This is a genomic window from Ureibacillus sp. 179-F W5.1 NHS, assembly GCF_045369345.1.
Taxonomy (GTDB): domain Bacteria; phylum Bacillota; class Bacilli; order Bacillales_A; family Planococcaceae; genus Ureibacillus; species Ureibacillus halotolerans.
On the sequence record NZ_JBIQFG010000003.1, the window covers coordinates 57,672 to 115,342 of the forward strand.

59 protein-coding genes (2 of these 59 cut by a window edge) are annotated in these 57,671 nt (G+C 36.0%); 1 reads left to right on the top strand and 58 read right to left on the bottom strand.

Annotation, left to right across the window (positions count from 1 at the left end):
• The 57 genes from ACH0B5_RS02630 to ACH0B5_RS02910 form a co-directional block, all read right to left on the bottom strand.
• Positions 1-3,608, bottom strand: the 5' portion of a protein-coding gene (locus tag ACH0B5_RS02630) for a PolC-type DNA polymerase III (RefSeq protein WP_122970393.1). It extends 718 nt beyond the left edge of the window; the window shows 3,608 of its 4,326 coding nt (coding positions 1-3,608); the start codon lies at positions 3,606-3,608; its stop codon lies beyond the left edge, outside the window.
• Between the two features lie 70 nt (positions 3,609-3,678).
• A complete protein-coding gene (locus ACH0B5_RS02635) occupies positions 3,679-5,385 on the bottom strand; it encodes a proline--tRNA ligase (protein WP_406927357.1) in 1,707 nt (568 codons plus the stop codon).
• A gap of 244 nt (positions 5,386-5,629) precedes the next feature.
• Positions 5,630-6,889, bottom strand: coding sequence for an RIP metalloprotease RseP (gene rseP / locus ACH0B5_RS02640; protein ID WP_122970391.1), 1,260 nt, complete (start codon positions 6,887-6,889; stop codon positions 5,630-5,632).
• 47 nt (positions 6,890-6,936) lie between these two features.
• Entirely contained in the window at positions 6,937-8,082 is a 1,146-nt protein-coding gene (dxr, locus tag ACH0B5_RS02645) for a 1-deoxy-D-xylulose-5-phosphate reductoisomerase (protein WP_406927372.1), read from the bottom strand.
• Positions 8,083-8,178: 96 nt separating this feature from the next.
• Positions 8,179-8,973: a phosphatidate cytidylyltransferase gene (locus ACH0B5_RS02650; RefSeq protein ID WP_122970390.1), complete on the bottom strand. Its 795-nt coding sequence runs from the start codon at positions 8,971-8,973 to the stop codon at positions 8,179-8,181.
• Positions 8,970-9,761 (bottom strand): undecaprenyl pyrophosphate synthase, encoded by a 792-nt coding sequence (locus tag ACH0B5_RS02655; RefSeq protein ID WP_122970389.1) that lies wholly within the window; start codon positions 9,759-9,761, stop codon positions 8,970-8,972. Before ACH0B5_RS02655 ends, ACH0B5_RS02650 begins: the two co-directional genes overlap by 4 nt.
• Positions 9,762-10,094: 333 nt before the next feature.
• A complete protein-coding gene (frr, locus tag ACH0B5_RS02660; protein WP_122970388.1) occupies positions 10,095-10,652 on the bottom strand; it encodes a ribosome recycling factor in 558 nt (185 codons plus the stop codon).
• Positions 10,652-11,377: a UMP kinase gene (pyrH, locus tag ACH0B5_RS02665; protein WP_122970387.1), complete on the bottom strand. Its 726-nt coding sequence runs from the start codon at positions 11,375-11,377 to the stop codon at positions 10,652-10,654. Before pyrH ends, frr begins: the two co-directional genes overlap by 1 nt.
• A 321-nt stretch (positions 11,378-11,698) precedes the next feature.
• Positions 11,699-12,583 carry a translation elongation factor Ts gene (tsf, locus tag ACH0B5_RS02670; protein WP_341361880.1) on the bottom strand — a complete coding sequence of 295 codons (885 nt, stop codon included), beginning with the start codon at positions 12,581-12,583 and terminating at the stop codon, positions 11,699-11,701.
• A 197-nt stretch (positions 12,584-12,780) separates the two neighbouring features.
• Complete coding sequence (rpsB, locus tag ACH0B5_RS02675) at positions 12,781-13,503, bottom strand: 30S ribosomal protein S2 (protein ID WP_122970385.1); 723 nt, start codon at positions 13,501-13,503, stop codon at positions 12,781-12,783.
• 157 nt (positions 13,504-13,660) lie between these two features.
• Entirely contained in the window at positions 13,661-14,248 is a 588-nt protein-coding gene (locus tag ACH0B5_RS02680) for a hypothetical protein (protein ID WP_406927358.1), read from the bottom strand.
• A 9-nt stretch (positions 14,249-14,257) separates the two neighbouring features.
• The gene (locus ACH0B5_RS02685; RefSeq protein ID WP_122970383.1) at positions 14,258-14,563 is read right to left on the bottom strand and encodes an RNA polymerase subunit sigma; all 306 of its coding nucleotides are present in this window, start codon (positions 14,561-14,563) and stop codon (positions 14,258-14,260) included.
• 11 nt (positions 14,564-14,574) lie between these two features.
• The gene (locus tag ACH0B5_RS02690; RefSeq protein WP_122970382.1) at positions 14,575-15,345 is read right to left on the bottom strand and encodes a FliA/WhiG family RNA polymerase sigma factor; all 771 of its coding nucleotides are present in this window, start codon (positions 15,343-15,345) and stop codon (positions 14,575-14,577) included.
• 209 nt (positions 15,346-15,554) lie between these two features.
• A complete protein-coding gene (locus ACH0B5_RS02695) occupies positions 15,555-15,845 on the bottom strand; it encodes a hypothetical protein (RefSeq protein ID WP_122970381.1) in 291 nt (96 codons plus the stop codon).
• Positions 15,842-16,345 carry a chemotaxis protein CheD gene (locus tag ACH0B5_RS02700; RefSeq protein WP_341361878.1) on the bottom strand — a complete coding sequence of 168 codons (504 nt, stop codon included), beginning with the start codon at positions 16,343-16,345 and terminating at the stop codon, positions 15,842-15,844. Before ACH0B5_RS02700 ends, ACH0B5_RS02695 begins: the two co-directional genes overlap by 4 nt.
• A 1-nt stretch (position 16,346) precedes the next feature.
• The gene (locus tag ACH0B5_RS02705; protein ID WP_122970379.1) at positions 16,347-16,979 is read right to left on the bottom strand and encodes a chemotaxis protein CheC; all 633 of its coding nucleotides are present in this window, start codon (positions 16,977-16,979) and stop codon (positions 16,347-16,349) included.
• Positions 16,980-17,011: 32 nt separating this feature from the next.
• Complete coding sequence (locus tag ACH0B5_RS02710; RefSeq protein WP_341361877.1) at positions 17,012-17,455, bottom strand: chemotaxis protein CheW; 444 nt, start codon at positions 17,453-17,455, stop codon at positions 17,012-17,014.
• A gap of 27 nt (positions 17,456-17,482) precedes the next feature.
• A complete protein-coding gene (locus tag ACH0B5_RS02715) occupies positions 17,483-19,546 on the bottom strand; it encodes a chemotaxis protein CheA (protein ID WP_122970377.1) in 2,064 nt (687 codons plus the stop codon).
• Positions 19,547-19,561: 15 nt separating this feature from the next.
• Positions 19,562-20,722, bottom strand: coding sequence for a protein-glutamate methylesterase/protein-glutamine glutaminase (locus ACH0B5_RS02720; RefSeq protein WP_341361875.1), 1,161 nt, complete (start codon positions 20,720-20,722; stop codon positions 19,562-19,564).
• Positions 20,723-21,595, bottom strand: coding sequence for a MinD/ParA family protein (locus ACH0B5_RS02725; RefSeq protein WP_122970375.1), 873 nt, complete (start codon positions 21,593-21,595; stop codon positions 20,723-20,725).
• Positions 21,592-22,737 carry a flagellar biosynthesis GTPase FlhF gene (gene flhF, locus ACH0B5_RS02730; RefSeq protein WP_122970374.1) on the bottom strand — a complete coding sequence of 382 codons (1,146 nt, stop codon included), beginning with the start codon at positions 22,735-22,737 and terminating at the stop codon, positions 21,592-21,594. The genes ACH0B5_RS02725 and flhF overlap by 4 nt, the downstream gene beginning before the upstream one ends.
• Positions 22,734-24,767, bottom strand: a complete 2,034-nt coding sequence (flhA, locus tag ACH0B5_RS02735; protein ID WP_122970373.1) for a flagellar biosynthesis protein FlhA — start codon at positions 24,765-24,767, stop codon at positions 22,734-22,736. Before flhA ends, flhF begins: the two co-directional genes overlap by 4 nt.
• A gap of 21 nt (positions 24,768-24,788) precedes the next feature.
• Positions 24,789-25,877: a flagellar biosynthesis protein FlhB gene (gene flhB / locus ACH0B5_RS02740; protein WP_406927359.1), complete on the bottom strand. Its 1,089-nt coding sequence runs from the start codon at positions 25,875-25,877 to the stop codon at positions 24,789-24,791.
• 1 nt (position 25,878) lies between these two features.
• The gene (fliR, locus tag ACH0B5_RS02745) at positions 25,879-26,655 is read right to left on the bottom strand and encodes a flagellar biosynthetic protein FliR (RefSeq protein ID WP_406927360.1); all 777 of its coding nucleotides are present in this window, start codon (positions 26,653-26,655) and stop codon (positions 25,879-25,881) included.
• Positions 26,656-26,659: 4 nt separating this feature from the next.
• The gene (fliQ, locus tag ACH0B5_RS02750) at positions 26,660-26,929 is read right to left on the bottom strand and encodes a flagellar biosynthesis protein FliQ (protein ID WP_122970370.1); all 270 of its coding nucleotides are present in this window, start codon (positions 26,927-26,929) and stop codon (positions 26,660-26,662) included.
• 12 nt (positions 26,930-26,941) lie between these two features.
• A complete protein-coding gene (gene fliP / locus ACH0B5_RS02755; protein ID WP_122970369.1) occupies positions 26,942-27,607 on the bottom strand; it encodes a flagellar type III secretion system pore protein FliP in 666 nt (221 codons plus the stop codon).
• On the bottom strand, positions 27,607-28,290 hold the full coding sequence (locus ACH0B5_RS02760; protein ID WP_122970368.1) for a flagellar biosynthetic protein FliO: 684 nt from the start codon (positions 28,288-28,290) through the stop codon (positions 27,607-27,609). The genes fliP and ACH0B5_RS02760 overlap by 1 nt, the downstream gene beginning before the upstream one ends.
• A 4-nt stretch (positions 28,291-28,294) precedes the next feature.
• A complete protein-coding gene (locus tag ACH0B5_RS02765; RefSeq protein ID WP_122970367.1) occupies positions 28,295-28,657 on the bottom strand; it encodes a response regulator in 363 nt (120 codons plus the stop codon).
• A 21-nt stretch (positions 28,658-28,678) separates the two neighbouring features.
• Positions 28,679-29,902, bottom strand: coding sequence for a flagellar motor switch phosphatase FliY (fliY, locus tag ACH0B5_RS02770; protein ID WP_122970366.1), 1,224 nt, complete (start codon positions 29,900-29,902; stop codon positions 28,679-28,681).
• Positions 29,895-30,890 (bottom strand): flagellar motor switch protein FliM, encoded by a 996-nt coding sequence (fliM, locus tag ACH0B5_RS02775; protein WP_122970365.1) that lies wholly within the window; start codon positions 30,888-30,890, stop codon positions 29,895-29,897. The genes fliY and fliM overlap by 8 nt, the downstream gene beginning before the upstream one ends.
• A gap of 46 nt (positions 30,891-30,936) precedes the next feature.
• The gene (fliL, locus tag ACH0B5_RS02780) at positions 30,937-31,368 is read right to left on the bottom strand and encodes a flagellar basal body-associated protein FliL (protein ID WP_122970364.1); all 432 of its coding nucleotides are present in this window, start codon (positions 31,366-31,368) and stop codon (positions 30,937-30,939) included.
• On the bottom strand, positions 31,355-31,579 hold the full coding sequence (locus ACH0B5_RS02785; protein ID WP_406927361.1) for a flagellar FlbD family protein: 225 nt from the start codon (positions 31,577-31,579) through the stop codon (positions 31,355-31,357). The genes fliL and ACH0B5_RS02785 overlap by 14 nt, the downstream gene beginning before the upstream one ends.
• A gap of 72 nt (positions 31,580-31,651) precedes the next feature.
• Complete coding sequence (flgG, locus tag ACH0B5_RS02790) at positions 31,652-32,617, bottom strand: flagellar basal body rod protein FlgG (RefSeq protein WP_341362953.1); 966 nt, start codon at positions 32,615-32,617, stop codon at positions 31,652-31,654.
• Positions 32,618-32,731: 114 nt separating this feature from the next.
• Complete coding sequence (locus ACH0B5_RS02795; RefSeq protein WP_406927362.1) at positions 32,732-33,109, bottom strand: TIGR02530 family flagellar biosynthesis protein; 378 nt, start codon at positions 33,107-33,109, stop codon at positions 32,732-32,734.
• 14 nt (positions 33,110-33,123) lie between these two features.
• Positions 33,124-33,786, bottom strand: a complete 663-nt coding sequence (gene flgD / locus ACH0B5_RS02800) for a flagellar hook assembly protein FlgD (protein ID WP_406927363.1) — start codon at positions 33,784-33,786, stop codon at positions 33,124-33,126.
• A 3-nt stretch (positions 33,787-33,789) separates the two neighbouring features.
• On the bottom strand, positions 33,790-35,097 hold the full coding sequence (locus ACH0B5_RS02805; RefSeq protein ID WP_406927364.1) for a flagellar hook-length control protein FliK: 1,308 nt from the start codon (positions 35,095-35,097) through the stop codon (positions 33,790-33,792).
• A 30-nt stretch (positions 35,098-35,127) separates the two neighbouring features.
• Complete coding sequence (locus ACH0B5_RS02810; RefSeq protein WP_122970360.1) at positions 35,128-35,727, bottom strand: MotE family protein; 600 nt, start codon at positions 35,725-35,727, stop codon at positions 35,128-35,130.
• Positions 35,728-35,731: 4 nt separating this feature from the next.
• Positions 35,732-36,181 (bottom strand): flagellar export protein FliJ, encoded by a 450-nt coding sequence (fliJ, locus tag ACH0B5_RS02815; RefSeq protein WP_406927365.1) that lies wholly within the window; start codon positions 36,179-36,181, stop codon positions 35,732-35,734.
• On the bottom strand, positions 36,181-37,506 hold the full coding sequence (fliI, locus tag ACH0B5_RS02820; protein WP_122970358.1) for a flagellar protein export ATPase FliI: 1,326 nt from the start codon (positions 37,504-37,506) through the stop codon (positions 36,181-36,183). The genes fliJ and fliI overlap by 1 nt, the downstream gene beginning before the upstream one ends.
• 4 nt (positions 37,507-37,510) lie before the next feature.
• The gene (gene fliH, locus ACH0B5_RS02825; protein ID WP_338322875.1) at positions 37,511-38,299 is read right to left on the bottom strand and encodes a flagellar assembly protein FliH; all 789 of its coding nucleotides are present in this window, start codon (positions 38,297-38,299) and stop codon (positions 37,511-37,513) included.
• Positions 38,283-39,296: a flagellar motor switch protein FliG gene (gene fliG / locus ACH0B5_RS02830; protein WP_122970356.1), complete on the bottom strand. Its 1,014-nt coding sequence runs from the start codon at positions 39,294-39,296 to the stop codon at positions 38,283-38,285. The genes fliH and fliG overlap by 17 nt, the downstream gene beginning before the upstream one ends.
• 14 nt (positions 39,297-39,310) lie before the next feature.
• Entirely contained in the window at positions 39,311-40,903 is a 1,593-nt protein-coding gene (gene fliF / locus ACH0B5_RS02835) for a flagellar basal-body MS-ring/collar protein FliF (protein ID WP_122970355.1), read from the bottom strand.
• Between the two features lie 49 nt (positions 40,904-40,952).
• Positions 40,953-41,261 carry a flagellar hook-basal body complex protein FliE gene (gene fliE, locus ACH0B5_RS02840; RefSeq protein ID WP_341361870.1) on the bottom strand — a complete coding sequence of 103 codons (309 nt, stop codon included), beginning with the start codon at positions 41,259-41,261 and terminating at the stop codon, positions 40,953-40,955.
• A gap of 24 nt (positions 41,262-41,285) precedes the next feature.
• A complete protein-coding gene (flgC, locus tag ACH0B5_RS02845; RefSeq protein WP_122970353.1) occupies positions 41,286-41,741 on the bottom strand; it encodes a flagellar basal body rod protein FlgC in 456 nt (151 codons plus the stop codon).
• 2 nt (positions 41,742-41,743) lie between these two features.
• Positions 41,744-42,136, bottom strand: a complete 393-nt coding sequence (gene flgB, locus ACH0B5_RS02850; protein ID WP_122970352.1) for a flagellar basal body rod protein FlgB — start codon at positions 42,134-42,136, stop codon at positions 41,744-41,746.
• Positions 42,137-42,464: 328 nt separating this feature from the next.
• Complete coding sequence (gene codY, locus ACH0B5_RS02855) at positions 42,465-43,244, bottom strand: GTP-sensing pleiotropic transcriptional regulator CodY (RefSeq protein WP_122970351.1); 780 nt, start codon at positions 43,242-43,244, stop codon at positions 42,465-42,467.
• Positions 43,245-43,334: 90 nt separating this feature from the next.
• Positions 43,335-44,729 (bottom strand): ATP-dependent protease ATPase subunit HslU, encoded by a 1,395-nt coding sequence (gene hslU / locus ACH0B5_RS02860; protein ID WP_122970350.1) that lies wholly within the window; start codon positions 44,727-44,729, stop codon positions 43,335-43,337.
• Positions 44,726-45,274, bottom strand: a complete 549-nt coding sequence (gene hslV, locus ACH0B5_RS02865; RefSeq protein ID WP_122970349.1) for an ATP-dependent protease subunit HslV — start codon at positions 45,272-45,274, stop codon at positions 44,726-44,728. The genes hslU and hslV overlap by 4 nt, the downstream gene beginning before the upstream one ends.
• Positions 45,275-45,292: 18 nt before the next feature.
• On the bottom strand, positions 45,293-46,192 hold the full coding sequence (gene xerC / locus ACH0B5_RS02870; RefSeq protein WP_341361869.1) for a tyrosine recombinase XerC: 900 nt from the start codon (positions 46,190-46,192) through the stop codon (positions 45,293-45,295).
• 301 nt (positions 46,193-46,493) lie between these two features.
• Complete coding sequence (gene trmFO / locus ACH0B5_RS02875; RefSeq protein ID WP_122970347.1) at positions 46,494-47,807, bottom strand: FADH(2)-oxidizing methylenetetrahydrofolate--tRNA-(uracil(54)-C(5))-methyltransferase TrmFO; 1,314 nt, start codon at positions 47,805-47,807, stop codon at positions 46,494-46,496.
• 18 nt (positions 47,808-47,825) lie between these two features.
• A complete protein-coding gene (topA, locus tag ACH0B5_RS02880) occupies positions 47,826-49,904 on the bottom strand; it encodes a type I DNA topoisomerase (protein ID WP_122970346.1) in 2,079 nt (692 codons plus the stop codon).
• A 128-nt stretch (positions 49,905-50,032) separates the two neighbouring features.
• Positions 50,033-50,920: a DNA-processing protein DprA gene (gene dprA / locus ACH0B5_RS02885; protein ID WP_122970345.1), complete on the bottom strand. Its 888-nt coding sequence runs from the start codon at positions 50,918-50,920 to the stop codon at positions 50,033-50,035.
• 210 nt (positions 50,921-51,130) lie between these two features.
• Positions 51,131-52,033 (bottom strand): succinate--CoA ligase subunit alpha, encoded by a 903-nt coding sequence (gene sucD, locus ACH0B5_RS02890; protein WP_122970344.1) that lies wholly within the window; start codon positions 52,031-52,033, stop codon positions 51,131-51,133.
• 18 nt (positions 52,034-52,051) lie between these two features.
• Positions 52,052-53,212 (bottom strand): ADP-forming succinate--CoA ligase subunit beta, encoded by a 1,161-nt coding sequence (gene sucC / locus ACH0B5_RS02895; protein ID WP_406927366.1) that lies wholly within the window; start codon positions 53,210-53,212, stop codon positions 52,052-52,054.
• A gap of 164 nt (positions 53,213-53,376) precedes the next feature.
• Entirely contained in the window at positions 53,377-53,676 is a 300-nt protein-coding gene (locus tag ACH0B5_RS02900; RefSeq protein ID WP_122970342.1) for an EscU/YscU/HrcU family type III secretion system export apparatus switch protein, read from the bottom strand.
• A complete protein-coding gene (locus ACH0B5_RS02905; protein WP_406927367.1) occupies positions 53,673-55,571 on the bottom strand; it encodes a hypothetical protein in 1,899 nt (632 codons plus the stop codon). The genes ACH0B5_RS02900 and ACH0B5_RS02905 overlap by 4 nt, the downstream gene beginning before the upstream one ends.
• Positions 55,568-56,356, bottom strand: coding sequence for a ribonuclease HII (locus tag ACH0B5_RS02910; RefSeq protein ID WP_122970340.1), 789 nt, complete (start codon positions 56,354-56,356; stop codon positions 55,568-55,570). The genes ACH0B5_RS02905 and ACH0B5_RS02910 overlap by 4 nt, the downstream gene beginning before the upstream one ends.
• Before the next feature lie 176 nt (positions 56,357-56,532).
• On the opposite strand from ACH0B5_RS02910, the gene ACH0B5_RS02915 reads away from it, so the two are divergent.
• Positions 56,533-57,063, top strand: a complete 531-nt coding sequence (locus ACH0B5_RS02915) for a PCYCGC motif-containing (lipo)protein (protein WP_406927368.1) — start codon at positions 56,533-56,535, stop codon at positions 57,061-57,063.
• Between the two features lie 138 nt (positions 57,064-57,201).
• Here the strand turns inward: ACH0B5_RS02915 and ACH0B5_RS02920 are convergent, their stop codons facing one another.
• Positions 57,202-57,671: the 3' portion of a VanZ family protein gene (locus ACH0B5_RS02920; protein WP_122970338.1), read on the bottom strand. 28 nt of this gene lie beyond the right edge of the window; the window shows 470 of its 498 coding nt (coding positions 29-498); the start codon falls outside the window, past its right edge; it ends in the stop codon at positions 57,202-57,204.

Genomic DNA, 57,671 nt, shown 5'->3' on the forward strand with positions numbered 1-57,671 from the left:
AAAACACATGTACCGTTTTGAATTAATTCTTGAGCATTTCCTAACCAAACGTCAGTACCATGGGAAAGACCGGAAATTTGAACAAGTTCACTAAAGGTAGACGGTTTTGTATCCTCTAACATTTGACGAACGAATCTTGTACCAAACTCAGGAATACCTAAAGTACCAGTTTTACATCCAATTTGTTCTTCAGTTACCCCTAGTGATTCTGGAGAAGAGAAGATTTTCATTACTTCTGGATCATCGGTTGGGACTGTTTTCGGATCGATACCGGATAAATCCTGTAGCATCCTAATCACAGTCGGATCATCGTGTCCAAGTATATCGAGCTTTAACACGTTATCATGAATGGAGTGGAAGTCAAAATGGGTTGTTTTCCACTCGGCATCTTGGGCATCTGCCGGATATTGCACAGGTGTAAAATCATAAATATCCATATAATCTGGAACAACGATAATACCACCTGGGTGTTGACCCGTCGTCCGTTTTACACCAGTACAACCTTGTACAAGTCGGTCCACTTCTGCTCCACGGAACGTCACATTATTATCATTGGAATAACCTCTTACATAACCGTACGCTGTTTTTTCGGCTACAGTACCGATTGTACCCGCACGATAAACATAATCTTCCCCGAACAGTACCTTCGTATAATTATGGGCTTGAGGTTGGTATTCCCCAGAGAAGTTCAAGTCGATATCAGGTACTTTGTCCCCTTTAAATCCTAGGAACGTTTCAAAAGGAATGTCTTGTCCATCCTTTTTATAACGGGTACCGCATTTTGGACAGTCTTTGTTAGGTAAGTCAAATCCACTACCTACCGAACCATCATCGAAAAACTCTACATTTTTACAATTTGGACAAATGTAATGGGGTGGTAACGGATTTACCTCCGTTATTTCCATGAACGTTGCGACTAATGAAGAACCTACCGAACCACGGGAACCAACTAAGTATCCATCGGCAAGGGATTTTTTCACTAGTTTCGCAGAAATTAAATAAATTACGCCGAACCCGTTCCCTAAAATAGACTTCAACTCTTTTTCAATCCGCGCTTTCACAATTTCAGGTAATTCTTCTCCATAAATTTTATGGGCCATTTCATACGTTAAATTCGTAACTTCTTCATCAGAACCTTCAATTTTCGGCGTATAAAGCTCATCTTTAATCGGTTTCACATCACCGATCATATTAGCAATTTTTTGTGAGTTCGTCACAACAATTTCCTTTGCTATGTCTGGCCCTAAAAAATCGAATTCCTTTAACATTTCATTTGTAGTCCGGAAATGTACAGCAGGTAATTTATAGCGATTTAATGGATTAGCCCCACCTTGAGAACCGACTAAAATTTGTCTAAACACACTATCATTTTCATGTAAATAGTGTACATTACCTGTTGCTACGACCGGTTTTTCCAAACGTTTGCCAAGCTTCACTAATTTGCGAATTATATCTTCCAAATTCCATTCATCATGGATCGTTCCGCCTTCTATTAACGGGGCATAAACAGGTTTTGGATGTACTTCTATATAGTCATAAAATTTCGCGACTTTTTCTGCTTCTTCTGGAGATTTATTCATCATCGTTTCGAATAATTCCCCGTTACTACAACCAGAACCGACAATTAGCCCTTTACGATATTTAATTAGATCCGAACGGCGAATACGCGGAACTCGATAATACGTTTGGGTGTGGGCAATCGAAATTAATTTAAATAAGTTTTTCAACCCTTCATTGTCCATTGCTAAAATCGTGCAGTGGTAAGGTCGAGACTTTTTATAACTTTCGTTTTTATCAATATGTTGATTAAATTCATCGTGATAATGAATGCCTTTTTCTTTTGACTCTTTTAGTAAATGTAACAATAATTCCCCAGTTGCTTCTGTATCGTATATTGCCCGGTGATGTTGAGTTAATTCAATACCATACCGTTTACATAACGTATTTAAACGATGACTTTTTAAAGTTGGATTTAAGAAACGAGATAATTCTAACGTATCAATAACGGGATGTACGACGCCTTGAATACCCGCCTTTTCATAAGCGGTATATAAAAATCCCATATCAAAGGAAGCATTATGGGCTACTACAATCGCATCGCCAATAAACTCTCTAAATTCCGTTATGACCTCGTCCACTTCCGGTGCATCGCGCAACATATCGTCGGTAATATGGGTTAACTCGATAATTTTTGCTGACAACGGTTTATGAGGATTGGCGAATCGTTCAAATTTATCGATTACTTTACCTTCCTTCATTTTTACAGCAGCCAATTCGATAATTGTATCGTACGCTGTTGAAAGACCTGTTGTCTCTACGTCAAATACGACATAAGTTGCATCGTCTAAAGGGATATGTTGTTCGGCATAAGCAATTGGTGAACCGTCGTCCACTAAGTTTGCTTCAACCCCATATATAATTTTTATACCATGTTTTTTCCCTGCCGCATAAGCTTCTGGGAAACCTTGGGCTACTGCATGGTCCGTAATCGCTACTGCAGAATGACCCCACTTCGCCGCTTGTCCTACTAATTGATCAATAGGTGTAACGGCATCCATTTGACTCATTGGTGTATGTAAATGAAGCTCTACCCGTTTTTCCCCTTCAGGTGCTGTATCTTTACGTGATTCTTTATAAACTTCATTAATATCTTGAGCCATTACAACTAAATCCCGAACGAATGTATCATTTTGGACAGAGCCGCGTACTTTCACCCACATTCCTTTTTTCAGTTGGGCCATTCTCTCAGCATCTTCTTTATCCCGGGAGAACATTTTCACTAAAATGGAATCGGTATAATCGGTAATTTTTAATTCTAATAAAGAACGTCCACTTTTTAGTTCTTTTATATCGACAGCAAATACAAAACCTTCTAACACAACACGACGTTCTTCTTCAACAACCCGACGAATTTCCATAATTTCCGTATCTTTAATGATATTTCCTAATTGGAATGGACCGTTATTGACAACAGCTTCTGGATTATCACTTTTCGCTTTTTCACGACTTTGGAAATCTTCCATAGCTTGTTTTGCCAATTGGGCTTCTTCTAATTGGCGTTGTTCAATATATTGTTGTCTTGCCTCAATCATTTCTTCTGTTGCTTCAACAAGTTGGAAATCGACTGAGAAAGAAGGGAAACCTAAGTTTCCGTATGCCTCTACAATTTTTTGTGCATATTTCGATTTCAAAGTAAGCTGTTCCATTTCAGCCATACAATTGACAATCAATTTATTCCCCGTCCATTGAGGGATTTGGTTCATCAAACGATCTTTTAAAGGAGGTGAAGCATCCAATTGTTCCACCGCTGTTAACCAATAATCCGATATCAGTTGTTCTGTCACTTGCGGATTACGCGCTTCAATCATAATCGACGCTTGTGCGATATGAGAAAACTGTTCTGCCATCCTTGTGCGAAATAATTGATACAATTGGAACGGTAAAATATTGTTTAATGTAATGGAAAAACTCCAAATCCGATTTTTTTTATGAACAGTTAACCTAGAAAGTTCTCCTTGTTCAAAAAAAGACATGTAGACATCTTCCGTCAGCTGTAGTTGTTGCAACAAAGTTAAAAATCTTTCCCTTGCTTCTTGGTTGTCTACCACTATACTCACCACCTAGTTTTTACAAATAATTTCAAGTTAATTTTTATACCCGGTTTGAACGGTTTTCAATTTAATGGGAACGGAAATATTCGTTTAAGCGATCAATTAACTCTTCCTTTGCCCACTCAAATATTTCACCAGTCCGTCTTATTTTCACTTCCACAATTCCTTCACTTGCCCGTTTTCCAATCGTTACACGTACAGGTAATCCGATTAAATCCGAATCGATAAATTTCACCCCAGCCCGTTCATCCCGATCATCAAATAATACGTCAAAATGGTATGAAGTTAAAATATGATAAAGTTGAGAGGCTAAATCAAATTGAACTTCATCATGAATATTGACCGGTATAAGATGTATATCGTAAGGGGAGAATTGTTTTGGCCATACGAATCCATTCTCATCTTGATATATTTCAGCCATTACTGCTAGCAATCTAGATATCCCTAGTCCAAAGCTTCCCATATACATAGGTTTTGACTGACCATTTTCATCGATAAAATTCGCATTAAATTTTTCAGTTAACCAAGTTCCGGACATTCGAATATGACCGACTTCAATTCCTTTTTTTAAGCGAATTGTTCCATTTCCGTCTGGAGAAGGATCCCCTTCTTGGATATATCGTATATCTTCATAACTATTTACTGCAAAATCCCTTTCAGGATTGACATTGATATAATGATAGCTATCTTCATTCGCTCCGGCTATTCCATTACGAATCGACTGAATGGCTAAATCGGCAATGACTTTTACATTTACAGGCAACTTAATCGGTCCGATAGAACTTATTGTACAGCCTAGCAATTGCTCTATTTCCTCTTCCGTTGCCAATGTAAGGGATTGGGCTTTTAAAGCATTTCTCAATTTAATAGGATTAATTTGATGATCTCCCCGTACTAAAACAACGACAAACTCCCCATCAACTTTAAATACAATCGATTTCATACAATCCGTTTGTTCTTTCGTAAAGAATGAGCATACTTCCTCGATCGTCTTAACTTGAGGTGTTTCAACCTTTTCCAATGGGTTCATCGGTTTTTCAGAAGATGGATAACTCGTAACTACAGGAGTGATTTCGATATTCGATGCATAATTTGATTCATCGGAATAAGCAATCGTTGTTTCTCCAATATCCGATGCGACGATAAATTCATGGGCTTTTAATCCGTCCGCCGTTCGTGTATCGGCATCAATCATCTCATAATATAAACCAAGTCTACTTAAAATACTGGAATAGACGTCACTCATTTGAAGATAAGTCGCTTCTAAACTTTCTTCTGTAGCGTGGTAGGAATAAGCAGCCTTCATTAAAAACTCCTTACTCCGTAACAAACCGTATCGAGGACGACTTTCATCACGAAACTTCGACTGAATTTGATAGAAAGTAATTGGTAATTTTTTATAAGATTTTATTTCATCACGCATCAGTTGAGTCATAACTTCTTCATGACTAGGTGCAAGAATTAATTGGCGTTCGTTTCGGTCCTTTAATTGGAGCACTTCTTCATCCTTCTCATGAAATCGAAAGGAATGTTGTAAAATGTCCTTCGGCTGTAAGGAAGGTAACGTAATTTCAATTGCTCCTAACCTTTCCATTTCTTCACTTATCATTTTCTCCAACTTGTTTAACACTCGTTTTGCTAAAGGTAAATAGGAATAAACACCGCTTGTACTTTGACGTAAAAATCCAGCACGAAGAAGCATTTTATGAGACTTCACTTCTATATCAGAAGGCATTTCACGTAGTGTTGGGATAAGGGTTAAACTTTGTTTCATTGTGCCCACCTTCTTCTTATAAACTTAATGTACTTTTAAGCATATCATACAAACAACTAAGATAAATATAAACTAAAATTTACAAATCATTCTTACAAATAGATTAATAAAAAGATTTAACCTTATTCACTTTGGATTTTACCATACATGAATAAGGTTAAATTTCTTTAAAAACATTTTGTTGTATTTTCACATTCTTATTGGAATTTGTAACTATCCTATATGAACATTGTCATCTAATTGCCTAGAAGAAAAATCTTTGAATATCGTTCCACGTAACGACGACCATTAGAATCATTAGTAACACAATACCTACAAAATGAACAAGTCCTTCTTTTTGACGATCCACAGGTTTTCCGCGCAAGGCTTCAACACCGAAAAATAACAATCTACCACCATCTAATGCTGGTAATGGTAACAAGTTCATAATTCCTAGGTTAATACTTAATACGGCAGCCCAATTCATTAAGTTATATACTCCATATTGGGCAACGGTTTCAGTCGCTTTATATATGCCTACAGGACCAGATAATGCATCGATTGTAAATTGACCAGTAACTAAATCCCCTAACAGCCCTAAAATAAGAACTGTGTAATCATATGTTTGAGTTACACCGAAGGCGAGGGCTTTCAATGGATTTTTTTCAACTGGACTTTGATACATTACTCCAATTTGCCCATATTCCTTACCACTTTCCTCTAAAGCATCAGGCGTCATCGTTAACTCAATCTCTTGTCCACCTCGTTCGACTAAGAATGTTAACTCTTCACCTGGTTTTTCTTGAACAGTTCCGGAAAGTTCTTGCCAATCTTCAATCGGATCTCCATCAATCGCTTTTACAAAATCTCCCTTTTGCATTCCTGCTTCCGCAGCTGGCCCATTTTCTACGACATCATAAATAATTGGTTCGTAAGTAGGGACACCTTGCATCATTGCGATAAAAGCAAACACGAAGAATGCTAATATAAAGTTAAATAGCGGACCTGCAAAGATGGCCATCGCCCGTTGTCCTACAGTTTTCGAATTAAATTGACGATCAAGTGGAGCAATCATCAGTTCTGTTCCATTTTCCACAACAATAGCTTGTCTAGATACATTAATTCTTACAAATTGATTTTCTTCATCGTAGCCTTCAATCCATAATTCTTTTTCCAAGTCCGCCCGTTCTACTTCCATAAATAGAACATTCGGATTTTGAACATTTTGATTTAAATAAATCTTTTCAGCAACGTTATCACGATTTAATATCAATCCAACTCGATATCCTGGCTGTAATTCGATTTGATCTACATCTTCACCAGCCATACGAACATACCCGCCAAGGGGTAATAGTCGAATCGTATATAACGTCTCCCCTTTCATCATTCCAAAGATTTTGGGACCCATACCTATTGCAAATTCACGAACTAAAATGCCTGCTCGTTTCGCAAAAATAAAATGCCCTAGTTCATGGAAAAATACTAGAGAACCAAAAACAATAATAAACGCTATAACTGTTTGCATATCATCCCACCTTCAAGAGCAGTATACTTATTCTATGCTCGCTCTATCTATTTTACCATGCTCGCTACTGTTTTTCTTGTTTCACTATCTACATGAAGTATAGTTTCTAAATCTGGCATTAATATATTTTGATGATCGTTCATCACTTGTTCGATAATTTCTTCGATTTGTAAGAAAGTGATTTTTTCCTCTAAAAATAACGCTACTGCAGCTTCATTAGCAGCATTCATAGCTGTTAAAACACTTCCCCCTGCCCGTCCTGCGTCATAGGCTAGTTTTAAAGCACGAAATCGGTCAAAGTCGACTTCCTTAAAGTGTAATTGACCAATTTGCGCTAAATTCAATCGATTCCCTCCAACAAGTGGCAATCGATCCGGATAACTTAGAGCATACTGGATCGGCACTCGCATGTCAGGGGTACCAAGTTGTGCAATCACACTTGTATCATGATACTCAACTAAAGAGTGAATAATACTTTCTTTATGTAATAAAACATCGATTTTTTCAAAGGGCATATTAAATAATACATGGGCTTCAATGACTTCTAACCCTTTATTCATCATCGTTGCCGAATCGATTGTAATTTTAGCTCCCATCGACCAGTTCGGATGATTTAAAGCGTCTTTCACCGTAACATCTTTTAATTGTTCCCGTGTTTTATCTCGGAATGAGCCACCAGAAGCTGTTAAAATGAGCCGTTCAATTTGTTTTGGATTTTCACCGTTCATTGATTGGAAAATTGCCGAATGTTCACTATCAACTGGTAGAATCGCTACATTATATTTTCTCGCTTCAGCCATAACTAAATGTCCAGCTGTTACTAATGTCTCCTTATTCGCAATCGCAATTGTTTTTCCCATCCGAATAGCTGCTAAAGTAGATTCTAATCCTACACTTCCTAGAACTGCATTTACAAGAACAGTGGAATCCGAATGTGTAGCAACTTCAACTAATCCTTTTGTTCCAAACGTAAAATGAATATGTGGGTATTCTTTTTGTAACTGTATGGCATCTTGTTCTTGTTGTACTGATACTAGCTCAGGTTGAAGATCATCGATGATTTCACGAGTTTTTTCGATATTTTTACCAGAGGATAAGGCAACAAGTTGAAAACTATCTTTATTATTCCGTAAAATATCAACTGTTTGAATTCCAATAGAACCTGTTGCTCCTAATAAACTAATTTTTTTCAACATTACTCTTCCCTTCAAGAACATTGTCTTTTATTAATAAGGTTTAACTTTGGTCAATAGGTATTCCTCAGTTTAAGAATACCTATTTGAACAAAGTTAAACAAAATGTATAAAGTGTAATAACGGTAATACAAATAGAAGACTATCAAAGCGGTCAAGAATTCCACCGTGACCAGGTAATAGTTTCCCTGAATCTTTCACTCCATAATGACGTTTAATAGCAGATTCAACTAAATCGCCTAACTGACCAAAGATGGAAGCGATAATCGAAATAAGTATTAACGCAAGCCAAGATGAGGATATCGGATAAATCCATTGCATAATACATGCGAAAATAACTGCCGTTACAATTCCACCGATAAAACCTTCAACCGTTTTATTAGGAGAAATTTCAGGCCATAATTTCTTTTTTCCTAGTTTTCGTCCAACAAAATAAGCCCCTGAATCGGTTGTCCAAACAATTAATAGAGCAAAAATAATGTATACTAATCCATTTTCTGCGTTACGAGTTTCAATAAAATAATAAAAACCGATACCGACATATAATGCACTCGTTAAAATAAAGCCTACATCATCAAAGGTAAAACGATTTTTAATCATCACTGTATAAATTAATAACAGGATGACACCTATCATTAAAAATTCCAATTTTGAATAAGGGACGATCTCTTCTAACTCAACTGTAGAAAGAGGTAGAAGGATACAAAACATAATGAGGGCCCCGATCATACCTGGTATTGAAAAAATTGAAATATTTTTCATTCTGAGCAGTTCATATAGTCCTACTGCTGCGATCACATATACTAATAACGTAAAAGGTAAGTTGCCATAAATAACGAATGGAATGAATACTAATGCTGCAACTACCGCCGTTATAATTCTTTGCTTCACTTCATTTCTTCCCCTTTCAATCCACCGTAGCGTCGATTACGCTTTTGATAGGCGTGGATCGCTTCCATAAACGATTGATGGTCAAAATCAGGCCACAATATGTCTGTGAACCAAAATTCCGTATAAGCGAGTTGCCATAACATAAAATTACTTAATCGAACTTCACCGCTTGTTCGAATGAGTAAATCTGGTTCTGGTAGATTTGATGTCATTAAATATTGATCAATCATTGTTTCATCAATAGCGTCGATTGATATATTTCCATTATTCACTTCTATCATTATATCCTTCATTGCTCTTACAATTTCAGCACGACTACCATAATTCATTGCAAAATTTAATATTAACCCTGTATTATGTTTCGTTTTTTCCATCGCTTCATCTAAAGCTTTTTTCGTATTGTTAGGTAACCCTTCTTTATCACCGATCATTTGTATTCGAATGTTCCGTTCCATCAATTCAGGCATAAATGAATTTAAAAACATTTGCGGTAAACTCATTAAATAGTCTACTTCCGATTTCGGCCTTCTCCAATTTTCCGTTGAAAAAGCATATAAAGTTAACACTTTAATGCCTAAATCATCTGCAATACGCGCAATTTTCCGCACTGTTTGCATGCCTTCATGATGTCCTGCAATTCTAGGCATGGCTCTTTTTTTCGCCCAACGTCCGTTGCCATCCATTATGATTGCGATATGGGAAGGTAGACATTCATTATCTAGTAGAAATTCTTCAACCCTTGATGACTGCTTTCCTTTTTTTGATTTACTAAATAGTTTCTTTAACATCAGCAATTCCCCCACGTGACAACAATTTGGACGTTTTTTTTATCATAACAAAAACAAATGAATGTGTCTTAAGTTCTTTTTACCTTTTCTTAATTTATTTTGAAATATATGTATACGTATAAATTTATTATATCGTAAAACTAATTATACGAATATGACCAGTTACCTTATTATGTATACTAAACGATAAATTCAAATTTTCTCTCTCTAATGAATATACGAAAGAAAAAGACGTCCTAACTGATAGGACGCCCTACACCTGATTTTGTTCATTATTCAATCTGAAACTTAAAACTTACGTTCGCCAAGAAATAAGAACAAAGAAAGGTTTTCTTATACTGATAAGATTTCTTGTTCTTTATCTTTAGCAATTTGATCAATTTTCACGATAAAGTCATCAGTAAGTTTTTGAATATCGTCACTGTAACCACGTAAATCGTCTTCAGTTATGTCGCCATTTTTTTCTAATTTTTTCAATTCATCGTTTGCATCACGACGGACGTTACGGATTGCAACCTTTGCTTCCTCCGCTTCTTTTTTCACAACTTTTACAAGGTCTTTACGGCGTTCTTCTGTTAAAGCTGGAACTGTTAAGCGAATTACATTCCCATCGTTTGTCGGTGTAATCCCGATATCTGACTTCATAATTGCTTTTTCAATTTCACCTAGAACAGATTTGTCATACGGTTGGATAACTAGTAAACGAGCTTCTGGTACAGAAATACCAGCCAATTGATTTACTGGAGTTGGAGCACCGTAGTAGTCAACAGTAATTCTGTCTAACAAAGATGCATTCGCACGACCTGCACGAATAGAAGCTAATTCGCGTGTAAATGCTGTAATCGATTTGTTCATTTTTTCCTGAGCTTGAGCTATTACTTGTTTAGGCATTAAAAATTCCTCCTAACAACTGTACCGATTTTATCACCGAGTACGGCACGTTTAATATTACCTTTATTCATTATAGAGAATACTATTAATGGGATGTCATTGTCCATACATAAAGTGGAAGCTGTAGAATCCATTACCTGTAATCCTTGTTGAATTACGTCTAAATATGTGAGTGTGTCATATTTAACAGCAGTATTATCAGTTTTTGGATCAGCAGAATAAACGCCATCAACATTATTTTTTGCCATTAAAATGGCATCTGCATCAATTTCAGCAGCACGTAATGCAGCTGTTGTATCTGTAGAGAAAAATGGATTTCCTGTACCAGCAGCAAAAATAACGACACGTTTTTTCTCTAAATGGCGCACCGCTTTTCGACGTATGTAAGGCTCCGCAACTTGTGTCATGACGATGGAAGACTGAACACGAGTTTCAATTTCCAATTTTTCAAGGGCATCTTGTAATGCTAATGAATTCATAACAGTCGCTAACATTCCCATGTAATCAGCAGAAGCACGGTCCATTCCCATTTCGCTTCCTACTTTCCCTCGCCAAATGTTACCGCCACCAACAACTACCGCTACTTCTACACCAAGTTCAACTACTTCTTTAATATCTTCTGCAACAGACTTAATAATTTTTGGTGATAATCCGAAGCCAGCTTCTCCTGCTAATGCCTCACCGCTAATTTTTATAACTACTCGATTATATTGTGGCACACTCATAGTAATCCTCCGCAACTCAATTTTATTTAACTAACGCAAGTCTTCCTCATTTTTGAGTCGCAACCTTCTCCATTGAAAAAGATGAGACAAAACTTTCGGAAAACGGCTCTAGCGTTAAAGATATATGCAAAAAACTCTTGAAAAATAGGGAACACTGACTCCGTGTCCCCTATCTAACTTTATTGTGTTAAACACACAACCAAATTATTCCGTATGAACGGGCAGCAACACCACTACGATAAACGAGTTGGTATAACTGCCCGTAAAACTCAATAAGTCAACAAACCATACAATAATCGATTTGTTTTCTTATTTCTTATATTAGTTACCTTTAACTTGATTCATTACTTCTTCAGCGAAGTTATCTTCACGTTTTTCAATACCTTCACCAACAGCGTAACGTACGAATGAAGTTACATTACCACCTGTTGTTTTAACGAAGTCACGAACTTTTTGATCTGAATTTTTAACGAAAGTTTGGTCAAGTAAGCAAATTTCTTCGAAGTATTTACCAAGACGACCTTCAACCATTTTCGCTACGATGTTTTCTGGTTTACCTTCGTTTAAAGCTTGTTCTGTTAAAATTTTACGTTCGTGAGCAACCTCTTCTTGAGAAACTTCATCACGAGATACGTATTTAGGGTTAATTGCAGCGATGTGCATTGCAACATCTTTTGCAGCTTCTTCGTTAGTAGATCCTTCAAGAACTACTAATACACCGATTTTTCCGCCCATGTGTAAGTAAGAACCGAACGCATCGTTGTCAGTTTTTGTTTTTACTTCGAAACGACGAAGAGTAATTTTTTCACCAATTGTTGCAACAGCAGTTGAAATTTGGTCAGCGATTTTCACGCCTTCAGCGTTAGCAATTTCTAAAGCAGCTTCAACTGATGCTGGTTTTGCAGCTAAAATTTGTTTTGCTAATTCTTCAACAAGCACTTGGAATTTTTCGTTTTTCGCAACGAAGTCCGTTTCAGCGTTTACTTCTAAAATAACCGCTTCATTTCCTTCAGTTAACACGTAAGTTGTACCTTCTGCAGCGATACGGTCAGCTTTTTTAGCAGCTGAAGAAAGACCTTTTTCACGTAAGAAGTCGATAGCAGCTTCGATGTCACCATCAGTTTGTACTAAAGCTTTTTTACAGTCCATCATACCTGCGCCAGTTTTTTCACGAAGTTCTTTTACTAATTGTGCAGTAATTGCCATTTGAAGTTTCCTCCTCGGGTTATCTAATATTAAATTTTTTGTAACATATGCTTTAAAAAAAGGTGATAAGAGGTTTCATCCACTTATCACCTTTTTGTAGGCAGCTAAGAAAGTTCAACACTTCCTTAGCTGCATAAGTGCAACTAAGGCTTATCATCAGAAAACCTGCTGTTTAAGCTAAGTTATCTAATAGTGAATTACTCAGCAGCAACTACTTCTTCAGCTGGAGCTTCAGATTCACCTTGTTTTGATTCAATAAGAGCATCAGCCATTTTTGCAGTTAATAATTTAACAGCGCGGATAGCATCATCGTTTGCAGGGATTACGTAGTCGATTTCATCTGGATCACAGTTTGTATCAACAATACCTACGATAGGAATATTTAATTTACGAGCTTCTGCAACAGCAATACGCTCTTTACGTGGGTCAACCACGAACATTACATCTGGAATACCAGCCATATCACGAATACCGCCTAAGAATTTAACAAGACGTTCGTGTTCTTTTTTAAGTTGAATAACTTCTTTTTTAGGAAGTACGTCGAAAGTACCGTCTTCTTCCATTTTTTCAATTGCTTTCATACGAGCAACACGTTTTTGGATTGTACCGAAGTTTGTTAAAGTACCACCTAACCAACGTTGGTTAATATAGTAGTTACCAGAACGTTCAGCTTCTTCTTTAATCGCTTCTTGCGCTTGTTTTTTAGTACCAACAAATAGTACTTTACCGCCATCTTGGCCAACTTGACGCATGAAGTCGTAAGCTTCTTCTAATTTCTTAACTGTTTTTTGTAAATCGATAATGTAGATACCGTTACGTTCAACAAAAATGTATTTTTTCATTTTTGGGTTCCAACGGCGAGTTTGGTGTCCGAAATGTACACCAGCTTCAAGTAATTGTTTCATTGAAATTACTGACATGAATAGTTCCTCCTAGATTTTTGGTTTTGTTCCTCCGCATTTTTCATCTGTAACAAGCAACTTTTTATTCAAAAAGCACCACTTACTACATCAAAATGCGTGTGTAATTAACACCAATTGATAATATAACACACTGAATATCTATATGCAACAAATTTTACGCATGAAACTTAATCAACAGCTCTATTTCAGTCTTTCCTTTTTTGGTAATTTTTGCGATTTCATCAATCGTCTTCCCTTCTTGATGCAAATTTAGTACCTTTTGCTCAAAATCTGGGAGACTAGATTTGTTGTTTTCCCCTTGATTTTCGACCTCTTTTTGAAAATCTTGAGAATCCTTTTGTTTTACCGTCATCGCTTTTTGTTTCTTATAAGCATTTTCTACTTTCATTTTCGGAATATATGTTTTGGTTTCAACGGCAGGTTGTTGATTTGCATTATCAACTGAACTTTTTTGCGAAGGTTCCTTTTCTTCCACCTTTTCCATCTTAGCCAATGTCGATTCGTTTATTTCATTATTTTTCAACTCTGTTTGTTTTACCTTCGTCAGTTCTTTAATAAAACGATCATTTTCTTCCTTTATCTCAACAAGATATAGGGCAAGGGCATCATCCATTTCCCGAATGAGTTGATCCTGTCGTTTTTCCAAATCTTTAAACTTTGAGACTTTTGTATTTAAAAGAATTATGAAATAAAAACAGATGAGCTGAGAAATTGTCAATATGATAAGTACTATAGCGACCATATTGTTCTCCTATCCACTAAAATCAATAATATTGCCTTTATAAGGATGCTTTGCTTGTTGTTCCTTTTCCTGCTGTTGCTTTTTATCCTTCGACATATCATGTTGATTGTGTTTTTCTTTTTTTTCTCTATCGGAAATTTTATCTGTTTTTTCCGTATCAACAACGGCTAGTTGTTTTCTTTCAATTTCTTTTTTTAATGCTTCATTCGCATTATATTGTTGTTGAATAACATTTTGCTGATGCTGTTCAACCATTTTTCCTGCATCGTAAGTTTTTGGAATAGCAATTTGTAGTTCAAGTCCTTTTAAACTCACAATATTCCCCCTTAGTCATGAATGACTTCGTTTGAAAGACACTTCCGTAATTTAAACAATGCCTTTGAATGAATTTGAGAAATACGGGAAGTAGATAATTCGAGTATCTCTCCAATTTCAGTTAGGGTTAATTCTTCTGTATAAAATAAACTTAAAACCAGTTGTTCTTTTTCATTTAATTTTTTTATATTTCTTTCTAAATCAGAAATCAATTCCGCATGCACAGCTTCTTGTTCAGGCGTTTTCGTTTGATTATCTCGAATAACGAATGCTTTTCCTTCTAACTCTTCTTGATCTTGTTGTTCGTTAATTGATAATACATTAGAAAAGAAATGTTCTTGCACTGTTTGGTATACTTCATCAATCGGTAAATCCATGAACTGAGCGAGCTCTTCAGGAGTCGCATGGCGCATTAGTTGCTGTTCTAATTTTTCAATTTGTGCTTCCATCTTTTTTGCTTTTTCCCTTGCCGAACGTGGTAACCAATCTTCTTTTCTTAAGCCGTCGATAATAGCACCGCGCACTCGGAAGGAAGCATATGTATCAAATTTCAAATCTCTATTTATGTCAAATTTATTTAAAGCATCAAAAAGTCCCATCATCCCCAAGCTCATCAAATCATCTCGAGATACATTTTTAGGAACACCTGCACCTATCCGTTGTACATGATAGGAAACAAGAGGCTTATATTTTTTAATAAGCATGTTACCTGCATGAGGATCTCGATCATTAAGCCAGCGATTCCAAAGGGTTTGTTCATTATCAATTTGCAGTTGTACCATCGAATCCACCTCTCTTACAAACGTTCCTTACTACCAATTATTATATCAAATGTCACAAAAAAACACACTCATATATTAGATAAAATACATTACCTTTTGGACTATTTTTTTTGCAATTAACTATGAAAAAAGAGCCGTTTCCCCGACTCTTTTCATTTAATTATCAATAATTTGTCTTTTTTATGACGAATTTCCAGGAACATTCTAAATTAGTTCCTTTGAGGTTCATCTCTCAATTCAATCGTCGACAAATCCTTTTCATCTTGAGGCTGTATTTGTATAGAATCATTTCTATCCGTAACCAAATTTTCTTCAGGTGTATGTAATATATAAGCGATTACAAATCGAAAGGCATACATAAGAAGAAATGAAATAATGGCAGCTATAAAAGAACCGATCAGGACCTTTAAAGGTACATCTTTAGATAGCGTACTAAAGAAATAGAGGGAAAACCCGATGATGGCAGCCCAAAAATTATAAAAAATAGATCCAAACATCATATTTCCATCACTCCTTGATTCACCGTTCGAATGTTCAACATACAAGTAGCGGGATTAAACTCAATTGTTCTTCCACTATTGCCTCCCGTATCTTCAGCAATTATCGGAATGCTATTTTTCTTCAGTTCCTTTTTGACAGCTTCGACATTTCTAGGACCAATTCTCATAGTATCTTTAGCAGAAGTAAATTTAAACATTTGTGCACCACCAGCTATTTTCGCCTTTAATCGAAAGGTTTGAACACCTTCAATTTTTAATCTCTCAATTAAAGCTTTTATGCCGGTATCGGCAAATTTAGCTGAATTCAACGTTTCGGCTCTAGCTAAATTGGAATCGGGTAACATTATATGAACTAACCCTGCAATTTTTTTAGTTTCATCATATAACACAACTCCAACGCAAGAGCCTAAACCGGATGTTCGAATTGTATCGGGCGTTTTTACTATATCTAATTCTGCAATTCCCACTTTAACGACTTGATGATTAATAGATTGAATCATGTTATGAAACTCCTAATGATTTAAAAATCGATGTAAAGGATTCAGGATCTGGTAATAAAAAGAAATGTCCTTGAACTTCATTTCGATGCTTTATATCTTCTTCAAAAATAGAAGTATTAATGGCAATAACATGGTCACTAACTTCAGAAATTTCAATTAACCCAATACTAATGATCGCCCCAAACATATCGACACTTAAACCTGGAACGGTTGGATAAATTTTTAAGCCAGTAAAATCAGACAAAGCCGACAAATAGGAACCAGACAATATATTTCCCAACTCTTGCATGGCGGATAAACCGATTTCTGAAATTGGATGTTCATTAAAATTAAAATGTGGATCGTTAATTAACCTTTGAATAAAACGATTTGCTTGTGCAATAGGCAGAATGAAAAACATACTACCGTCCACATCACCTTCTATGCGAAGATAAATACCAACAACGACCGTTTCAGCGCCACCAACATGCTCCATCATGTCATTAAACGACACCATTTCCACCTTTGGCACATGCATATCGATTTTCTTTCTTAACAACTCAGAAAGGGACGTCGCAGCATGTGCAGCACCTATATTTCCTATCTCCTTTAAAACATCTAAGTGCAGCGACGTAATTTTTTCAATTTGTCCCATTACTTTATCCCCACTTTTAACTGAAACATCATTTACTCAGCTGGATTTAATACTTTATCTAGATGCAATAATATTAATAATCGATTTTCCAATTTTGCTACACCAGATATAAAATCAACTTCATTGGAGCCTACTACTTCCGGTTGTTGTTCAATGGCGTTGACCGGTATATCAATTACATCATTTGCTGAATCGACTACAAATCCAACTTCCATCTCATCCGTCGTAATAATAATAATTCGAGTTGTTTCTTCGTTATCAGATACAGGTATTCCGAATCGTTCACGTAAATCAATAATAGGTGTGACAACTCCACGTAAATTAATAACACCCTTTACATATTTCTCCGTCTTAGGAACCCGCGTAATATGCATTAGTTTTTCAATTCCTTGTACATTCGATAAAGGAATGGCATATTCCTTATCTGCTAATTGAAAGACAATGACCTTTAAAATCTCTTGTTCAACAGCATGCATGACCAACACCTCTTTCATTCATCTTCATTATTTCATTAACGCATTGCAATCAACGATTAATGCTACTTTACCGTTTCCTAAAATAGTCGCTCCAGAAATAGCAAATATGTTTGTTAAGTAGTTTCCTAATGACTTCAGAACGATTTCTTGTTGACCGATAAAGGAATCTACTACTAAACCTGCAAGTTTTTCACCTTTACGAACAATGACTACCGAATGGTAATCTTGATCAATTTGTTCTTTTCTCGGTACTTCAAAAATTTCCTCTAAGAAGATAAGTGGCACTACCTTGCCTCGGAAATCAATTACTTTTTGGTTATGAGCATTTAAAATGTCACTGTTTTTAATAATCGACGTTTCAATAATTGATGATAAAGGAATCGCATACGTTTCTTGTTCAATTTCTACTAACATAACGGAAATAATCGACAACGTTAATGGCAATTGAATCGAGAAGATTGATCCTACTCCTTCAGTTGATTCAATTGAAATATTTCCACCTAATGATTCAATCGTCGTTTTTACAACATCAAGACCTACACCACGTCCTGAAATATCAGAAATGACATCTGCTGTAGAGAAGCCTGATGCAAAAATAAGCTCGTTAATTTGTTTATCAGATAAAGTAGAAGCTATTTCCTTCGAAACAATCCCTTTCGAAATCGCTTTATTTAATACTTTATCCCGGTTAATTCCTGCACCATCATCTTCAATTTCAATGAATACATAGTTTCCACTATGGTAGGCACGTAACGTTACATTTCCTTCTTCCGGTTTCCCGTTAGCACGGCGAACTTCAGGACTTTCAATACCGTGATCTACAGAATTTCGAATTAAATGGACTAATGGATCTCCAATTTCATCGATTACTGTACGATCAAGTTCCGTTTCAGCACCAATGACTTCCAGATTGATTTTTTTCTTTAAATCACGGGATAGTGTCCGAACCATTTTCGGGAATCGATTAAATACCGTTTCAATCGGAATCATTCGCATTGTTAACACTATATTTTGTAAATCGCCCATTGTGCGGCTCATACGCTCAACAGTCTCGTTCAATTCAGCATGTTTCACTTCCGTAGAGATCGATTGAAGTCTTCCTCTATCAATTACTAGTTCTTCGAATAGATTCATTAAAATATCTAGACGTTCAATACTTACTCGAATCGTTTTACTCGTTGCATGTTTTGTAGGAGAAGAAGTTTTTTGGCTAACAGATTCTTCTTGTCCCTTTTGTTGAGGAACGATTGGATTTTCGTTTTCACGAACTTCTTCTATAGTAGTTGCGGCTTCTGCTGAAGCTGATGTAATGAATTTATCCTTCGTTAACTGTGTAATCGTAACTTTCTCAACCTCAGAAACTTTTAAAATTTTACTATGCAGTTCATCTACACTTGTTTGAGTAATTAATGCTACTTTGAAATCTTGATCAAACTGTTCTTCTTCTAATTTGTCTACAGTTGGTCTTGATTTTACAACATCGCCATTTTTTTCTAAAATATCAAAAACCATATATACGCGTGCTGCTTTCAATAAACAATCCGCACGTAATGTAACCGAGATTTCATATGCATTGAATCCTTGTTCGGTTGATTGTAGTATTACAGTCTTTTCAAAGCTGTCATAATCCAATTCGGGACTATTTTGCTCTACTAAAGTCGTAGTAGCCACTTCGGCCGCAGCTAGTTCAACAGCATTTTGTTGAACCGGTTCACCAGATTCAATTCTTTTTAATTTCGCAACAGTGTTCGAAACATCTCTTTTTCCATCTCCACCGTCCGCAATATTCATAACCATCGCTTCCAAATGATCGACCGATTCAAACACAACATCTAGTACATCAGGAGTAACTAGTATTTTTTCGTTACGAATAGCATCTAAAACATTTTCCATTTTATGGGTCAAATCTGCTAAATCTTCGTAGCCCATTGTTGCAGACATCCCTTTTAATGTATGGGCTGAACGAAATATTTCGTTTACAATCGCGATGTCTTCCGGATTTTTTTCAAGCTCTAACAAATTGTCACTGCATGATTGTAAATGTTCTTTACTTTCTTCGATGAACATTTCTAAATATTGATTTAGTTCCACTAGAAAACACTCCCTTTAAGGCATATATTTCATAATCGCTTGAGCAATATCGTCAACATCTACTACTTCATCGACAAGTTTTGTTTCAATGGCAGCTTTTGGCATACCGTACACAATACATGTATTCGCTGACTCCGCAATTGCAATTACATTTCCATTTTGTTTTAAATCGACTAATCCCTTTGAGCCATCGGATCCCATTCCCGTCATAACCACAGCAACTTTATCAAAGTCTTTTATTTTACTCACACTTTCGAACATGACATCTACAGCTGGTCGATGGCCTGAACGTGGTGGTTCATCATTATCCAAAACAATTTCAAAAATTGAACCGACTTTTTTTAGTTTTAAGTGATAACCACCAGGAGCGATATAAGCAACACCTTCTTGTAGTTGCTCACCATGTTCAGCTTCTTTTACATTTATTTGACTTAACTGATTCAAACGATCTGCAAGAGATTTAGTAAATCCTGCCGGCATATGTTGAACGATTAAAATCGGTGCTTTTATCGTTTTCGGTATTTTTGTGATGACCTCTTGTAATGCCCGTGGACCACCCGTTGATGTACCTATTAGTAGTATCTTTTTCGACGAGTTCAAAGGTTGTTTTTGATGATATAACCTATCCACATCGCTAAATCTTTCACTTATTTTAGGTAGAGTAATAGTTGATTGACGGAAAGTCATATCTCGTTTTAAAAGACTCGTTGTAGCATTACCTACAGATGTATTTGGTTGTCCAATCGGTTTTTTTAATTTAGCAACGGAAACATGCACAGCTTGCTCTACTTTATGTACTAATTCTTCTTTAACTTTATGTAAGTCGAGAGAGATTGTTCCACTTGGTTTCGCAACAAAATCTACTGCTCCATTTTCCATAGCTTTTAATGTTGTCTCAGCACCACTTTTAGTTGTACTGGATAGCATAATAACCGGAACTGGGCATTGCTTCATAATTTCCTTCAATGCATCTAACCCGTTCATTTCAGGCATTTCTACATCCATTGTCACAACATTTGGTTTTAATGATTGGATTTTTTGAATGGCGTCCTTACCATTACGAGCTGTGCCAATCACTTCAATTTTTGAATTATCTGCAAAAAAGTCGCTAATTAGCTTTCTCATAAAAGCCGAGTCATCTACTATTAATAGTTTGCTTTTTGGTGAGAATTCCAATTAATCACGCCCTTTCGAAAAAATACTTCGCAATTTCGATAAGAAGGTAGTCGTTTTTGCTTGACCATGTACTTCTATCATTTGACGATCTACAAATTGTTGCACCATCACTTTCAAAGTTGTTGCAATAGGACTATTAGGGTAAGCAATGGAAAAGGGCACTTGTTCTCGAACAGCTTTTCTTACAGATGTATCTTCAGGTAAAGAACCTAAAATTGAAACTTGTTTATTTAAAAATTTCATCATCGTATTTTCTAGTCTACTCAACGTTTCTATTCCTTCTTCTTTAGAGAAGGCTCGATTACATAATAGATAAAATGTTTTACTTTGATCCCTTAAATGGATAAACTTCATCATCGAATATGCATCCGTTATAGCAGTTGGTTCCGCTGTTGTAATGACAATTATTTCATCAATAGAAGTAAGTAGATCCAAAGACCAACTAGTAGCACCAGCACCCATATCAAACAAAATATAATCGAAGGACTTTTGCAATTGTTCGAAGGCATCGATTAACCCATTAAACATTTCTTCGGACCATTCTATGATAGAAGCCATACCCGAACCGCCGGAAATGTATTGCAAGTTATGGGGACCTTCATACATGACTTCCTTCAATGAAACTTCTCCGAACAAGTAATCTTTCAAACTATAACGGGCCGTTTTACCTATGATAATATGGACATTTCCCATTCCTATGTCCATATCAATCACAACAACCTTTTTACCTAGTTTGGCGAGATTAATTGCAAAGTTGGTAGAAAAATTACTTTTACCTACTCCTCCTTTCCCACTAACTACAGCGATGGACCTTCCTAAAGCACCTTGACTTTCCAGCATTTTCATTCTTAACTTTTCAGCTTGATCTCTCATGAAAATTCTCCTTGAAAGAACAATTCTAGGACTTTTTCAAGATTAGCTTCTTCCATATCTTCTGGTACTTCTTGTCCATTTGTATAGTAAGCAAGTCCTTTATTATATTTAATCATTAAATTGAACATAGTTCCAATAGAATTTGTTTCATCTATCTTCGTAAAGATAAATTTACCTATATTTATCCCATTAAACTGTCGAGTAATTGTATCCATATCCCCTTCCTTTGCCGTTAAAGCAAGGACTAAATAGGATTCAACTTCCTCATCGAAGTTAATCATTTTTTTTAGATCTTCTACATATTTCGCTTCTTTATAATTCCGTCCTGCGGTATCAATGAACACTAAATCGAGATGGGCAAACTTTTCAATGGCAGCTTTATAATCGTTGTCGTTATATACAATTTCAACCGGTGCTTGTAGAAGATTGGCATAGGTTTTTAATTGTTCTATAGCCGCGATTCGGTACGTATCCGTTGTAATGAAGCCGATTTTTTTCTTTTTTTCCAATACCGAACGGGCTGCCATTTTGGCAATGGTAGTTGTTTTTCCTACACCAGTTGGCCCTAATACATTGATATATTTCCGCTCATAGGACAATCCACCCATCGGTAAGTCAGATAAACGGTTCCGAAGGGTGTTCATTGCTATTTCTTTCATCTGTTCCTTTGTTAAAGGTTGATTGGAATGTTTTTGGTGCACAAAAAGCTCATCACTAATTGCCGTGATGAGCTCTCCGTTAAGCTCTTGACGTTTTAAAAAGTCAATAAGGGGCACAACATGCTCCGGTACATCTGATTGAATCGTATGCCTATGCATTGACTGCAACATAGTCTTTAAATCTGCTATTTCATTTTTCAGTTCATTTGTTACTGAATCGTCAATTTGTCCTTGCAAAGGTTGCACTGGCCCTTTTAAATTTTTCATTTGAACTGGTAAATCAGGTAGACTTGAAGAATTTGATTGCAATTCTACCTGGTCCACCCCTGCAAGTACTTCAAAATTCTTTTGTTTAATTAAACCGAATAATTTTTTTGTCACAACAACTTTTGAGTTAATGATGACGGCATCTTCGCCTAAATCTGCACGTACCAATTTCATCGCTTCTGCAATTGAAGGTGCTGTATATTTTTTCATTTTCATTCTACATTCACCACTCCAACACTTTGAATTTCTACATTTGCATCTAATTCATTATAGGACAAAATCGGTATTTGAGAGAAATAACGTTCTGTTAATTGTCTTAAATACATCCGTATTCCTGGTGAGCATAGAATGATAGGAGATTGTTCCATAAAGGATACTCTCTCAACTTCTTTAGCAATTGCTTCTAAAACTGCTTGGGAATCTTGAGGGTTCATTGCTAAGTAATTTCCATGATCCGTTTGTTGAATACTATCTGCGATTAGTTTTTCTATTTTTCCAGGAATCGTTATCACTTTTAAATTTGGACCATCTGAAACATATTGGGACGTTATTTGCTTAGCTAAAGCTTGACGAACATACTCTGTCAATACATCCGGGTCACTCGTTAATTTTGCATAGTCCGCCAATGTTTCAAAAATAATTGGTAAATTACGAATCGAAACATTTTCTTTTAACAGTTTTGCTAACACTTTTTGAATCTCACCAATCGATAAAGGTGTTGGTGTTAATTCGTCTACAAGTATTGGATAATTTTCACGTAAATGATCAACTAATTGTTTTGTTTCTTGACGACCTAGTAATTCATGGGCATTTGCACGAATAATTTCAGTTAAATGAGTAGAAACAACACTCGGTGGATCAACGACTGTATATCCGAGCATTTCCGCATCTTCCTTCGTTTTTTCAGTAATCCATTTTGCAGGAAGACCAAAGGATGGCTCAATCGTATCGATTCCGTCGATGGAATCATCTTCACCTGGACTCATTGCTAAATAATGATCTAGTAATAACTCCCCTTTTGCCATTTCATTCCCTTTAATTTTAATGCGATATTCATTCGGTTGGAGTTGAATATTATCACGTATTCGTACAACAGGAATAACAATACCTAATTCCAATGCTAATTGCCGCCTGATCATGACAACCCGGTCTAATAAATCGCCACCTTGAGCTGCATCGACTAACGGAATTAATCCATAGCCAAATTCAAATTCAATTGGATCGACATTTAATAAATTCACTACATTTTCAGGACTCTTCATTGTATCTGTTGCTACTTCTTCTTCAATTTCAAGTAATTCTTCCGGATCTTCTTGCTTTTTATTATGAATCATATAAGCTCCGCCAATTAAAATAAGTGCAATAGGAATTGTAATCCAATCCGGAATTGGCGTGAATAATCCTAAAAGGAATATCGTTCCCCCAGCGATATATAGAAGTTTCGATTGGGCAAACAATTGTTTTGTAATATCTTCTCCTAAATTTCCATCTGATGCTGCACGGGTTACGACAATACCCGTCGCTGTTGAAACGAGTAAAGCTGGAATTTGGGCAACAAGACCGTCACCGACTGTCAGTTTTGAGAAATGGGAAGCAGCATCTGTTAACGAATAATCAAGCTGGAGCATCCCAATGATAATACCAAACAACAGGTTGATAAAAACCATAATAATCGACGCTATCGCATCACCTTTAACAAATTTCGTTGCACCATCCATTGCACCGTAAAAATCCGATTCCTTTGAAACTTTTTCTCGGCGCTCTCTTGCTTCTTTTTCAGAAATCATCCCGGCATTCAAATCCGCATCAATACTCATTTGTTTACCAGGCATTGCATCTAATGTAAATCGTGCTGCCACTTCAGCGACACGTTCTGAACCTTTTGTAATGACGATGAAGTTTATAATCACTAACAACATGAAAATGACTAAACCGACTAATACATTCCCACCTGTAACAAATTCACCAAAGGTTTCGACCACATCCCCCGCATCCCCATTCGCTAAAATGGCACGGGTTGTCGATATACTTAACCCTAATCGGAATAATGTTAATAACAAAATAATCGAAGGGAATATGGCAAAGTCTAATGCTTCTTTCATATTCATTGTTACTAATAAAACGAGTAAAGATAACGTGATATTAATAATAATTAAAAAGCTTAATAACCATGTCGGTAGAGGGATAATGAGCATGGCTACAATCATTATTACTGCAGCTAGTACCCCTAAGTCGCGAATCTTCATGTTTTTCCCTCCTACTATGGTTTAAATTTTGCGCTTAATACGGTATACATACGCAAGTATTTCGGCAACTGCTTTAAAAAATTCCTCTGGAACTTGTTGTCCAATTTCCACTTGATCATACATCGCCCGAGCTAGTGGTCGATTTTCAACCATGACGACATCATTTTCTTTCGCAATCAGTTTAATCTTTTGAGCGATAAAATCTGTTCCTTTTGCTACAACTGTAGGTGCTTCCATGTTTTGCTCATCGTATTTTAAGGCAATTGCAAAATGGGTTGGGTTTGTAATAACAACGTCTGCATTTGGGATTTCCTGCATCATTCTTCGCATTGCCATTTCACGTTGACGTTGCTTAATTTTCGATTTTATTTTAGGGTCACCTTCAGAATTTTTATATTCATCTTTTATATCTTGCTTCGACATTTTTAATTGTTTTTCATATTCATATTTTTCATAAAAATAATCAAACAATGCAATGAGTACAAGTACAATAGAAGCAGCAATCCCCATCATACCCGCTAACTTTGCAACGGTAGTTAAAGTATCCCATGGACTCTGGAACGATAATGAAAGTACCTCTTCTAAATTCATCCAAATAACAACCGTTGTTACGGTCCCAATAAATGATATTTTCAATAGAGATTTTAATAGATTTACGATTGCTCTAACGGAAATAATTCGTTTAATTCCTTTTATCGGATCAATTTTCTTTAAATCTAATTTCATACTTTCCATTGTAAATAGAAAACCAAATTGTAAATAGTTCGCTGCTATTGCCCCAACTACTGCAATTAACATAAAGGGTAAAAGTATTTTTGCCATCTCTTTTAAAGAATCCGAATACATTTTCATGACAGTTTCTACCGTTAGCGATTCAATGAGCATATTTTTTTGAAAAGCTTGGTTAAGAAAGCCGAATATGCTTTCAATCATTGTTGGCGCAAACATGTATAGAAACAGAAAAAGAATTAATAGCACAAATGCTGCTGTTACATCTTGACTTTTAAGTACTTGACCTTTTTTCCTTGCATCTTGTCTCTTTTTAGGTGTTGCTTTTTCCGTCTTTTCACCAGCAAAAAACTGAATGTCTAATGGGAGTAATAATTTCAAATTAAGCACCACCTAACAATCGCATTAAATCTCGCATTGAAAGTATCATTAATTCTACTAATTTTTCCATAACTTCAATCATTACACCGAGGGAAACGATTAAAACAAGAAAGCCAATGGCGATTTTGACCGGAAACCCAATAACAAAAATATTTAATTGGGGTACCGTCTTAGCTGTTATCCCTAAAGCTAATGTCAATAAAAATAAGGTAGCAACAATAGGTGCTGACATTTGAAAGGCGATGGCAAATACCGAAGCAAATACTTTCATTATAAATTCCACTGTATTTTCATCTCCGAACTTCGGAAACAATTGGTCGATTGGCATAAACTGATAGCTGTAAAAAATGCCATCTAAAATCAGGTGGTGTCCATTAATGGAAAGTAACACAAACAAAATTAAAAAATTTAAAAATTGACCCATTAATGGTGTTTGGGCACCCGTTTGTGGATCGATAATGTTCGCCATAGCAAAACCCATTTCAAAGTCAATAAAACCACCTGCAATTTGAACAGCGGATAAAATGATATGAGCAATCAAACCGATCATTAACCCAATAATTGCTTCTTTTAAAACGAGTAATATGTAATTTCCATCAATCGGAATAGCTGCCGCACTCATCGTGTAATACATCATCCAAGATAATACACATGCTAGAGCAATTCTCAATTGAGGAGGAATGGTACGATACGAAAAAAAAGGGACTGACACAAAAAAAGCAGATACTCTGACTAAAATTAACAATAAGACGGATAATTTAGGGATAATTTCTGTCATTTTATCACCCTATATATCGAGTCAAATTGTTCAAAATGTCAGTAACATATGCTGTCATTTGAGAAATCATCCAAGGCCCGAAAAAAATAATGGCTACTAAAACCGCGATAATTTTCGGAACAAAAGATAGAGTTTGCTCTTGAATTGATGTTGTTGCTTGGAATATACTGACAATCAAACCTGAAATAAGCGCAATCAGTAACAATGGTCCTGAAACGATAAGGACAATCCATATAGCTCTCTCTGCAATTGCAATGACCATTTCTTGGCTCATTCGTATCATCCCCTAAAAACTTTGAAGTAGAGACTTGATGACTAAATACCATCCATCTACTAAAACAAATAATAATATTTTAAACGGTAGTGATATCATAACTGGTGGCAACATCATCATCCCCATTGACATCAGAACGCTAGCTACTACCATATCAATCACAATAAAGGGAATAAAAATCATAAACCCTATTTGAAAGGCAGTTTTTATTTCACTTAAAGCAAAGGCTGGAACAAGCATCGTTAACGGAATTTCTTCCACTGAAGCTGGTCGCTCTGCCTCATTGTAATCTAAAAACAACTCTAAATCTTTTTGTCTAGTATGTTCGGCCATAAACTCCTTAAAAGGTAAGGAAGCTCTATCATAGGCCTCTTCTAAACCAATTTCTTCATTAAATAATGGTTGTAATGCTTGTTCATTTACCTCTTGAAATGTAGGTGCCATAATGAAAAACGTTAAAAATAACGCTAATCCGATAATGACTTGGTTTGGCGGCGATGTGTTTGTCGCTAATGCGGTTCTTGTAAAGGATAAAACGATCACTATCCGCGCAAAGGAAGTCATTAAAATTAAAATACTTGGTGCCAACGATAAAACGGTTAAAACTAAAAGTAATTTAACGGAAGTGGAAACATTCGTTGGATCACTTTCAGAAAAGAATGAAATAAAATCTTGCATTATTTATCTTTCTCCTTTTCCTTCCATTTTTCCAACTCTGTCTGACGGTTTTGTTGCATCTCATTCAACCGTTTAGTTAACAAAGATTTAAAATTACTATTCATCGATTGATCACCATTGGTGGATTCCACTTGTTGTTTATCGTTACTTTTCAACTTATTTATTAACTCTAAAAAGTACGGTTTTGTCGTGGCAAAGCTTTGTTTTTCATTAAAATATTGCACCAATTGTTGCACTTCTTCTTCATCCTGAATTTCTTTCAGAAGTTGAACATCCTCACCAACACCAACTATGTATAATTTATCGCCAATATGGAGAAGTTGTACGGATTTTTGAGGTCCGACTGTAATTCCCCCAATATTGCGAACAAGACTATTTTGTTGATAAGTGCTACTTTTTTTATTAATAAATTTTAAGACAAAGACAAGTAACCCTAGTACGAATATTAGGCAGATTAACATTTTAAAGTATTCCCACAGCCCTAATCCAACATCTGCCGAATCAGATTGTTCTTCATCGGCAGATGACTTTGAATCATCACAAAGCTCTGGATTTTGTAAACATTCGTCGGTAATCATTTGATTACCTTGACTTGCATAGGCAAAATTCGCTGGTGTAATAAACAATAATACCAATAAGATAGGAATCAATATCCGAAATTTTGCTAATTGTTTTTCATTCATACGATCAACCTAATGCTTTTTGTATAGCTTCAATTACACGATCAGCTTGGAATGGTTTTACGATAAAGTCTTTCGCACCCGCTTGAATAGCATCGATAACCATTGCTTGTTGTCCCATCGCTGAACACATAATAACTGTTGCTTTTGGGTCGGCGGATTTAATTGCTTTTAATGCTGCTATCCCGTCCATTTCAGGCATTGTAATATCCATTGTTACTAAGTCTGGTTGTAATTCGTTGTATTTTTCTACCGCTTGTGCACCATCAGCAGCTTCTCCAACTACTTCAAAACCGTTTTTTGTCAAAATGTCTTTAATCATCATACGCATGAATGCAGCATCGTCAACTATTAATATTTTTTTAGACATATAATTTCCCTCCAAATAATACTATTTTAAATGATTTAATCGTTCGCTTTGACTCATAATATCCGTAATGCGAACTCCGAAGTTTTCATCGATTACGACAACTTCACCTTTCGCAATTAAACGGCTATTTACTAAAATATCTACTGGTTCCCCTGCTAACTTATCTAATTCAATAATAGAACCAGAAGCAAGCTGTAGAATTTCTTTTACCGAATGTTTAGTACGGCCAAGTTCAACCGTTACTTGTAAAGGAATATCTAGTAACATATTTAAATTGCGAGCTTCATGTTGTGTCATATTCGCATTTTCAAAGGATGCGAATTGGGCTTGTTGCACATTAACCGGCTGTTGCGGTGGCTGATAAGGTGGCATTCCATAGTTATAGTTTGCCGGTTCCTGATAAGTTGTAGCAGCTTGTTGTTCATATACAGGTGGCTGCTGATAAACGGGTTGTTGCGACGATATTGGTTGTTGTGGCGCAACAGGTGGTGCTTCTTGTACAACCGGTTGTTGTACCTGAGGTTGACTAACGGATTCTTCCTGTTCCTCATTCAGCAATGTTTTGACAATTTTCTTCCCAAAATCAAGTGGGAATAATTGCATTAAGTTGGAATCGATTAATTCACCGATTTTTAATCTAAATGAAACTTTCACTAATAGATCTTCGTCCGGTATTCGTTCATTCCCCTCATTTTGAGGAATGTTTAAAATATCAATTGTTGGTGGCGAAATATCTACCTTTTTATTGAATACGGTTGACATTGATGTTGCAGCAGAACCCATCATTTGATTCATTGCTTCTTGTACAGCGCTTAATTGAATTTCACTTAAATCTTGATTTGGATGTAAACCATCGCCACCAAGCATCAAGTCTGCAATGATCGCAGCATCTGATTGTTTAATAACCAATAGGTTCATGCCAGATAAACCTGTAGTATATTCCACTTGTACCGCCACATATGGTTGTGGAAATTCTTCTTCTAATCGATTTCTATTAATCATTGAAACGACAGGAGTTGTAATATCTACTTTCTGACCTAATAAGGCAGATAAGGCTGTTGCTGAACTTCCAAAGGATATATTCCCTACTTCTCCTAAAGCATCTTGTTCGATTGAACTTAAGTAGTCTTCAACACGAAGTGGTGTCCCATCTGTAGTAATCTCAGTTGCAGAGTCGTTATCGTCTAACGATTCGCCCCTTAATAATGCCTCAATTTCTTCTTGGGAGAGCATACCATCACTCATCTTCGTCTCCTCCTTCCAAAGGGTCGATAATTTGGATTGCCATTTTTTTGTTTCGTTTTCCTGGTTGTACTGTAAATTTAGGAATACTGCCAACCTTTAAAATGAGAGGTTCATCTATTTTTTGATCTAATTGAATAACATCCCCTCTACTCATATAAAGGAAATCTTCAACGGTTATATGAGTTGAGCCAAGCTCCGCTATAACCGGTAACTCCGCTTGTTTAATTCGTTTTTCTAACATTTGTGACTGTTCAGGGGAAGCTTCTTTTGTATTCGATTGCATCCAATATTGAACAGACAAATTATGAATAATCGGTTCAAGGACAACATGGGGGATACAAATGTTAATCATCCCTGTTGTTTCTCCTATAATCGTATTTAAAGAAATTACTACGACCGTTTCGTTTGGTGATACCATTTGTAAAAATTGCGGATTCACTTCAAGTTCCACTAACGTAGGATCAATTTCAGCAATCGTACTCCAAGCTTCCCGCAAATTATCAAAGGAACGTTCAAATAAACTTGTCATAATTTTTTGTTCTATTTCTGTTAAATTGTCGACATTACTATAGCTTGAACCACTTCCCCCCATTAAACGATCTAACATGGAGTAAGCGATATTTGGATTAATCTCCATCAAGATATTACCATCTAACGGCGGTACTTCAAATACATTAATTAAAGTCATATTCGGAATTGACCTAACAAACTCTTCGAATGGAATTTGGTCTGCCGATGCAACGGTAATTTGCACATATGTTCTTAACTGTGCTGAAAAATAAGTCGTTAATAATCTCGCAAAGTTTTCATGTATTCGGGTCAAACTTCGGATTTGATCCTTCGAAAAACGAAGAGCACGTTTGAAATCGTAAACTTTCACTTTTCTTGTCTCTTCTTCTTTTTTCATGTCATCCGCGGACATTTCACCCGTTGATATTGCTGAGAGCAGCGCGTCAATTTCGGATTGGGATAATACATCTCCTGCCATTTGCCCACCTCCATTTCAAGATTTACATAGTTCTAATGAATCCCATTTACTGGATGATGTAGGAGGTAATGTAAACTTGTTGAACTTCACCATCTTGCATCAATTCATTTATTTGGGTTTTAATTGTCGATTCAAAGGTTGCTTTCCCTTGCTTCCCATTTAAATCATCTTTTTTCATTTCTGAAAGCTGTTCAATCACTAAATTTTTCGTTTGGAAATCTCTTTTTGTTAGTTCTTCTGCAGCTTCCTTACTATCTGTTTGAATTTTTAGAGATAATCTAACAACACTATTATCAGCTAAGTTTGTCGTTAACTCCGGTACATCCACAGATGCCTCCAAAATTTCATCAATGGAAGGTTCTTCAGATGCTGCTGTTTGTTTATTCAATTGTGTTAATACGACAAACAGGACAACACCTATTAACGTAATCGTTACTAAAATAATAAGCATTATGGTTAATAACTTATTTTTCTTCATTGTTATCACCTCGTAAATGGGGGTTGGATAATACTTGAATATTTTTATAAAAATGAGCTACTCTATTTCGTATTTCTTCTTCACTTTCTAACACGATAAATTTCCGTCCAGTCGTGAGCGTTATCGTTGTGTCAGGAAAGGCTTCCACTGATTCTATGTATAAAGCATTTAATGAAAAAGGTTTACCATTCAATCTTGTCAATTCAATCATTGAAATGGGGCCGGGTCTTTTTTAAAGAGTGCCGGCCCGACCCTCCTTTACAATGAAATTAGTTTTCTATCTTTATCGTTTTAAGTTTACAAGTTCTTGTAAAATTTCATCGGAAGTTGTAATAATACGAGAGTTCGCTTGGAAACCACGTTGTGTAACGATCATTTCCGTAAATTCTTCAGATAGGTCTACATTTGACATTTCTAATGCGCCTGAAACAACTGCTCCAATACCTTGTTGAGTTGCGATTTGTACGCTTGGATCACCAGAGTTTTGTGTCATTTGGTAATAGTTATTCCCAGTCTTTTCTAAACCACCAGCATTCGGGAATTTTGCCAATAACAATTGACCTGCAAATTGAAGTTTACCATTTACATCAACATATGTAACGGTACCATCTTGTCCAATACTCATCGATTGTGCATTTGTTGGAACTTTAATTGGTCCATAACCATCCACATCTATTGCACCATCTGCATAAAGACTATCAGTCCCAATTGCGGCAGTTGCTTCCGCTTTGTCCGTTTCTGCATTACTTACAGATTCTTCAACTACTTGATCATAAAGTTGATCATTTGAAACACCTACTAAATATTTACCATCTGAATTTACTAGGTATCCGTTACGATCCATATAGAAATTCCCTGCACGTGTATATAGGACATTATTGAAACCAGAATCCGCAGCGATTTCGCCATCCGCATTTGGTGCTTGTGTTGAATCACCTACCATAAAGAATCCGTCGCCTGAAATCGCTAAATCAAGAGTTCTTGCAGTCGTTTGAAGGGAGCCAGTTCCATGGATTGTATCGATCGCAGCAATTTGTGCACCTAATCCGATTTGTTTCGCATTCGTACCACCTGTTGCTCCTGTAGGACCAGATGCACCAGCAGTCGTTTGTGAAATTAAATCTTTAAATACGACTCTCCCTTTTTTGAAACCGTATGTATTTACGTTTGAAATATTGTTCCCGATTACGTCAAGCTTTGTTTGGAAGTTTTTTAAACCAGAAATACCTGAATACATAGAACGTAACATAAGTAATTGTTCTCCTCTCGTTTTCCAATTATTTTTCATGTGTTGCCTCTGTCATTCAGCAACACTAGGCATCCCTAACCTTTAGTTAAAAACTAACTCGGTCCTGCCTATCATTTAAAGTACAATTGTCCCATCAATATTCGTAAACAATTGCTCCTTTGCTTCTGTGCGTTCCATCGCTGTAATAACGGTTGCATTTTTTGCACTTACAATCAACGCAGCTTGCTCCATCAAGACTAATGGTTGATTCACACCTTTTGAACGGGCTTCAAAAACTTTGTCCGTTACAACTTGCCATTGTTGTTCAGAAATTTGAATATTTCTTTCTGTTAATCTTTCATTTGCGTGTTTACTAATTTTAAGCTCTCGATTGCTCGTTGCTTCTTGTAAATGGCTTACGAAAGATTGTTTTATTTGGGGCGAAGTTGTTTTTTTAGGTTGAATTTGAACTGTTGGTTGTAATGGCAAGTGTTGAATTCCAATACGATTCACCTTTGTCACCAACCTTATTCATTTATCAATTCAAATTCATCTCTTTGTAATCTTTCACCATTGTTTAAAATGTACTCAATTAATGTATTATTTGTTGTTACTGATTCGATTGTCGCTTGTATCATTTCTCCATTAGATGAGTATTGAATCGTTTGACCGATTAATTGGCTTGCTTTCACTAATGGATTTTCTTCTTCTGTACTTGAAGTAGCATCCGTATTTAGGATAGATGAAATATTGCCAGCTGTAATTTCTTTCCCATCATCGAGAATGAAGACAGCTTGTCCATCAACAAATTTCATTTCATTAATAATGCCTGTACCTTCATTAATGATATAATTACCTTCTTCATCTTTTTCATCTGTTATTTCATGCCATTTTACTTCTTTTCCTACAAATGTTGTATATGACATCAATTGCGTTTGAATTTGAGACATTAATAAATCTTCCATTGCTGTTGTCATATTTTGCATTTGTTCTAAAGAAGAGAATTGAGCCATTTGCGAAATAAACTCTTTATCATCCATTGGTTGAGTCGGATCTTGGTTTTGTAATTGGGTGATTAATATTTTTAAAAAGGCGTCTTTACCTAGACTGGAATTATCACCCGTTTCACTATATTTTGTAGTCGGGGTTGGTGTTAAATAATAATCATTTGTAATACCCGTTGTAGCCAATTGTTACACCTCCTCATTTATTAAATAATCTTGAAAGGATTTTTTATCTTGGTCGTCTTGCTCATCTTGATCGGTATCATCTTGTTCAGATTGTTGCTGTTTAAACAAATTGTCAAATTGATTTTGATCGCGGGAGTTACGGTCTGTTTCTTGTAAACTTTGGGCGATATCAATTCGATCCATTTGGATATTTTGTTGAGCAAAGGCTGTTTTTAATTGTTGCAACTGACTATCCAGCAATTCCTTTCCGACTGCGGTTGATGTTAGTAATCTAGCAGATAAAACACCGTCTTGTTGCATCAGTTCAATTCGAATAGTTCCTAAGTTTTCAGGATAAAGCTTTAATAGTAATTTCATTGTCCCTTGACTATTAGAAAATTGACTTCGATTGATTAAATTTTGAATCTCTTTTGCTAAAGCCTCCGATTGAGCTCCCTTCTCTACAGGAAGTTGAATATTGAAGGTTTTAGTAGTATTTGTCGATGTTGTTACTGTTGAAATCGAACTTTGGGCTGTTTCATGAAGTTGAGTGTTCTTCGTTACTTGTTTAACAACCTGTTCAAATCCTTCTATTGACACTTTGTTCGCCACAGTTGTTTCTGTCCTTTGTGTCATGAAAGGTTGAGTTGTAGTTTGCTTATTAGCCAGTTCTTTTATTTGTTCATTGAACAATTTTATAAATTCCGTCAATTGGGTAATTTTAGTTGATTGCACACCTAACAAATCGGAATGCCTTCCAACGACTTCGGATAATTTTAGTAATTCCAATAATTTTTCAGCTTGTTTCGATGTCACTTGATGATCACCTTGAAACGCAGCTATTAACTGTTGAATAAGCACAGGGCCTTCCTCTACTACAGTATCTATTAACTCCCATAGATTATTAGTATCGGTCATGTCATTCCCTTTTACTTGTTGCATCATTTCTAGCAATTCATTTACATCAATATTTAATACAGCAAGTAAATCGTCTAAATTCATTAGTTCATCCATGGCTACCGCTTTTCCATCCTCACCAACTTGAACCATCAATAGCCCTTCATCATGGGAGATTCCTAATAAATCCATAACCTCGTTAGGTGATTGGGAATTTAATAATTCAGCTATTTTTTGTAAGTCCACACCTTCTGTTACTTCCTCTAGAGTACCCATATCCTCTGCTGTAGATAAAACTGCTTTTTGGAATATATCACCAAAGTTATTATTTTTTACCCCTTCTAATTGGGAAGTAGATACTGTTTTAGCTGATGATGACGTCACCAAATTTGCACTCTTTGTTGGCACAGTAAGCTGCATTATTCCAATATTCATTGTTTCACCTCCTTTGACTACAGCTACTTTTTATTTCGATAAAAGTTCCGTGTAGCGCGCCGCATCAGCTGGTTCCATTTTTGATAAAATGGCAGATAACGTTTCTGGTTGCATATTTGATAAAATCTTCAACGCTTCATCATCACTCATTTCAACAATAATTGGCGCTGCCGATTTGGCTGACATTTCCTCATAGGATTTTAAAATGTCTTCAAATTCCTTTTTAGTTTCACTTTGTTCCTGCTGCAATTTTTCAATTTCATATTGTAATTGCTCTTTTTCAGCTTCATCGGTTTGTTTTTCATCTTTTGCTGTTTGCAATTGGGATTGGAGCTGTTCAATTTCTGCCTCTTTTTCTTTCACTTGCGCTTCCAATTCAACAATTTTTTGATCATAATTTTTTGTTGTTTCTTCCGTAGAAGCTTCCTCTGACTTGAATGAATCAATCAGTTCCGATGCTTTTTCAAAGACATTGAAATTCGTAAATGAAGCAATCCCTAGTAATATCGCAATAACAAATAACAATGGAATAAAAACTAAATAAAATAATTTTTGAAAAATTCCAGGGGATTTTTCTTCTTCTATTAGTTGATTTGTTGGTTTGTTTTTATTCAATTTTTCTTTTGCCATGAAATCACCTGATTTCTTTCTTAAAATACTGTAGGGAGGAGAGTTCATCTAATTGAAGCATCTCCATTCTCTCTTCATGCGTCTTATAGGTTTCATAATCTTTATCACGCATTTTTTCAAACTTTCGTACTTCCAAGTTTTTTTCGAGCAACTTTTGTTCATACCAATTCATTTTGGCACGAGCTTGAACGACTTTCTTTTGTACGTCTGCAATCGTATGCTCCAAACTATCGATGAAAATTGAAAAGTGATAAATTTCATCAATCGTAGCCCCTACTGTTAGCCGTTCATTTTGATAAGTAATTAAGTCTTCTTTTTCCTTTAACAATTCATATAATTTTGTAGCAACTTCTTCAAAATCTCTTACCGATTCTTTATAGGCTACTTCTGTTTGTTGTTTTTCTTGTTCCCGTAAAGTTAATACTTTTTCGAAACGATATGTATATTGAACCATTACTTACCACCACCATTTGATAAAGCGATCATTTCATTAACAGTATGTTGAAGTGAGACTTTCTCTTTATAACTTTGTTTTAAAAAGTTTGTAATAAGTGGCTCATATTGAATGGCTTCATCTATTTCCTTCGATGTACCTTTTTTATATGCTCCAATATTGATTAAATCTTCTGATTTGGCATACGTATAGTAAAGTTCTCTTAATCGTTCAGCCGCTTTTACATGTTCTGGATGGGAAATATGATTCATTAAACGACTGACACTTTTCAAGACGTTAATAGCAGGATACTGACCTTTATTTGCCAAGGAGCGATCTAAAACGATATGTCCATCCAATATTCCTCGTACTGTATCAGCAATTGGCTCGTTCATATCATCTCCATCAACTAATACAGTGTAAAAGGCTGTAATCGTCCCGTTTAAATTGGTACCTGTACGCTCCAAAAGTTTCGGCAATATGGAAAAGACGGAAGGGGTATACCCTTTCTGAGCAGGGGGTTCCCCTGTAGCTAGTCCAATTTCCCTCTGTGCCATAGCAACCCGAGTAACGGAATCCATCATCAGCATGACATTTAAACCCCGATCTCTAAAGTACTCAGCGATAGCCGTTGCAGTAAAAGCACCTTTTATACGCATTAAAGCCGGTTGATCGCCTGTGGCTGCTACGACAATAGACCGTTTTAACCCTTCTTCCCCTAAATCTCTTTCGATAAATTCTCGAACTTCCCGTCCACGCTCACCAATTAGAGCTATTACATTAATATCTGCTTGGGTATTGCGTGCAATCATTCCAAGTAAAGTACTTTTCCCTACACCGGAACCAGCGAATATCCCAACCCGTTGACCACTACCTACCGTTAACATACCATCAATGGCCTTCACACCGACTTCAAGCTGTTCATGAATTGGCGGTCTTGTTAATGGATTTGGTGGTTCTTTTTCCGTTTGAACGGTAACTAACCCTTTCGGCAAGTTTGATCCATCAAATGGGTTCCCCATCGAATCTAATACTTTCCCTATTAATTCAGGGCCTACTTTAATTTCAAGAGGTTTCCCAGTTCCTTCTACAAGACATCCAATCGAAATTTCCCGAATGGACGTGTAGGGCATTAAAATGACAAATTCATTATTAAAGCCAACTACCTCAGCTAAAATGACTTGGTGTCCGTTTTTTGATGAGTTTACATGAATTTTACAAACATCTCCGATAGAACTTTCAGGACCTTGGGACTCAATCATTAATCCTACAACACGGTTCACTTTACCAAACTTCTTGAATGTTTCAACATTTGGAATTTTCTTTATTAATTGAGCCGCTTTCATCCTATCATTCCTTACCTTCTAAAATTTCGTTCAACTTTATGCGAAGTACGTTTAACTGCTCATCAATTGACACAACAATTCGTCCGTGATTTGTTTCAATATAACCATCAGTATCGTTTAGATCCTCATCTACGAAAATAAGAAATGGAACATCGGTTGGAAACATTGCTACTAGCTCATCTCGATTTTGTGTTACTAATCGATGATAAGTTGGTGGAACGTATAATTTAATTTCCTTCATTTCACGAGCTTCTTTTAGCCCCCGTTTAATGATGGATAAATACACATTTTCATCTTTTTCTAATGCCGAACCTATAATTCGTTCAGCTGATGTTAAAGCAATGTCTAAAATAACTTGCTCTTGTTCTTCGATGTACTTTTGAGCATTAAGGCGAGAATCTTCCACTACTTCATTGGCTACTTTCAAGGAAAGTTCCATATCCGCTTGGGCTTTTTTCATTCCCTCTTCATAACCTTTTTGGAATCCTGAGTCATAAGCATTTTGTTCAAGAACTAATTTTTCTTCATCCCATAATTGCTTCGCTTGTTCCAGCTTTTCCAACTGAGCTTGACGATATTGTTCAAACTCCTGTTTCTGTTGTTCGATTTGCTCCATTGCTTGGGAAATTAATCTTTCTCTCTCAGAGTAAACGTCTGAAATGGTCATTGTATGTTGATGAATTGAATTTCCATCTTCGAAATCAACAGTAAATAAATTTCGAAGTTGGATTTCAACATCTTTTTTCTCTGGTTGGACGGCATTTGAACGGATGATTCTAGACAATGACGTCATCTCCTCCACCACGAGCGATAATGATTTCCCCTGCATCTTCTAATCGGCGAATAACTCCAACAATTCGTGATTGAGCATCCTCCACATCACGAAGACGAACAGGTCCCATTATTTCCATTTCTTCTTTAAATGTCTCAGCCATACGTTGGGACATATTATTGAAAATAATTTCCTTCACTTCTTCACTACTTACTTTCATAGACAGAAGTAAGTCTTCATTTTCACAATCCCGGATAACTCGTTGAATCGAACGATTATCCAACGTAACGATATCTTCGAAGACAAACATTCTCTTTTTAATTTCTTCAGCAAGTTCTGGATCTTGAATTTCAAGCGCATCGAGAATTGTTTTTTCCGTTTGACGATCAACACCATTTAACACTTCTACTACTGCATCTACGCCACCAGTTTCTGTGTAGTCTTGAGTAACAGTAGAAGAAAGTTTACGTTCTAATACAGATTCAATTTCGCTAATTACTTCAGGTGAAGTCGAATCCATCATCGCAATACGTTTCGCGATATCCGCCTGTACCTCTTGGGGCAAGGAGGATAAGATAACTCCGGCTTGCCCTGGATCCAAGTATGATAAAATTAACGCAATTGTTTGCGGATGTTCATTTTGAATAAAGTTGAAAATTTGGGCAGGATCGGCCTTTCTAGCAAAATCAAAAGGTCTTACTTGTAAAGAAGAAGTTAAACGGTTAATAATTGCTTGCGCTTGTTCTTCTCCTAGTGCCTTTTCTAAAACGGTTTTTGCGTAACCGATTCCACCTTGTGAAATGTAATCTTGAGCTAATGCGATATTATGAAATTCTTCTATTATATCTTCTTTAATACTAGGTTCAACTTTTTTTACACTTGAGATTTCTAACGTAAGACGTTCGATTTCTTCTTCATTTAAATGTTTATAGACAGAAGCAGAAACTTCTGGTCCTAGAGAAATTAACAGTAAAGCTGCCTTTTGTTTCCCTGTTAACCCTTTTTCTTTCTTGGACAAGGTCGAACCCCCCATTAATCTTCAGTAATCCAACTTCGCAATAGTTTAGCAAAGTCTTCTGGTTTTTCTTTCGCCATTTTTTCCAGTTGTTTACGGCGAATTGTACCTTCTGTTTCTTTTTCTTCATTGATATCATCTACGATTAAATCTTCTTGTTCTTCAATAATCGTATATTGTTCTTCTTCTTCTCTTTTCTTTTTCGAACGAATAATGAAGAATACTAACAATAAAATAACCGCTACTAATATTCCACCAACAACCCAGATCCACCAAGGAATCGTAGGAGTTTCTTCAACAGCTGTAGCGTCATTACCATAAAACGGCTGAACAGAAACGACAATTTTTTCATCGATTTGCTCATCAGTTAATTCACCAGCTGCTTCTTTATCAATCGTTGTACGTACAATTGTTGAAAGTATTTGTTCGATATCTCCTCTGACATCTTCAGATAAAGATGTAGCATCATCTGGTACTGGTGGTTCAACCATAACTTGAATGCCGAGGTCACGGATTTTATATGGACTTTCTTGGATTTCTTTTGTAATACGATTCACATCGTTATTAATCGTTTCTTCTACCCGTTCGTAAGTTCCGTCTCCACCAGTAACTTCATCATAATTTACGAAATTATCTGTTCCTGTTTCCGCTTCTGGTGTCCCCGAAGCTGCACCTGTACCGGAATAAGTTTCAGTAATACGTTGAGCACTAATTTCAATACCTTCCATATTTTCTTCATTTACAGGCTCAACAATATTTTCTTGGCGATTTTCTTGTTTAAAGTCTATATCCGTCGTAACAGAAACGACGATTTTGTCATTCCCCATTAACGTACCTAACATTTGTTGAACTTGTCTTTGTAAATCACGTTCAATCGACTTTTTCACTTGCATTTGTCCTTCAACAGAATCAACAGAACCTGAACCATTCGAAGCTTGTTCTAAATCAAAATACTCGGAGTATTGGTTAGTAATTACGATGTTATCTGTACTTAAATTTGGAATACTTTTTGATACGAGATTATATAAAGTTTTAATTTGTTCATCCGTAAATTGATGACCTGGTTCTGTATCCAATACGATGGATGCACTTGCCTGTTGTGTAGCATCGTTTACAAACACACCTTGCTCAGGCATTGTAATCATTACATTGGCATTTTTGATACCATCAATTGTTTTGATTAAGTTTTCTAATTCAGTTTGTGTAGCCGCAAGATTAATGACGTTGAATTCATTGTCCGTCATCCCAAAACCAGCATTTGAAGTAAAGAATGAAGTATTAATTTCACCTGAATCTGGATATCCTTGAGCTGCAAGGGAAACTGTTAATGAATCCACTTGATCTTCCGGCACTAAAATATTCGTACCACCAGGGGCAATTTCGTATGTAACTCCTTGGGCACTTAATACTTCTGCTATTTCACCAGCTTCACTAGCTGATAGTTCCGTAAAAAGTGGCACCATCGTTGTTCTAGTTAAGAAATATGTAAGTATACCTGCTAGGGCAACAACACCGATTAATGTACCGAATATTGCCCCCTTCTGTTTTTTTGTTCGACTCTTCCAAAATTGGGTAGAGTCTGATTTCACTTTTGAAAGTCGTTCATTCATTATGTATCCTCCGATTATTGTGTATACACCAACAATTTATCGTCAAGATTTAAATAGTCATGCGCATAATTTCTTGGTATGCTTCAACTGCCTTGTTGCGTACCTCCATTGTTGCGTTTAAACTAACACTCGCTTTTTGTGCAGCAATCATCACTTCATGTAGTTCAACATCTTCACCTTTGATCAGTTTTTCCGTCATAGCATCAGATGTAATTTGTTGATTGTTTACAGATGCAATCGCATCCTTTAATGTATTTGCAAAAGATTGTTGTGCCTCATATGACGTTGTCGGAGTTGTTAACTTAGTTTCATTTACTTGTGATTGTGTAGGCATAATCGATACTGGATTTATCGCCATCATAACCACCCCTTTCTACTCAACTTATTTCCCTATTTCTAATGCTTTTGTCAACATTGATTTATTAGCATTAAACACTGTGACATTTGCTTCGTAAGAACGAGTTGCTGATACTAGATCAACCATTTCCGTTAATAAGTCAACATTCGGCATTTCTACATATCCTTCTTCGTTTGCATCTGGATGTGTAGGGTTAAAAACTAATTTAAAAGGAGTTTCAGTATCTTCATTAATTCTCGTTACCTTCACTCCATTACCAGCATTATCCTTTTTCCCCATTGCAATATTCAGAAAACTAGAGAACTGACCATTATCCTCTGTTAACGTCACCGATTTACGACGGTAAGGTTCCCATTCTCCATTTACTTGTCTTGCACGAGTCGTATCAACATTGGCAATGTTGGATGAGATTACGTCCATTCGTAAACGTTGTGCAGTTAATGCGGATGCCGTTGTATTCATACTTGAAAATATAGACATCGTTATTTACCTCCCTTGATGACATTATTTAACGTATTAAATTTACTCGATATACGTTCAACTAGCGCATTATAGTAAATTGTGTTTTCCGCTAAACTTGCCTGTTCCGCATCCATATCTACACCATTTCCATTACTACGATAGTTAAAATTTTCATAACTATAGACACCTGGAGTAGACGTTTTTATATCAAAATCGTAATGTCTTGCATCCGTACGATAAGCGGAAATTGTTTCACTTTTGGCGTCCGTCAACATTTGCTTAAAACTGACATTTTTCGCCTTATAGTTCGGTGTATCAACATTTGCTATATTTTGAGCAATCGTTTTATTTTTTAACGATGCGTAATTTAGACCATTTTCTAAACTACTAATAGTTCCTCCGAATAAGCTCAAACTCTTCACCTCAAGTTTTAAATTTATGTTACAAAACATTTCAATTTAATAACTTCATTTTAATGTATACTATTACTTAAGTCTATTAACATTTAGTGTTTTTTTATAGTAAATAGGGACTATTTTTTATTTAAAAACCGCAACAAAATATTTACAAATTACTAACTTACTACTTAATTCGACATTTTTTACGTGAAATTCCACCCAATTAATAATATTATCACTTTTTAGAAAATTAGTATATTAATTGTACTACTAGTAAAATTTCCATATAAAAAATAAGGTTTTGTCTCTTTTTTGAGACAAAACCTTATTTTTTTATTTACGTTTATTTCATTTTAATTTCAGCTAATGCTGCTAAAAATTTATCATTCAATACTTTTATATAAGTCCCTTTCATACCTAACGAACGAGACTCGATAACACCAGCTGATTCCAATTTACGTAAAGCATTAACGATTACTGAACGTGTAATTCCAACGCGATCTGCAATTTTAGAAGCAACTAATAAACCTTCATTTCCATCAAGTTCTTCAAAGATATGTTCAATTGCTTCTAATTCACTGTACGATAATGAATTAATCGCCATTTGAACAACAGCTCTGCTACGTGCTTCCTCTTCAATTTCCTCAGATTTCTCACGTAAAATTTCCATACCTACTACTGTCGCACCATATTCAGCTAAGATTAAATCGTCATCTTCAAAGCTATCAGTTAATCTTCCTAAAATTAAAGTACCTAAACGTTCTCCGCCACCGATGATCGGAACAATTGTAGTTAAACCATTTTCAAATAAATCACGGTTTTCTGTTGGGAAAACAGTATGTTCACTATTAATGTCGATATTAGGTGATGTTTCTGTAATTTCGAATAAGTGTTGAGTATAGTCTTCAGGGAATTGACGTTCTTCAAACATTTTTTTCATACGAGCATTTTCAATTTGTTGATGAATTGAAATACCTAAAAGTTTCCCTTTGCGGCTTACAATAAATACATTACAGTCTATTATATCTCCAAGTGTTTCTGCCATTTCTTTAAAGTTTACCGGCTTCCCAGCTGACGCTTGCAACATAGAGTTAATCTTACGAGTTTTTGCTAATAAATTCATTTTTAAAAAATCCTCCTAATAGGGTACATAAATTAATTCACTTAATATTCTAAAGGTTCCTAAAATTTATTGTAACTAATTCAGCTTGAATTATAAGATAAATTGTGACAAATCTTTGTTTTTCGATATTTTTTCCAGCTTTTTATCGACATACGCTGCCGTAATTTCGATATGGGCTGGCGAAATTTCGGATGCTTCGAAAGATAATTCTTCTAATAAACGTTCCATAATTGTATGAAGTCTTCTAGCACCTATATTATCTGTTTCCTGATTGACTTCCGTAGCAATTTCAGCAATTCGGTCAATCGCATCATCTGTAAAGTTAATCGTAACGTCTTCCGTTTCTAATAATGCCTTATATTGCTGGATAAGAGATTGATCCGGCTCTTTTAGTATGCGAATAAAATCTTCCTTCGTTAACTTATCGAGTTCAACACGGATTGGGAAACGCCCTTGTAATTCAGGAATTAAATCACTAGGCTTCGACATATGAAAAGCACCTGCAGCAATAAATAACATAAAGTCTGTTTTAACCGTGCCGTATTTTGTCGTTACCGTTGAACCTTCCACTATCGGTAAAATATCTCGCTGTACACCTTCACGGGATACATCTGCCGAAGATGATCCACGACTGGCAATTTTGTCTATCTCATCGATAAAGATAATCCCTGATTGCTCTGCACGACGAATCGCCTCTTGGGCTAACTCATCAGAATCAATCAATTTGTTGGCTTCCTCTACCGTTAAAATTCGACGGGCGTCCTTTACTTTCATTTTACGTTTTTTTACTTTTTTCGGCATAAGATTAGATAACATGTCTTGCATACCTGACGAGCCCATGTCCATTCCCATTCCCGGCATTAATTCAAAGAAAGGTGTGTTTTGTTCTGTCACTTCCACCGTAACGAAGTTATCTTCCAGTTTACCCGCTTTTAAGTCTTCTGAAACTTGGGAACGTTTTGTACGAATTTCTGCTTCTTCATGACTAGAGTCTTCATCAGACTTGTCATTTTTTTGACCAAAAAGCATTTCCAATGGATTTTGAGCCATTTTGGATTTCACTTTTGAAGGGACTAACAATTTTACCAGTGCCTCATTTGCATTTTGCTCAGCTACATCTTTTACCGCTTCCATCATTTCATCTTTTACAAGTCTTCTTGATGCTTCTACGAGGTCTCTTACCATCGATTCTACATCACGACCTACATAACCCACTTCCGTGAATTTTGTCGCCTCTACTTTAATGAAGGGAGCATTCGTTAACTTCGCAATTCTGCGAGCTATTTCTGTTTTCCCAACACCAGTTGGTCCAATCATTAAAATGTTTTTCGGGATAATCTCATTTTGCATTTCTTCACTTAATAAAGAACGGCGGTATCGATTTCGAAGAGCGATAGCTACTGCACGCTTCGCATTATGTTGTCCAACTATATGACGATTTAATTGTTCTGTAATTTGTCTTGGCGTTAAATGTTGTTGTGTCATTCTTCAAGCGCCTCCACGATAATATTATGGTTTGTAAACACACATATATCTGCTGCTACAGTTAAGGCAGCTTTTGCAATTTCACTAGCCGTTAAATGATCCCCTGCGTGTTGTTTTAATGCTCGCCCAGCAGCAAGAGCATAATTACCACCAGAACCAATTGCTAAAATACCATCATCAGGTTCGATAACTTCCCCAGTACCTGAAATAAGTAATAAAGTAGATTTGTCCATGACAAGAAGAAGGGCTTCCAATTGACGTAACATTTTATCGCCGCGCCATTGTTTTGCAACTTCTACAGCTGCCCGTTGTAGGTTGCCGTTATATTCATTCAACTTCGCTTCGAACATTTCAAATAACGTAAATGCGTCAGCAACAGAACCTGCAAACCCAGCCAACACTTTACCATTGAATAGACGTCTGACCTTTCTAGCAGTATGTTTCATTACAACTGAATTTCCTAACGTTACTTGACCATCTCCTGCCATCGCACAATGTCCATTGTGGTGAATCGCAAAGATGGTGGTCGCATGAAATTGTTCCATTATGGTTCCTCCTCAATTCTAAGCTCGTGGATGAGTATTCATATAAGTATTTCGTAAATGTTCTTTTGTTACATGAGTATAAACTTGTGTTGACGATAAACTGGAATGTCCAAGTAATTCTTGAACTGTTCTTAAATCAGCTCCATGATTTAATAAATGGGTCGCAAAGGAATGTCGTAACATATGCGGATATATTTTTGTGTGCATGGAAGCATTTTTAATCATCTCTTCAAGTATGTAACGTACACCACGAGGAGTAAGTTCGCCTCCGCGCATATTTACAAATAACTTATTATGCTTTTCATTCTTCATAAGTTTCGGACGCACTTCCTCAATATACTTACTTAATGCTTCATGTGCATATTGTCCGAACGGAATAATTCGTTCTTTCCGACCTTTCCCCATAACTCGAATGATTGAATAGTGAAAATCAAGATCTTCTAGTTCAATTGAAGTACATTCACTAACACGAATCCCTGTTGCATAGAGTAATTCAAGCAAGGCCATATTGCGAATTGATTTATTGTCGTTCCCAACATTTCTATCGAACAGTTGGGAAAGCTCCTCTTCGTAGAAAAAATTAGGTAAGCGCTTTTCTTTTTTAGGATGGTATAGTGATCGGAATGGAGAATCATCTAAGTTGAACTCACGATTTAAAAATTTAAAGAACGAGCGAATCGATGAGATTTTTCTAGAGATTGATGTTCGAGCTTTCTTTTCATCATATAGCTTTGTGATATAAAGTCGAGCATGGATATATTCCACATCTTCTAAGTTCGTTATACCTTCTGAATACAAAAAGCTTAGAAAATCTTTTAAATCAAACTCATACTCCCGAACAGTATGTACGGAAAAGTTTTTTTCAAGTTGAATATAACGGAGAAACTGATCCAAAGCGTCTGTGAATTTGACCTGCATCGCAATACACCTCCAATCAAATAAGTGGAAAAGCCATTTGTTTATCTGTATCGCGTCTGCATAAATAAAGAAGGTTATAAACGTCCAACTACAACTTTTTCATATTTTATAAAAAACGTCCAACAATGAGACTATACCTAACTCGGAAATATATCAAGTATTTTATTAAATAAAATTTGTAAAAATTGCGTGTATCATTAACAATTTAGTAACAAAAGGATAGATACTTATTGTGTCGTTAATAATATACCCAAAAGAAAATACCTCATAAATTATAACAATTTATGAGGTATATAAGCAATTATATGGTTTGAGAATTCACAAAATTTTGAATTGTTGCCAAAGCTCGGTTAGCGTGGCGTTCTGCCCGCTCTTGTTTTGATTTAATTTTTTCTCCTAATTCAGGGAAAATACCAAAATTCACGTTCATCGGTTGGAAGTTTTTAGAATCGGCTTCTGTAATATAGCGAGCCATACTTCCTAAAGCTGTTTCGAACGGGAATATAATCGGCTCTTGTCCTAAAGCAAGTCTTGCTGCATTAACACCCGCAATCAAGCCGCTCCCTGCTGATTCCACATACCCTTCAACACCCGTCATTTGGCCAGCAAAGAAAATATTTTCATTTGCACGTAATTGGTACGTTTTATTTAGTACAGTCGGAGAATTAATAAAAGTGTTTCGATGCATTACACCATAACGGACAATTTCAACATTTTCAAGACCTGGAATCATTGAAAACACTCTTTTTTGTTCTCCCCATTTTAAATGGGTTTGGAATCCTACAATATTATATAAAGTTCCAGCTGCATCGTCTTGACGTAATTGTACAACCGCGTATGGACGTTTTCCTGTTCTTGGATCCTCAAGACCTACTGGTTTCATCGGACCGAATAACATCGTTTTTTCTCCTCGGGAAGCCATTACTTCAATCGGCATACATCCTTCAAAATACTTTTCTTTTTCAAATTCTTTTAACGGTGCACATTCAGCGGAAATTAAAGCTTCACGAAAAGCATCAAATTCTTCCTTCGTCATCGGACAATTTAAGTAAGCTGCTTCCCCTTTATCATAGCGAGATTTCAAATAAACTTTGTCCATGTTGATGCTGTCTTTTTCAACTATTGGAGCAGCTGCGTCATAGAAGTATAAATATTCTTGACCAGTTAGTTCTTTAATTTTCTCCGCTAAAGCAGGGGAAGTTAATGGGCCAGTAGCCACTACTGTTATACCTTCAGGAATTTCTGTTACTTCTTCATTAATCACTTCCACTAAAGGATGATTTTTCACAGTTTCTGTCACATATCCAGCAAATTCATGACGGTCTACTGCTAGTGCTCCACCAGCAGGGACAGATGCATTATCCGCCGCTTTAATAATGACAGAGTCCATTATACGCATTTCCTCTTTAATTACGCCAACAGCATTTGTTAAAGCGTTGGCTCTTAATGAATTTGAACAAACTAGTTCGGCAAATTTATCTGTATGATGTGCAGGTGTTTGTTTGACAGGACGCATTTCATATAAACGTACCTTTACACCTCTTTTAGCAATCTGCCAAGCCGCTTCACTACCTGCAAGACCTGCGCCGATTACGTTTACAATTTGTTGTGTCATGTTACTACCATCTTTCTATCATTGTGTCGGTGCTTCTTCATAGTCACAATTTGTACAATGAATTTGAATACCTTTTTTAATTTTTTTCTCTACTAATAATGCACTACATTTTGGACAAGGTCTACTAATTGGCTTATCCCATGAGACAAAATCACACTCTGGATAAGTGTTGCATCCGTAGAATATTCGTTTCGTTTTACTTTTACGCTCTACGATTTCTCCCGTTTCACAATTTGGACATTTTACGCCAATTGGTTTCATAATCGCCTTTGTATTGCGACATTCAGGGAAATTAGAACAAGCCATAAACTTACCATATCTACCTAATTTATAAACCATTGGTGAACCACAGTTTTCACAATCTTCACCAGCTGGTTCATCTTTTATTTCAATTTTTTCCATTACCTCATCGGCATGTTTTAAATGTTTTTCAAATTCTTTATAAAAATCATCAATAATTTTTACCCAGTTGATTTGCCCTTCTTCAATTTTATCGAGATCTTCTTCCATTTTGGCAGTAAACTCGATATTAATAATTTCAGGGAAGAATTCTACCATAAACTGATGAACAATTTCACCAAGTTCCGTTGGGACAAATCGTTTTGCATCTAACTGAACATAGCCCCGTTTTTGAATAACATCCAACGTAGGTGCATAGGTCGACGGACGACCGATTCCTAGTTCTTCCAACTCTTTTACAAGACGAGCCTCTGTAAAACGAGGTGGCGGCTGTGTGAAATGTTGTTTCGGTTCAATTTCTAACGATTTTACCGTATCGCCAACTTCCATTTCAGGCAACAATTTTGTTGTTTCTTCCGATTGGTCATCTGTTCCTTCAATATATAGCTTCATAAAACCAGGGAATTTTACATAGGAACCATTTGCACGGAATTGAACATCACCATTTACTAAATCAACCGAAACAGTGTCTAAAATAGCTGGAGCCATTTGACTAGCGATAAAACGTTCCCAAATTAGACGATAAAGTCGTAATTGATCTCGACTTAACACTTCTTTTAATTGCTCCGGGGATCTCATCACACTTGTCGGTCGAATGGCTTCATGGGCATCTTGAGCATTCGTTGATTTTTTTCCTTGTTTTTGTTCGGAGGCAATATAGTCTTTCCCATACTTCTCGTTAATATAGTTCGTTGCTTCCGCTTTCGCACTGTCGGATATCCGAGTTGAGTCAGTTCGCATATATGTAATTAACCCGACCGTACCTTCTTTTTTGCCTATATCGATACCTTCATATAGTTGTTGTGCTAGCATCATCGTTTTCTTAGCACGGAAATTTAATTTCCTTGCAGCCTCTTGTTGTAGAGAGGACGTTGTGAAAGCAGGCGCCGCATTACGTTTACGTTCCTTTTTCACGACATTTGCTACTTGGAATTCGTCATTTTTCAAACTACTTAAAACAGCTTTTACTTGTTCTTCATTGGAAAGTTTTACTTTTTCTTTGCCATTTCCGAAATATAATGCGTCAAACTGTTTTTTGCCTTTTTCGAAATTCCCTTCAATTGTCCAATATTCTTCCGGAACGAAATTTTTGATTTCCTCTTCTCGATCAATAATCAGTCGAAGGGCTACGGATTGAACTCGTCCTGCCGACAATCCTTTTTTAACTTTTTTCCAAAGAATTGGACTAATGTTATAACCAACAAGACGATCTAAAATACGTCTTGCTTGTTGGGCATCCACTAAATCCATGTTAATCGCCCGAGGATGTTTAAAGGAATCAAGAATGGCGTCCTTTGTTATTTCATTAAATACGACACGACATTCTGAATCCATATCAATATTTAAAGCTGATGCTAAGTGCCACGCAATTGCTTCCCCTTCGCGGTCTGGATCGGCTGCGAGATACACTTTTTTAGCTTTTTTTGCAGCTGATTTTAATTCCTGTAGCACAGGACCTTTACCGCGAATGGTAATATATTTCGGTTTATAATTATTTTCCGTATCGATGCCTGTTTGACTTTTTGGTAAATCAATAACATGACCGATCGATGCTTTTACTGTATATTTTTTCCCTAAATATCTTTCGATTGTTTTTGCTTTTGCTGGTGATTCTACAATCACTAAATAATCTGCCATCTATATACTTCCCCCTTGTAGAGGTAAATTGTTCATATTGAATGCGTTTTAAACGCAGAATGTTTATTCCTCAAAAATAATACCTGTTGCAAAATGTATAACAGTTTTTCTAAGAATGCAACTTTTTTTCAATATTTACCTAAAAACAATTTTAACTCCTCTATAATTTGTTGGCCGTTCCAAATCGGAATTGCTCCTTCTCGTAACAAACTATTGGTACCCTTCGACTGCTCAGAATCAATGGGTCCAGGTACAACAAATATATCCTTCCCATGTTCTAAGGCGTGCTCGGTTGTAATTAATGTTCCACTTTTAAGGGACGCTTCTGTTACAACAATTGCATTACTAATACCGCTAATAATACGATTTCTCATCGGAAAATGCCATTTCTGAACCCCAACATAAGGAGGATATTCTGTTATAAGCAAATGATTTCCTTCCATTTGTTCTGCAAGTTTTTTATTTTCTTTCGGATAAAGGTGGGAAAAACCGTGTCCAAGTATTCCAATTGTTTTACCACCATATTTGATCGTAGTAGAATGAGCTAAACTATCCGCCCCTTTTGCCAGCCCACTAACAATGACAATATTTTGTTCAACTAATGGCGGGATAATACAATTCATTGCTAAAGAGGAATAATTTGTCGCTTTTCTAGAACCAATAATAGCAATCTTAAATGGTTGGGTTAACAATGAAACGTCTCCCTTTGCATATAAAATGGTTGGAGGGTCTGTTAATTGTAATAAATTACTTGGATAATATTTACTGTAATAAGGAATAATTTTTATATTAGCAGAATCGTAGACATTTTTTAAATTCTTTTTTACTACCCTGTGATAACGTGTTAATAGCTTTTCTGCAGAATTTGTCGAAATGATTAATATCTCCGCTAATTCTGTCGGATGGAGTTTGCCGATATTTCGTATAGAACCGAGAGTTTTCGCTAATTTTTGGAATTTGTTTAAAGTGAGAGGATAAACATAATGGAGAGAAAGTAGTTCTTGTGAATACTCCACTTAATCACTCCTTTTATCCATATTCCATAAGTAGTAGGTTTCAAAAAGTTGAGCTGAAGATGCAGGGAAATATACTACTTTGAAGAAGTCCAAATAGCCCCATTCCTAATTAATAAGATAGAAATTCGGCTATTTATGAGGGAAGGCTATTCTTAAAAAACGTGACCGCAAAATAGAAAGGTGTAGCGTGAGGACGCTACACCTTGTATTTTAATTGGTTTTACATTTGTCGTATAGGCCTTTTTCTTTTAACACTTTTATTAAAGTCTCACCAATTACAGATGGTGTTGCAGCGACTTCAATACTGGCATTATTCATTGCCTTAATTTTTTCCTTCGCTGTTCCTTTACCACCTGAAATAATCGCACCTGCGTGTCCCATTCGTTTGCCAGGAGGGGCAGTTTGTCCACCAATAAAGCCAACAACCGGTTTTGTCATGTTTGCTTTAATCCATTCTGCCGCTTCTTCTTCTGCAGTACCACCGATTTCACCAATCATTACGACTGCATACGTTTCAGGGTCATTATTAAATTCACTTAATACATCGATAAAGTTTGTACCATTAACCGGGTCACCGCCTATTCCAACAGCTGTTGATTGACCGATACCCGCTTGCGTTAATTGATGTACAGCTTCATATGTTAATGTTCCGGAACGGGAAACGACGCCGACATGACCTTTTGTATGAATATAGCCAGGCATAATTCCTATTTTGCATTCATCAGCGGTAATCACCCCAGGACAGTTCGGACCAACTAGGCGTGTTTTCTTGCCTTCCATATAGCGTTTTACCTTCACCATATCCAATACCGGAATATGTTCCGTAATACAAATCGTTAAGTCTAATTCCGCATCTACTGCTTCCATAATCGCATCTGCCGCAAAAGGTGCTGGTACATAAATAACCGATACATTAGCGCCAGTTTCTTGAACAGCCTCTTGTACTGTATTAAAAACCGGTACTCCTTCGATTTCTTGTCCTCCTTTACCAGGAGTTACACCAGCTACAATTTTCGTGCCGTATTCTAACATTTGTTTCGTATGGAAAAGAGCTGTTTCCCCTGTAATACCTTGAACAATTACTTTTGTGTCTGCATTAATATAAACACTCATGTATTCTCCCTGCCTTCCTTAACCTACGAGTTCCACAATTTTTTCAGCGCCATCAGCCATTGAATCTGCCGCCACTATATTTAAACCAGATGCATTTAATAATTCTTTTCCTAAATCCACATTCGTTCCTTCTAAACGTACAACTAAAGGTACTTTCAAACCTAGTTGTTTAGCAGCAGTGATAACCCCTTCTGCGATTACATCGCACTTCATAATGCCGCCGAAAATGTTAACAAAAATACCTTTTACGTTTGGATCCGATAAAATAATTTTAAATGCTTCCGTTACTTTTTCTGTTGTTGCACCGCCGCCAACGTCAAGGAAGTTTGCAGGTTTCCCACCGTAGTAACTAATCGTATCCATTGTAGCCATTGCAAGGCCTGCACCATTTACCATACAACCGATATTGCCATCTAACGGAATATAACTTAGATCGTATTTTGATGCTTCGATTTCTTTTGGATCTTCTTCATCATAATCTCGTAGTTCAACAATATCTTTATGGCGATATAATGCATTTGCATCGAAATTGAATTTAGCATCTAGCGCTACGACTTCTTCATTACCAGTTACGACCAATGGATTAATTTCTAGAATGGATGCATCTTTTTCAACAAAGGCTTCATAAAGTCCTAACATTAATTTTGCCGCTTTATTCACAAGCTTTGCTGGTATATTCATATTAAACGCCATTCGTCGAGCTTGGAATGGAAGTAATCCTGTAACAGGGTCGATCACTTCTTTGAAAATTTTTTCTGGTGAAGCTTCAGCTACCTCCTCAATATCCATACCGCCTTCTTCTGAGCCCATTAAAGTAACTCGTGAAGTTGCTCTATCTAAAACAAAACTTAAGTAATATTCTTTTTTAATATCTGATCCTTCTTCAATGTAAAGTCGTTTTACTTCTTTACCTTCCAGACCCGTTTGATGAGTAACTAAAATTTTCCCTAGTAACTCTTTCGCGTAAGTACGAACTTCTTCTAAGTTCTTCGCGATTTTGACACCCCCTGCTTTACCTCGACCCCCAGCATGAATTTGGGCTTTGACAACGATTACATTTGAACCGAGCTCTTTCGCCACTTTTACTGCTTCTTCGGGTGAAAAGGCAACTTTTCCATTTGGAACAGCTACTCCATATTTTCTAAGGATTTCCTTCCCTTGATACTCATGGATATTCATGATACATCCTCCCATCAATCTTGTGGAAATAATTTTGTTAACCATAACCATTCTATACAAATATTCTGATAAAGTCTATATTAGTATTATTTGTATGATATTAGTTATTTTATTACAATATTATCTATTTTATCGCTATCAGTCTATCTATATTTTCTATTTTTTTATAACAATTTTTTATCATTATTCTCTTGATAGTTGCGATCAAGTCTATAAATGAAAGCAAATACTTCAGCAACTGCTTCGTATAATTCTTCCGGTATTGATTCGTTTAAATCTAGATTTCCTAATAGTTCGACAAGATTTTTATCCTCATAAATAGGAACATTATGGGAAGATGCTTTTTCTAAAATATTATCTGCTATCTTCCCTTTCCCTTTTGCAATAACTTTTGGACTTTGTTTTCCTTCAGGATTATAAGAAAGGGCAATAGCCTCTTTTCGAACAAACTTTTTTTCCCTCATATCCGAATATCGACTCCATTTTGACTTTTAGCTTCCTTGCTCTTTTCAATCGTATTAGCTGAAACTAAGCGGGAAACTGTTTTTTCAAAAGGTTTAATAAATATTCCTGAAAGATGATAATTTTTTTCTAAAAGTCCTGTTTTTAACATTTCTTTTAATGGCTCCGCTAATTGCTCTAATTGAGGATGATCATTATATAAATGTAGTGTGATGATACGATTTTGCACTTGCATGTCAACAACCGTTTCCTTTATTGCATCCATATTTAAATAAAATAAAATTCTTGCGTAATTAGCATCAATTTTTCCATTTTCCTTCATGCGACCATTCCACTGGATAGTTGCTTCCGTTTGTTTTCCTAAAAAATGAAGGGGAATTTGCATAATAAGTTGATGTTGATGTCCATTTTCCCCTGAAAGTAGTTGCATCCCATTTAATCTTGAAACAATATTGTCAGCAGCATCTTTTAAAGCTTGAGAGGTTTGCGAATCGTTTATAATCGTTAACAATTGTGGTTTTAATGATTGTACTGCTTCTTGAAAATCTTGAACTTTACTATTGAAAGATGCTTCATAACTCATCCCTAAACCTTTTAAAATCATTTTAAGAGCTTGTTCTATTGCCTTACTATCAATCGCTTTTTGAACCTCTGCTTCTGCTTGAAGAAGCATATTTTGTAATACGGGTTGAGACGATTCATTCATGATTTTAACTAAGTTTAACAACGGAGATGAAGTATTTATCATTTCCGGTTTCAATAAGGATAAAAGTTGATCTTTTATCGTGATACTATTTTGTTCTTTTGAAAAAATAGGCATTGTATTTTCAGAAAAAGCTATAATCAATTGTTTGTGAAGTTGTTGTGCAAACCATTCAACTGTCCCTTTATTTAAAGGGAGGGTTTCAAAACGGGATATTAAATGTTGTAACTCAATTTTTTGGGTGCTTTGCAATTGATTTTGATTCGAAATCCATGATTCAACTTCTTTTACCATTTGAGACATTTCATTTGGTTTAGCATTTACCACATTGTGGATGAGTTGACTTGCAGAAGATTGATTGGAATAATCCGCTAACGTTTTAATTTGCTGAAAGCTTTCTGATATCCAATTTTCTATCGTTGCATTTTTAGGGAAAATTTCCGCCGCTTTTAAAAAATTGACTAATTGAGTCTTTTGAATAGAATTGGCATCAGTTACTAAAGTTTGAATAGCTTTTGATAATACAACACCTCCAGTTTCTAAACTAAAAGGTTTTGAAATTGTTTGTAATTGTTGCATTAATTGGGATTTTACTGAACTTGGAATGGTCTGATTTTCCATTACTAAGGTAGTGAAATTTAAAATGGCATTGGACATCCCAGTCGTTTTACTACCAAAAAGAAATCCTTTAAATATTTCGTTTGTAAAGGGCATTTTCATTTCCACCATTTTTTGTATAGCTTGTAACCCCTCTTGTTTTGAAGTATTTGCAGGTAGATTATTTAACCAATTTTCCGCTTGTATCAATTGTTCTTTTGATAACGGTAGTTGATTTCTTAAAAAATGGGCAACTAATTGTTGCATTTCAGCCGTTTTTGGCAAGTTCATCATTTCAAGTAATTGATTCACTTGCTGGGCTACCGTTTGAGATTGCTGAATTGGACCTGAAACTACTTTTAACTCTGCTTGAGGGTTCATCCCCGTTACTTGAAAAAAATGCGAATCTCCAGCTTTTAAAGGGGTTTCAAGCTTGGCAAAAAATTTCGTTTGCCCAATTTGTACCTCTGCCATTTGATCTGGATATAATTTCTTAATCGTTCCATGAAAAACTTGTCCTTGTTTCAATACGAGGGGCTGTTGTTGTGTACGATTCGTTTGTTGGATTTGTATCGGACTAAACGAGGTGAATGTCATATCGGTAACCTCTCCTTACTTTCCATCATCGATTTAATTGGTTCAAAACTTTTCCGGTGTTCTTTTATCGGCCCATATTGCTTAAGGGCTTCAAGATGTTGTTTCGTTCCATATCCTGCATTTTGATCAAAGCCATATGCGGGATATTGAAGATGAAGCTTTTCCATATATTCATCCCGAGCATTTTTAGCTAATATTGAAGCTGCTGCAATCGATAAACTTTTGGCATCCCCTTTAATAATTGATTGTTGAGGGATATCGATTGGCAAAACAAGGGCATCTACAATACAAAAGTCTGGACGAATTGTTAAACTTTCCACACATTTTTTCATCGATTGTTTTGTTGCTTCGTATATATTGATTTCATCAATGACTTGGGCACTTTGAAAATGAATCGAATAGGCAAGGGCATGCCCTTTAATAATTTGAGCAAATTCCTCCCTTACTTTTTTTGAAAGTTGTTTCGAATCATTGATTCCTAAAAAAGGTTCACAATCCTTTGGAAGAATGACCGCAGCGGTAACGACTGGTCCTGCTAACGGCCCCCTTCCTGCTTCATCTAGACCTACTAACAACTGTTGATCCGAAGACAAAAAGGAACGATCAAACTGTATTTTTTTCTCGTGCTCTTCTCGCTTTTTCTTCTCCTTTTCCCTACGACTAACCCATTGTTTCCAAGCTTTTTGAACTCCAGCCCGCTCATCCTTTTCGATATCCTTCATCCAGCTGGCATAAACTTTCGCAGCTTGTAAAGCTTCCGTAATCTCTTTCACTGTTTTTGTCATATGTATTACACTTCCCTAAATAAATCTATTTTTTATATCGGCATCTTTTATAAACATACAAGAGTTCGATTCAATATGTATTTATACTTACCCATTATTAATTTAACATAGTTGTCATTGTTCTTTCATACTTAGTGAGATTATAATGAAATGGATTGAATGGAGGAGACGATAATATGAAAAAAATATTTCCTCTTTTTGCTAGCATTCTCCTTCTTTTATCCGCTTGTGGAAATGCTACAAAAGATGAACAACATACGGAAGAACATACAGCTGAACATACTGATCAACATCTAGAGAACGATTCAACAACTAGCCACAACCATCTTTCTGGGGACCTTCAAGAAGTGACTGATTCTGTGAAACAATTACCTTCTTTTTTAAACTCCCAACCGGAAGATATTCGACTTGTTTATGAAGTAGCAGGACAAGCTACCGATATATTAGAATGGATTCCTTGTTATTGTGGGTGCGGGGAAAGTGCAGGTCATCGCAATAATTTAAATTGCTTCATTGCAGAAAAACGGGATGATGGATCCGTTGTATGGGATGACCACGGCACTCGTTGCCAAGTCTGTTTAGAAATTGCAGTAGCATCTGTCCAAATGCATCAACAAGGAAAGTCTTTAAAAGAGATACGAAATGCAATTGATGCGACATATGAACAAGGTTACGCAACGCCTACTTCTACGGACATGCCTGCATAATCATTTTTTCTTTTAGCATCTATTACCCAATAATAGCTTAGATAGCACTACTTAAACCACGCTATTGATTTTAAAACAAAAAGGGAACCCCGTTATTTGGGAGTTCCCTTTTAAAGTATTTTATTTACAAAAACCAAATTAATGGACACTGTTAATTGAAGAATACTTATTAGTTCTACTTAAGTATCTTTCAACAACCTTCCAAATACTATAACCTATAAAAGCACCGAGCATATTTAAAATGACATCATCAATATCAAAACTTCCTCTTCTTGTAACTAATTGTATGAATTCAATAACAAATAACAGTAAAAACATAAAAATAGAAAACCCACTTATTATGTTTACTTTTCTTATAAAATATGGAAGATAAATTCCCATAGGTAAAAACAAAATTAAATTACCAAAAAGATTTTTTATAGGTATATCCATATTCATACTTCCATCAAATATAGCCATGATATATGTATTTATTGTTTTGAAGGGAACAATATTAGATGATTTTTTTATATATTCAAACAGCGAAAAATCTGTATATACATAACCTCTCCTTGTCCCTAAAAACAAAGTAACAACCAATGCTAGTAGATAGATAATAAAGCTAATGC

Coding starts and splice junctions, on each gene's coding strand:
- flhF (WP_122970374.1), bottom strand. CDS start 22,737: ATGAAAATGAAAAAATATACAGCACCTTCAATTGCAGAAGCGATGAAA.
- topA (WP_122970346.1), bottom strand. CDS start 49,904: ATGGCAGATTATTTAGTGATTGTAGAATCACCAGCAAAAGCAAAAACA.
- trmFO (WP_122970347.1), bottom strand. CDS start 47,807: ATGACACAACAAATTGTAAACGTAATCGGCGCAGGTCTTGCAGGTAGT.
- ACH0B5_RS02690 (WP_122970382.1), bottom strand. CDS start 15,345: ATGGTACAACTGCAAATTGATAATGAACAAACCCTTTGGAATCGCTGG.
- ACH0B5_RS02725 (WP_122970375.1), bottom strand. CDS start 21,595: ATGAGAGATCAAGCTGAAAAGTTAAGAATGAAAATGCTGGAAAGTCAA.
- ACH0B5_RS02680 (WP_406927358.1), bottom strand. CDS start 14,248: ATGGTCGCTATAGTACTTATCATATTGACAATTTCTCAGCTCATCTGT.
- frr (WP_122970388.1), bottom strand. CDS start 10,652: ATGCCTAAACAAGTAATAGCTCAAGCTCAGGAAAAAATGAACAAATCG.
- ACH0B5_RS02765 (WP_122970367.1), bottom strand. CDS start 28,657: ATGTCTAAAAAAATATTAATAGTTGACGATGCTGCATTCATGCGTATG.
- sucC (WP_406927366.1), bottom strand. CDS start 53,212: ATGAATATCCATGAGTATCAAGGGAAGGAAATCCTTAGAAAATATGGA.
- pyrH (WP_122970387.1), bottom strand. CDS start 11,377: ATGAGTGTGCCACAATATAATCGAGTAGTTATAAAAATTAGCGGTGAG.
- fliH (WP_338322875.1), bottom strand. CDS start 38,299: ATGACGTCATTGTCTAGAATCATCCGTTCAAATGCCGTCCAACCAGAG.
- ACH0B5_RS02810 (WP_122970360.1), bottom strand. CDS start 35,727: ATGGCAAAAGAAAAATTGAATAAAAACAAACCAACAAATCAACTAATA.
- fliE (WP_341361870.1), bottom strand. CDS start 41,261: ATGGCGATAAATCCAGTATCGATTATGCCTACACAATCACAAGTAAAT.
- fliF (WP_122970355.1), bottom strand. CDS start 40,903: ATGAATGAACGACTTTCAAAAGTGAAATCAGACTCTACCCAATTTTGG.
- ACH0B5_RS02900 (WP_122970342.1), bottom strand. CDS start 53,676: ATGAGGGAAAAAAAGTTTGTTCGAAAAGAGGCTATTGCCCTTTCTTAT.
- tsf (WP_341361880.1), bottom strand. CDS start 12,583: ATGGCAATTACTGCACAATTAGTAAAAGAACTTCGTGAAAAAACTGGC.
- ACH0B5_RS02915 (WP_406927368.1), top strand. CDS start 56,533: ATGAAAAAAATATTTCCTCTTTTTGCTAGCATTCTCCTTCTTTTATCC.
- fliQ (WP_122970370.1), bottom strand. CDS start 26,929: ATGAGCCAAGAAATGGTCATTGCAATTGCAGAGAGAGCTATATGGATT.
- xerC (WP_341361869.1), bottom strand. CDS start 46,192: ATGCAGGTCAAATTCACAGACGCTTTGGATCAGTTTCTCCGTTATATT.
- ACH0B5_RS02760 (WP_122970368.1), bottom strand. CDS start 28,290: ATGAATGAAAAACAATTAGCAAAATTTCGGATATTGATTCCTATCTTA.
- fliR (WP_406927360.1), bottom strand. CDS start 26,655: ATGACAGAAATTATCCCTAAATTATCCGTCTTATTGTTAATTTTAGTC.
- codY (WP_122970351.1), bottom strand. CDS start 43,244: ATGAATTTATTAGCAAAAACTCGTAAGATTAACTCTATGTTGCAAGCG.
- fliM (WP_122970365.1), bottom strand. CDS start 30,890: ATGGCAGGAGATGTATTATCCCAATCCGAAATTGACGCGCTGCTCTCA.
- hslV (WP_122970349.1), bottom strand. CDS start 45,274: ATGGAACAATTTCATGCGACCACCATCTTTGCGATTCACCACAATGGA.
- flgG (WP_341362953.1), bottom strand. CDS start 32,617: ATGTTACGTTCTATGTATTCAGGTATTTCTGGTTTAAAAAACTTCCAA.
- fliJ (WP_406927365.1), bottom strand. CDS start 36,181: ATGGTTCAATATACATATCGTTTCGAAAAAGTATTAACTTTACGGGAA.
- flhA (WP_122970373.1), bottom strand. CDS start 24,767: ATGAAGATTCGCGACTTAGGGGTACTAGCTGCAGTAATAATGATTGTA.
- fliP (WP_122970369.1), bottom strand. CDS start 27,607: ATGCAAGATTTTATTTCATTCTTTTCTGAAAGTGATCCAACGAATGTT.
- rseP (WP_122970391.1), bottom strand. CDS start 6,889: ATGCAAACAGTTATAGCGTTTATTATTGTTTTTGGTTCTCTAGTATTT.
- ACH0B5_RS02705 (WP_122970379.1), bottom strand. CDS start 16,979: ATGGGACAAATTGAAAAAATTACGTCGCTGCACTTAGATGTTTTAAAG.
- ACH0B5_RS02910 (WP_122970340.1), bottom strand. CDS start 56,356: ATGACAAAAACAGTGAAAGAGATTACGGAAGCTTTACAAGCTGCGAAA.
- fliY (WP_122970366.1), bottom strand. CDS start 29,902: ATGAGTGATGGTATGCTCTCCCAAGAAGAAATTGAGGCATTATTAAGG.
- ACH0B5_RS02655 (WP_122970389.1), bottom strand. CDS start 9,761: ATGTTAAAGAAACTATTTAGTAAATCAAAAAAAGGAAAGCAGTCATCA.
- ACH0B5_RS02710 (WP_341361877.1), bottom strand. CDS start 17,455: ATGCATGCTGTTGAACAAGAGATTTTAAAGGTCATTGTCTTTCAATTA.
- fliL (WP_122970364.1), bottom strand. CDS start 31,368: ATGAAGAAAAATAAGTTATTAACCATAATGCTTATTATTTTAGTAACG.
- hslU (WP_122970350.1), bottom strand. CDS start 44,729: ATGACACAACAACATTTAACGCCAAGACAAATTACAGAACAATTAAAT.
- rpsB (WP_122970385.1), bottom strand. CDS start 13,503: ATGTCAGTAATTTCAATGAAACAATTACTTGAAGCTGGTGTACATTTC.
- ACH0B5_RS02635 (WP_406927357.1), bottom strand. CDS start 5,385: ATGAAACAAAGTTTAACCCTTATCCCAACACTACGTGAAATGCCTTCT.
- ACH0B5_RS02805 (WP_406927364.1), bottom strand. CDS start 35,097: ATGAATATTGGAATAATGCAGCTTACTGTGCCAACAAAGAGTGCAAAT.
- ACH0B5_RS02695 (WP_122970381.1), bottom strand. CDS start 15,845: ATGATGTTTGGATCTATTTTTTATAATTTTTGGGCTGCCATCATCGGG.
- ACH0B5_RS02905 (WP_406927367.1), bottom strand. CDS start 55,571: ATGACATTCACCTCGTTTAGTCCGATACAAATCCAACAAACGAATCGT.
- ACH0B5_RS02700 (WP_341361878.1), bottom strand. CDS start 16,345: ATGATTCAATCTATTAATCATCAAGTCGTTAAAGTGGGAATTGCAGAA.
- flgC (WP_122970353.1), bottom strand. CDS start 41,741: ATGTCTATATTTTCAAGTATGAATACAACGGCATCCGCATTAACTGCA.
- sucD (WP_122970344.1), bottom strand. CDS start 52,033: ATGAGTGTTTATATTAATGCAGACACAAAAGTAATTGTTCAAGGTATT.
- ACH0B5_RS02785 (WP_406927361.1), bottom strand. CDS start 31,579: ATGATTGAATTGACAAGATTGAATGGTAAACCTTTTTCATTAAATGCT.
- fliI (WP_122970358.1), bottom strand. CDS start 37,506: ATGAAAGCGGCTCAATTAATAAAGAAAATTCCAAATGTTGAAACATTC.